This window comes from Terriglobia bacterium, from assembly GCA_020072785.1.
Classification (GTDB): domain Bacteria; phylum Acidobacteriota; class Terriglobia; order Acidiferrales; family UBA7541; genus Acidiferrum.
In genome coordinates this window covers 1,323,064-1,380,078 of the sequence record JAIQGG010000002.1, presented here as the reverse complement: position 1 = coordinate 1,380,078, position 57,015 = coordinate 1,323,064, and the positions used below count along the sequence as shown (strand labels likewise).

Genomic DNA, 57,015 nt, shown 5'->3' with positions numbered 1-57,015 from the left:
AGGGCCGCCTCGAACGGGCAATCTACCGAATCGATGTGGATCCGCTCCGTCCCCGCAATCTCTTCGATGGTGATCACGTAGCCGGCCAGCGGCCCCTGCAGGACCGCCTCGCCCGGCAGAAATTCCGTCACCGCAAAGCCCGCCTGCCGCAGAAGCCCTCGCGCCGCCTTCGCGCAATCGTTTTCGCCAATGATCTTTACGCGCATTTCCACCTCATCGCACAAATGTCGCCAGCGCCGGCCCGGTCCCGCTGCCCGCCTGCAGGTAGCAGATCGTCTCGCCCGCGCGGAACCTCTGCGGCCCCGCATCAAACTGCACGCTTCCCTGCGACCGCGCCACCATCACGCCTTCCTGATTGCCCGCGGGGATCGTGTCCTGTGTCGCCGGATCGGCCGCATCGGTCCGGATCTTCAGGTCCACGGCCACGCTGTTCTTGATTCCCACGCCCTGGCAATCGATCGGCGCCACCACCGGCGTCCAGCTCACCGTGTCCACGGCCACCTGCTTCTTCACGTAGTTGGGATGACTCGCCATCTCTTTTGTCCCTGTGCCGTGCCGCCCCTACGCCAGCACCTTCGCCGTCAGCCCCGCCCCGCCCGTGTTGGACACCACCTTCGTGCGGATGAACTTCCCCTGCACGCTGGCCACGGTGCGCGCCTCGCCTGCTGTCGCCGTAGACGTGTCGATGGTCTGGTACTCCGCGTCCACGTCGGCCATCGCCGTCTGCAGCACGATGTTCACCGCCGTCGGCGCCGTCCCGAAAATCGTCTGCCAGCGGATCGTCGTTCCGGTGTCCGGCTGTCCCGCGTAGCTGGGCAGCGCGAACTGCGTCCCGGCGGTGTTCGCCGAGGGAAACGCCTCGTTATTCCAGCTGAAGCCGGCGTCCCCCGGAAACAGGGAATACGGCGGCGTTACGTTCTGATAGTTCGGCATCGCAACTCCTCGTCCAGGCGCACCTGTGCGCCGGAATTCACTGCAAACACAAGATTTCGTTTAGATGGCCCTGCCGGAAGGATGTCCCCAAAATAAAAACGCCCCGGACCTGTCCGGGGCGTTTGACCGTATTTCTACAGGCATAAGTGTAGCACACTAGTACATCCTGTCAAGCCCCATTCTAAACTTTTTTTTGCACAGGCCGGTCATCGCTTTGCCGGCTCCTCGCTCTTGACTTCGCTTTTCGCCGGGCGCATATTCGCGCAATCCCCGGAATTTTCCGAGCGGGGCCGCGCAGTTGACCGCTCTGCGGTCACACAGGCCACGGTCCGCTCTCCCCGAAAGGAGCCCTCGCATGCCGTACTTTCTACACCAAGTCAGTTACACCCCGGAAACCTGGTCCATGCTCATCGCCAACCCACAGGATCGCATGGATGCCATTCGCGCACCGATCGAGAAGCTCGGCGGGCGCATCCAGACCGGCTACTTCGCTTTCGGCGAATTCGATGTGGCGGTCATCACCGAGATGCCCGACAACATCAGTGCCGCAGCCATCGCCATGGCCTTCGCTGGCGGCGGCGCCGTCAAGAGCCTCAAGACCACCCCGCTCATGACCACCGCCGAGGCCCTGGACGCGCTCAAGAAGGCCAGTATGTGCGGCTATCGGCCTATCACCGCTGCTGCCCGGGCGGCCTCTTCCTGAGGCCTTCGGGTAGGCACCAGGGTTGCGGCGCACCGGCGTTTCGCGAACGCTGCGCCGCAACCCTCCCTCAACTTTTCCCGCGGATTTGCTAAGATGTCCGGATGCGCACCGGCTCTTCCCACGTTCATCTCGCGAAGATCCGCCTGCACCCCATCAAGTCCCTGGATCCCGTCGAAGTCTCCGCCGCGCGCATCGGCCCCCACGGCGGCCTCGAGCTCGACCGCGCCTGGGCGCTCTACTCCGTGGATGGCCGCTGGGTGAATGGCAAGCGCACCGCGGCGATGCACCTCATTCGCGCGGACTTTGCTCCGGATCTCAGCTCGGTCACGCTGTCCGTTCCCGGTGACCGCCGTAATATCCCCGCGAGGACATTTGCCTTCCCACGCGACACCGAATCCGCCGCCGAGTGGTTCAGCGTCTACTTCGAGCAGCACATCCTCGTGCGCTACGCCCGGGAAGGCTTCCCGGACGACAGGATCGCCCATGGCCCCACGATTATTTCCACCGCGACGCTCGAGGCCGTCTGCGCGTGGTTCCCCGGTGTGACCCTCGACGACATGCGCCTGCGCTTCCGCACCACCCTCGAAATCGATGTTGACCGTTCCACAGTCACACAGGATGTTGACCGCTCTGCGGTCACGCGTGATGCTGACCGCTCCGCGGTCACACCGGACGTTCTCCCTGCTTTCTGGGAAGATCGCCTCTTCGGTGAAGAAGAACGCAGCGTCGTGCGCTTCCACATCGGTGAAGTCGCCTTCGAGGGCAGCAATCCCTGCGCCCGCTGCGTCGTCCCGCCCCGCGATCCCCGCACCGCCGCGCCCATCGAGGGCTTCCAAAAGCGTTTCGCCGACCTCCGCCAGGCCCAGCTCCCCGCCTGGTCCCCCGCCTCCCGCTTCGACCACTTCTACCGCCTCGCCGTCAACACCCACGTCGCTTCCACCGAATCCGGCAAACTCCTCCGCACAGGCGATCCCCTTCTCTTGTAGCGCCGGCCAGGACATATCCCGACTTGGTCGGGAGGTCGGCATCTTCTCTTGCCTTTTCCGGCAGTGGGTCAGCTTGAAATTTAAAGAATATTTTTTGTTGCCAGCAGATGTTTACATGTTCTCTGGGTATGAATAGTGCTAAACGTGTAACTTCATCTAAACTCGTAATTTGTCGTCTACTCTTAGCTTACTTACACTATCAGATGATGGCCTTAACCTTTGCAGAGAAACTTGCTGCGGCTTTGGGTATTCCACGAATCGTGCCACCCGGTCCCATACAGGTTCTCTTTAATCGGTATAAGAAACACCTGCACCAACAGGCTGTCGATAGCCCATTGCCAGAGGTAGTTCATCTACTGCCAGAAAATTTTCTTTACTGGATAAAACTCGAATACCCAAATCTAGCTAAGCCAGATGAATGGATTCAGGCGAAACCGAGTGTCGTATTACCCATGCTTGAAAAGGGCATTTTCGATGAAACAGGTTTCAGAATTAACGAGCAGAGAGCCAACGCGCTGTTTAATATCCCAAATCTCCTCAAAAGGCCAAACTGCATACACAAGAATCTCCGCAATCATGAATATCGCGGACAGGGTGGAATCAAAGGCGACCACATCTATGTCGTCTATCATGGGAAACATACTCGGAAAGTAGCCTTTACACGACTCGACCCGAAATTGCAGAAAGTGATACTAGTGAGTTCTTTTGGAGTATCGAAAGAATGGGTTACAAAGTGTGCTGAAATTCCTGCGCTCTACGTGAGAGATGGATGCTCCTGCACTTGCAAATAAAAAAGGCCACGTCTAAAGTGGCCTTTTTTATGCCCGTCGTCCTGGGTCCAGGTCATGGCCTAGATTACTCTAGGCGGGATTTCAGCTACTACCTTACAACATTCCCCGGTTGTGTCAAGGAAAATCTACCTCCAGCGTGCCTTAGCGCTTTTAAGGCTTTTGTTTTCTGCTGCTTAGCGGTTAGCTTCTTTGCCCTAGCCTTGCCGTCATTTGGCCCATACTGCCGACCGCGCTCTATGGCCTGAGCGTTCTTCCCCCTTGTTTTGGTCAGTCTATGGCTCAATCGCTTTGATACGCGCGCGCCCAGTTTCCGATACTGCGGCGGGCGAGTGCAAGACTTATTTTAAATTGACCCACTATCCCTGTTCCTGTTTGTAGCGGCGGGTAATCCCGTCATCTTCCCCTTGCTCTTCAGTTCTGTAGCGCCGCGCTCTTGCCGTCCGCTGATCTGCGCTACAATAAAACTGCGCCTATTCAGTCCGGCGATTAGCTTATGTCTCGTTACCTCAATTTCGCCTTCGCCCTGCGCGCCCTCTACGTCGTGCTCGGCCTCTTCCTGATCGGCTACGCCATCACCCAATCCACCGCCCGCATGATCCTCTACGCTCCGGCCATCTTCGGCATCCTGCTCCTGATCCAGGGCTTCGCCGGCACTTGAATCACCTGCCTCCTGCCCGGTCCGGGCAGGCGTAACTGAACCCGCAAGAAAACTTTTGAAACGTGTCATCCTGAGCCCCGATGTTCTGCATCGGGGCGAAGGATCTCAACGGAGACCTCTTGCAATCGCCATCGTTGCGCACAGTCTGAGCGTCCATTTCCGGTTTTACTTTCCCGCTCAGCTCGCTTCCTGAAAATACTTTCGCGGCGGAAACATCTCCCGCCGCAGCAGCTCCCGCCCGCAGCGCCGGCGGATCTCCTCCGTCCAGTTCGTCCAGCCCATCTCGCTCAGCCCCAAGAACGGCCGCGCCCGCTCGTACGGCGCCAGCCCCAGGTAGAACACCCGGAACAGCACCAGCCGCGACGCCCACTCCGCCCCGTGCAGCGCCGCCTGCCCCGCCAGCGCAAAGTCCGCCACATACTCATTCAGCCGCGGCCGGATGTCCGGCCGCCACAGAAATTTCGTCGGCTCTGTCAAGTTCAGCGCCGCGACCCCACGCTTGGTCTCCAGCACCTCGCGCGCCCCGCGGTAGACCTCCCAGCACACATCGAACGCCAGCTCCGGCTTTGCGCTCATCGTTCCTCCTCCGCCGCCTCCGCTTCCATCTCTTCAACTCTTCAATCGTTGCCACGGTTAAACAGTTGAACCGTCCCCACGCGAACTCCCCGTTGCTAGGCCACGCCGCCAGGTTCTCTCTGCAGCCGCAGCCGGTACTCCCACAGCGCCCCCGCCTGCTCCGGCCGCGCCCACGACTCAGCCTCCCGCCGTCGCTTCTCCACCACGTACCCGCCGTTCCACGGCTTGCGCAGATGCCGCAGTTGCGCCGAGATGCTGGCCTCGCCGAACTGCGTCAGCTGTGCCAGCTCCTCCAGCGTCAGCCACGCTTGCCCGGAGTCTCCCGCATGCGTTGCGCACTCCCCCGCCGAGAGCAGCACGTCGCAGAGTATCTCCCGCTGCGTCCGCAGTGCGGTGCGCCGCCCCGGACCGCGCCCCCCGTTGCGTTTGCCCGCCGTCCGCCTAGTCCGCACATCCCGCAGAACCATAGCCACCTCCGCTCTTACCGATCCCCACAGAAATCTTCCCCACCGCCCTCTCCCGCCCTTTCCGGCCACGCGTTACTCCCGTCGTCCTCGCCTTCGTCCTCGTCCGGCGGCGCCGTGCGATCCGGATCCTCGTAATCCCCCGCGCAGGCGCTGCAGGCGTGCAGCGCCGGGGCCCAATGCGCGTCGAAGTCCCGGCGGAGATTTCCACAGTTATCCACAGCCCTTACTCTTTTCGGCACTTGACTAGTATTACTAGTCCGGTAAGGTACTCGGGCGTTCCCTCTGGAGGCCCTTATGAGTACCCATAAAACGCAACCCCCGTGGGAGTTTCTTTTCTCTGCCTCATCTTTCTCCCTGCAGAGTTACGAACTCTCCCGGCTCAACCACGCTGCAAACCTGCGCAAGGACATTGGCCGCTTGCTGGATCAATGGATGGAAGAGAGCGCCAGTGCCCTGCTGGCCCGCTGGCTCATCGAACAGCGCGAGCGCTCCGTGCAGGCCCCGGCGTTCCCTCCAGAAGGGACTGCCGCCACGCAATCCCCCGGCCCCGCGTCGAATCCTGCGTCCGATAATTTCCTTACCGAATTTGGGATGCGCCGCGGCCCGTCGTAGCGCGGGCCGTCCACCCGGTGGCTTTCCGCCCGGTCGGCGGCCTTAAACGACTGGTTCCGTGCATTGTCCGAATTGTTCCGATGGTGTGCCCGGCGCGATGCACTCTGGCCCGCCCCGCCGCCACCGGGCAGGAAGGTGTGCCTTGTCACAGGCTCAAGCCCGTATCTCCCGCGCCCGTCCTGCGCATCCCACGCGGCCGCCATCGCTCGCCTCCCGGCACTTACGTCTCGTTGCCCTTATATTTTTTATAGGAAGGAAGAGAGCGCACACCCGTATCGCAGCTGCGCACACACGCCGTGCTATTTATGGAGGAAACGTGATTTCTGCAGGATTACGCGGTGGCTTTGGCACCGGCCGCGGAGCGCACCGGAGCGGCAGCGATCTTCTCGAGCAGCTTTTCTTTGCGGTAGATCAGCGAGTTGATGTCGTAGCTGGCCAGTTCAAAACCGTGTCCGTGGGTGATGGCATCGGTGGGGCAGGCTTCCACGCAGTAGCCGCAGAAGATGCACCGCGAATAATCGATGTTGTAAACCTCGGCGTAGCGCTCGCCTGCGGAAATGCGCTTCTCGCCGGTGTTTTCCGCGGCCTCGATGTAGATGCAGTTGGCCGGGCAGGCCGCGGCGCACAAAAAGCAGCCCACGCACTTCTCCAGTCCGCTCTCATCGCGGTGCAGCACGTGAATGCCGCGGTAACGCGCCTGGAAATGCACCGGCTCATACGGATAGTTTTCCGTCACCGGTTTGCGCAGCATATTGCGGAAAGTCACGCTGAAACCTGTTGCCAGCGCGCTGAACGTCTCGGCGATATCGCGAAAAATGGATTGTTTTGCGGTTCCACTTGAAAGGGAGGCCATGGCCCGTCCAGTTTAGCAAACGCCCGAAGTTGCGGCAAACCGCCGTTCGCGCCGCATCACCCGGTATTACTGCAGCGATTTCACGATCTGCTTGCCGTGCAACCGCCCGTTTTCGATGAAGATCTCGCTGGTGTGCCGCCCGCCGATGATCACTCCCGCCAGGTGCAGCCCGGGCACGTTGCTCTCCAGCGTCTCCGGGTTGCAGACAGGTTTGCGCGTCTCCCGGTCCAGCCGCACGCCCAGTCTCTCCAGAAATTCAAAGTCCGGGTGATAGCCCGTCAAGGCGAACACCTGCCGCGCCGGTACCCTCTGCTCCCGCCCCCAGCCGCCGCCCACCACGACGTGGTCCGCGGCGATGCGCGCCACCTGCGTCCGGAACAGCGCGCGAATTTCCCCGGCCTTGATGCGGTTCTCGATGTCCGGCCGCACCCAGTATTTCAGGGACGCTCCCAGACTCCTGCCGCGGTACACCAGCGTCACGCGCGCGCCGCCACGGTAGAGGTCCAGCGCCGCCTCCGCCGCCGAATTCTTTCCCCCGATGACTACCACGTCGCGGTTCCAGAACTCGTGCGGCTGCGTATAGTAGTGCGAGACGTGCGGAAGATTCTCCCCTTCCACCCCCAGCAGATTCGGCTGGTCGTAGTAGCCCGTGGCCACCACGATCTTGCGGCCCGCATAACGTTGGGCCGTCCCGTTTTCCGTTTGCGTGAACACCGCGAACTTCCCGTCGCTTCCCTCGACCCGCTCCACCCGCTCAAACAGCCGCAGCTCGAGCTGATAATGCTCCGCCGCCTTGCGGTAGTACTTCAGCGCCTCGCTTCGCGTCGGCTTCTCCGCCGCGCACACCAGCGGCAGGTCGCCGATCTCCAGCAGTTCCGGCGTGGTGAAAAACACCATGTTGACCGGGTAGTGGAACAGCGAATTGCACAGGCAGCCCTTGTCGATCACCAGCGCGCGCATCCCCGCGCGCCGGGCCTCGATTGCGGAGGCCAGGCCCGTCGGTCCGGCGCCAATGCAGATCAGGTCGTAAGTCGTCATGTGGGGTCGACCGCTTTGCGGTCGCGCAATATTTCGACCATTTTGCGGTCGCGCAACCTAATGAGTTTGCCGGGGCGGAAAACGGAATGCAAATCTGTGACCACTACTGCGGGAGTCCCTGTTCGAGCAGTTCGTTCAGTTCGGCCCGGAATCGTTCCAGCTCCTCTCGCCGCTCCGCCGTGGCTTCCAGTTCGCTCTTCTTCCACACGAAGAGCTCTTGGCCGCCGCGCTGGATGCGCACGCTGAGCTTGCCTTCCACCAGGTAGCTGGGCGGCGCCTGCAGCCGCAGACCGCCGTTTTCCACCAGCGCCAGCACTGCCGCGCACTCCCCGCGGCGCACGCACAGCGCGTTCTCATACGGGGGTATAGCCATAGGGCGGAAGCCCGCCGCAAACAGCCGCTCCACAATGCGCATCTGCTGGGGTGTGAGTTCGACCATGGGACAGGCGGGCCGGCGGAGTCCCTCCTCCGGCCCTTCCTTGCGAACAGCCGCCTAAGCGACTGCGGAGTTCGCCGTTTCCGACGACTCCTCGAGGGAAGCCAGAATCTCGCGCAGCGTGCTGATCAGCTCGTCTCGCGACACGTTGCTCTTCCGGAACTGGATGCGCAGCTTGAACTTCTCCGTCTCCGGCTCAAAATGGAAGACGAAAGGCTGCGGCCGCGGCCCGCCCTGCTGTTCGTCGCGCCTCTCGCGGCGCGCCTGGTCGCGCGTCAGCCCGCCCTGCAGGATGCGCTGCAGCATCTCGGCCATCTTCTTCTCGGTGGGTTGCCGGGCGATCTGCAGCAGCACCGACTTCGAGGCCACCCCGTGCTCCGCGCACTTGCGCCGGATGGCCTCGGGGATATTGCGCAGCGACAGTGTCTCCGTCACCGAAGAGCGCGCCCGCCCGATCTTCCGCGCCAGATCTTCGTGCGTGTATTCGAATTGCGTCGCCAGCCGGTGCAGCCCGTCGGCCTCTTCAAAGGGCGTCAGGTCCTTGCGCTGGATGTTCTCGATCAGGCCCAGTTCCAGGGTTTCCGCGTCGTCCGCAACCTTCTCGATGCACGGCACTTCGCGCAGCCCCGCGGCCCGCGACGCGTGATAGCGCCGCTCCCCCGAGATGATGTGGTAGCACTCCTCCTGCGTCACGTAGCGCACCAGCAGCGGTTCCAGCACGCCTTTCTCCCGGATGGAGTCCGTCAGGTCGCGCAGGTCGCCCAGGGCCTTGCGCGGCTGTTCCGGATTCGGCCGGATATTCTCCACCGGTATCATGCGCCCTATCGCCGCGCCGCTGTACGTCGTCAGCGACTCGATGTAGTGGGCGTCATGCCGCATCTTCAGCGTGACGGGCAATCCGATCCTCTTCGACACGTTCGACACGTTGGATAACCTCCGCGGCTAGCTTTTTATAATCGGCAGCGCCGGGTGACTTCGGAGCAAACGTTAAAATCGTTTCCTTGTATGCCGGGCTTTCCTCCAGACGCACGTTCTTCCCGATGCGCGTCTTGAACAGCACCCCGCCGAACACCGAGCGGATCTGCTCGTGCGTGTCGCGCGAGATGTTCGTGCGCCGGTCGAACAGCGTGATCACCACGCCCAGCACCTTCAGCGCCGGGTTGGGCCGCGCGCGGATGCGCTCGTAGGTTTCCAGCAGGTCGTCGGTGCCTTCGATCGCGAAATAGGCGGCTTGGATGGGCACCAGCAGGTGCGTGGAGGCCACCATGGCGTTCACCGTCAGGATGCCCAGCGACGGCGGCGTGTCCAGAATGACGTAGTCGAATTCCCGCAGCACCGGCGCCAGCGCGTCCTTCAGCTTGTACGGCGCGTCGAACTGCCCGGCCAGCACCTGCTCGAGTTTCGCCAGCGCCAGGCGCCCCGGCCCCACAAACAGGTTCGGATCTTTCGTGGGCTTGATCACCTTGGCCATCTCCGCCCGCGCATCACTGAGCACTTCGAACATGGACAGGGCCACATCGCTGGCATGAAAAAAAGCGATCGTGGAATTGGCTTGCGGGTCGAGATCGATGAGCAGGGTCCGCTTGCCGCGGTGCGCGAGCGACGCGGCAAGATTGATCGCCGTCGTGGTTTTGCCCACGCCGCCTTTCTGATTCGCGATCGTGATGATGGCCGTCATGCGCTTCTGCCTCCATCCGCCGGCGCATACCGGGGCCGCCGCGGTCCGGCAACAGCCTTCCTATATGTAGGTGTCTCCCGCAATTACCCCCCAAGGGCTAGGCTAAATGTACGGAAGCTGCCTGTGGAAGTGCAAGCAAAAAGTACACTTTTTTGGCCTCGCCGGGCCCCCTCGCCCCAGAGCCCCCTTCCCCGCCCACCCCCTCTCCTTCGCGCTGCCCGCTGGCCTGTCGGGCCCCTTGCTCCGTAGCCTGGCTCCCCAAAAAATCAACGGGGCTGGACCTCGCGGCCCAGCCCCGTTTCTCATTTACTCGACCTAAACTTGTCCGTTTCCCGCTTTCAACCGCAGGCGCCGCCCGTAGCCCCGCTCAGAAATCCAGGCTCCAGAAGTCCACCGGAGGATCCTGCAGCTCCAGGCCCAATTCCCAGCCGGTGCGGCCTTCGTGGCCGCGCCAGACGAGCACGGCATCGCAGCCCTGGTTGGTTACCAGATTGACCACCCGCATGCGCTGGCCCACGGTGAAGCCCTGGGGCACAACCGCCAGGCAGCCCTTCGAGCTGACATCCAGGGTAACCCCTTCTACGCGCATGCTGTTGCTGGCCTCGGTCCACTCCACGGCGATCGGCACCCGCGAATTCACGCGCGATACCGTGCGGAAATGCTTTTCTGTGCTCTCGTTCAATCCAGAACCTGGAAGGGCCACAGTGCTTCTCCTCCGTAGCGCGGGGCGCGGCAAAATCCTGCCACCATAAACGCTGTCGCAATCGGCCGCGCGCCAGCGCGCTCACCATATTCCTACTCTTTTACCCTAAACGTCGTATCCAATTCGGTCAATGGAACTTACGCACCAGGGAGTATCATCGGTTACCTCCCTGCCCCTGCTGCCTTCGGCTTTATTTCCGGGGCCTCTCCCGCTTACACTTGCCTCGCCATTCGCCATGTTCCGCATGCGCACATTGCGGGCGGAGTTCCGCCCCACGCTTAAGCTGGCACTGCCCCTGGTTCTCGCCGAGCTTGGCTGGATGAGCATGGCCATCGTGGACACCATGATGGTCGGCCGCCTCCCCGACAGTGCCGCAGCCATCGGCGCCGTGAGCATCAGCTCCATCCTCTTCCATGTCCTGGCCCTGTTCGGCGGAGGCCTGCTGATCGGCCTGGACACCCTGGTTTCCCAGGCCTTTGGCGCGGGCCAGCGCGAGGACTGCCACCGCTCGCTGCTCAACAGCATCTACCTGGCCCTGGCCATGACGCCCTGTCTGATGACCCCTATTTGGTTCTTCGCGCCGCTGCTCACCGCTCTCGGCGCGGAACCCCGCGTCTCCGCCCTCGCCGTCCCCTACATGAAGGCCCTGGCCATGGGCGTGCTCCCCCTGCTGCTCTATTTCGCCCTGCGCCGCACCATGCAGGCGATGAACCTCGTCAAGCCCGTGGCCTTCGCGCTCATCACCGCGAACTTCGTCAACCTCGCCGGCAACTGGCTCCTCGTCTACGGCAAGTGGGGCGCCCCGGCGATGGGCGTGGTCGGCTCCGGCTGGTCCACGGCCATCGCGCGCACCTATATGGCCGCCGTGCTCGTCGCTTACCTGCTCTGGTACGACCGCAAGCACCGCACCCGGCTTCTGCACACGCCGGTCGAAGTGGATCTCCGCCGCATCCGCCGGCTGATCGCCTTGGGCCTTCCCGCCGCTCTGCAGATCACGCTGGAGATGGCCGTCTTCGCCCTGGCCACCGCGCTCATCGCCCGCCTTGGCGCCGTGGCTCTGGCCAGCCATCAGATCGCCCTGAACACCGTTTCCTTGACCTACATGGTGCCCCTGGGCATCTCCTCCGCCGCAACCGTGCGCGTCGGCCAGGCCATCGGCCGCAAAGACCCCGCGGCTGCCGCCGACGCCGGCGGCACGGCCATCGCTCTCAGCGCCTCCTTCATGTGCTTCGCCTCGCTCGGCTTGCTGGTCTTTCCCCGCTGGATTGCCCGCATGTACACGCCCGACGAAGCGGTGATCCGCAACACGATACTCCTGCTCGCCGCCGGCGCGGCCTTTCAGCTCTTCGACGGCATCCAGTCGGTGGCCACCGGCGCGCTGCGCGGTACCGGCGACACCCGCACGCCCATGCTCTGTCACTTCTCGGCCTACTGGCTGATCGGCTTTCCGCTCGGCGCCTATCTCTGCTTCCGCCGCGGCTGGGGCGTCTTCGGTCTGTGGACCGGCCTGAGCTTTGCCCTGATCCTGATCGGATGTGTCTTGTTGCTCGTCTGGCAAAGGACCGTGCGCCGCCTGCGCGCATCCGCCGTCCGCTAACCCGGATTCCTCACGCAACGAGCCGGTAGGGGCGCGGCACCGCCGTGGCCGTTTTTCTTTTCATTTGTCCTGGACGGCCCTGGGAGATCGAGAAGAAACGCGGAGACACCGAAAGTCCGGAGAAGGAAAAAGAGCAGCGGCATGACTCACGGTCAACCGCATGTGGCTGTCAGAAGTCCTGCCGCTCTACATCTTGTAGCGGCCGAGGTCGTCGTCGGAGAGGCCTTCGAGCCAGTTGCGCAGTTGCTCGGTGGAGTTCCGTTCGGAAACCGCGCTCGACACCTTGGAGCTCTTCAGCACTTCTTCTTCCACGAAAATCGGGCAATCCACGCGCAGCGCCAGGGCCAGCGCATCGCTGGGCCGCGAATCGATGGCCATCAGCTCGCCCCGCGTCTCCACCCAGATCAGCGCGAAAAAGGTGTCGTCCTTGAGGTCGTTCACGACCACCTTCTGCACGTGCACGTCCAGCCCCAGCAGCACGTTGCGCAGCAGGTCATGGGTCATCGGCCGCGGCGTCTGCACCTTTTCGATCTCCAGGGCGATGGCGTTGGCTTCGTAGATGCCCACCCAGATGGGCAGCACGGCGCTGCCCTGCAGGTCCTTCAACACCACAATGGGCATGTTGGTCACGGGATCCATCATCAGGCTGCGAATCTTCATTTCGACTTCCATCGAGCCCTCCCGTAGCACAGGCCGAACTTGTCCCGACCGAGTCGGGAGCCTGTGCTCCTCATTTCTCACCGCGCACCATCCACCGGTACAAACTGAAGTCTGGGCTACAAAACCTGTTCGCCCGCCAGACTGTTGGGCCCTGCGCTGCTCACTTGGATCTGCACGTATTGTCCCAGAAGCTCGGCGACCGGCGAAGTAAAATTCACCATGCGGTTACTAGAAGTACGCCCGGCCCACTGGTTCTGCCTCCGCGACTTCCCTTCCACCAGCACCTCGAAGCGCTGCCCCGTCAGCGCCGCGTTGCGCGCCGTCTGGATCTCCCGCTGCTTCTCCAGCAGCACCGCCAGGCGCCGGCTCTTCTCTTCCTCGGGAATCGCGTCGGCCATCGCCTGCGCCGGCGTATTGGGCCGCGGTGAGTACTTGAAGGAGAACGCCCCGTCAAACTGCGCCGCATCGAGCAGGCTGAGCGTTTCCTGAAAATCCTTTCCCGTCTCGCCCGGAAAGCCTACGATAAAATCCGTCGTCACGCTGATGGCCCGCCGCGCGCTCCGCAGCAGCTCGATTTTTTCCAGATACTCCTCGCGCGTGTAGGTGCGCTGCATCGCGCGCAACACCCGCGTCGAGCCGGACTGCACCGGCAGGTGCACGTGCTCGCAGACCGCCGGGTGCGCCTCGATCGCGCGCACGATGTCCGGCGTGAAGTCCCGCGGGTGCGACGTCGTGAAGCGCACCCGGCGAATCCCCGGAATCTCCGCGGCCGCCAGCAGCAGCTCCGCAAAGCGCATCCCGCGCGGCGTGGGATCGCGGTAGGAATTCACGGTTTGTCCGAGCAGTTGGATTTCCGTGTAACCTAGATCCGCGAGCTGCCGCGCCTCTGCCAGCACCGCCGCACTTGCCCGGCTGCGCTCCGGCCCCCGCGTGAACGGCACCACGCAGTAGGAGCAGGCCTTGTCGCAGCCCTCGATGATCGTCAGGTAGGCGCGCCAGGGATTGTCGCGCCGCGTAATTTCCGTTTCGAAAGTTTCGTCCGTGTCCGTCTCCAGCCCCGTGACCCGCCGGTTCCCCGCTTCCCACTGCGCCAGCAGCTCCGGCAGCTTGCTGTAACTGGCCGAGCCGCATACCAGCCCCACCCACGGCGCGCGCTCGAAGATATCCGCGCCCTCCTGCTGCGCCAGGCAGCCCAGCACGCCGATCATCCGCCCCTCGTTCGGCTGCGCGCGAAACTCCCCGAGCCGCGAGAAGACCTTTTGCGCCGCCTTTTCGCGGATGCTGCAGGTGTTGTACAGGATCACCGAGGCGGACTCGGGCGAGTGCACCTGGCGGTACCCGCGCGCCACCAGCACCCCGGCCACTTTTTCCGAGTCGTGGTCGTTCATCTGGCAGCCGAAGGTCTCCAGAAAAAACGTGCCGCGCGCGCCGCAGCCCGCACTTGCAGGCGTCTCCCGCGAAGCAGCGCCTCCCGCCGCCAGCGCATCCAGCCCGATATCAAAGGCTTTTCCCATGCTTTCCCGGCCAGTTTAGCACACTCCCCGGCACGCCTCTTGGCAGGCTTGCCGGACGAATTCATTGCCGCGGCGCCAGCCCGGCGTTACACTCCAGTCCCTAACACAGGAGGTATATCTTGAAACATCTCCGCCGAATGATTTTTCTTCTTGTCCTGTGCATGTTTCTGGCCGCCTCCAGGCTCCCCGCGCAGGAGATTCCCGCTGACTACCAGGCCGTGCTCCGGTACCTGAGCCGCAGTGGCGACTACAAGGCGGCCGTTCTGAAGATCAACATTCCGCGCAACGATCTGCATGTACAGATCGCCGGCCGCGATACGCCAACGCCCTTCGGCTTCGGCGGCTGGATTGGATTGACGAAGGGCGATGGGGACATGGATGTGCTCATGGGCGATTTGGTCCTGACGCAGGAAGAAGTTAACCCCGTGCTTTCCGCGCTTCTCGATCACGGCTTGGAGGCTACCGCTCTCCACAACCACTTTTTCTGGGAGGAGCCGCGGCTGTTTTTTCTTCATGTGCACGGTCACGGAAAGGCGCTGGATCTCGCGCAAAGAATCAAGCCCGCACTCGACCTCGTCGGACACGCCACTCCCGCCTCTGCGCCATCCGCGCCCGGCGCTTCTCTTGCCGCGCCCGCTCTGGATGCCGCTGCGCTTACCAAAATCATCGGGCGTCCCGGCGAAACGTTTGGCGCGGTGCAGAAATTCACCGTCGGCCGCGACGATCTGCACCTCACCGAAATGGGAACGGTCATCAACGCCCGGATGGGATTGAACTCCTGGGCCGCCTTCGCCGGCTCGGATGGCGATGCGCAGATCGCCGGCGACATCGCCATGCGCGAATCGGAAGTCCAGGGTGTATTGAAGGCGCTTCGGGTGCACGGCCTGAACATTGTGGCCATCCATCAGCACATGCTGAAGACGCAGCCGGCGGTTTTCTTTCTCCATTACTGGGGCCGCGGGCCTGCCGCGAAGCTCGCCGAAGGGTTCCGCGCCGCACTGGACCTTCTGGGCTCCTCCGGCGCTCACTGAGCGCAGCATGCAAGCAGGCGGCAAAGACCCGTTGGGCAAATCCCGCGAAGCTGCGGCGGATCCCGCCACGCGCGGCAGCCTCCGCGATTTCCTGTCCTACTTCCTCCGCTTGGGAACCTTCGGATTCGGCGGCCCCATCGCTCTTGCCGGCCACATGCACCGCGATCTGGTGGAAGAACGGCAATGGATTTCGGAACGCGACTACCTCGAGGGCCTGGCCTTCTCGCAGCTCTCCCCGGGCCCTCTTGCGGCCCAGTTGGCCATGTATCTCGGCTGGGTCCGCTTCCGGCGCCTGGGCGCCACGCTGGTCGGCGCGGTCTTCATCCTGCCTTCCTTCCTGATGGTCCTGGCTTTGGCTTTCTTCTACGTGCATCACGGGACTCTCTCGTGGATTCGCGCCATCTTCTATGGCGTCGGCGCTGCGGTCATCGCCATTCTCCTGCGCAGCGCCTGCAAACTTATCCGCACAACGCTGAAAAGGGATCCACTGCTGTGGCTGCTGTTTGCGGCTACGGCGCTGGTCACCGCCCGGACTGAGTCGGAGATTGTTTGGCTCTTTCTAGTGAGCGGGCTGATCGCACTTTTTCTGAAGGCTCCGCCTGCTTTTCTCCGTCAAGATATTGCGCCCGCGCTGCTCGGCGGCCTCGGCTGGCTGACGGGGGGCATTCAAGGGCCAGCCTCCGCGGCGAAAACCACCACCCTCTTTCTCTTTTTCCTGAAGGCCGGCGCTTTCGTATTCGGCAGCGGGCTGGCGATTGTTCCATTTCTTTATGGAGGGGTTGTCGCTCAGACGCACTGGCTGACCGAACGCCAATTCCTCGATGCCGTCGCCGTCGCCATGATTACCCCAGGGCCTGTCGTGATCACCGCCGGCTTCATCGGCTACCTCGTCGCCGGCCTGCTCGGGGCCGTGCTCGCCTCGCTCGCTGTCTTCGTCCCGCCGTACCTGATTGTTCTGGTCGCCGCGCCTCTCTACAAGCGCTTCACGCAAAATCCGCAGGTCAAAGCCTTCGTGCAGGGGGTGACCGCCGCGGCGGTGGGCGCCATCACGGGGGCCGTCTATATTCTTGGCCGCCGCGCCCTGATTGATCTCCCTTCCGTCCTGATCGCGGCAGCGGCGCTCTTTCTTCTTCTGGCCGCGAAGAAAATTCCGGAGCCGGTTTTGATTGCCCTCGCAGGTCTCGCAGGACTACTCTTCTTTAAGGGGCCTGCCTGACGATGGACTTGCGCTCCACAGTCCGCATGGCTTTGCGCACCCTCGGGCGCAACAAGCTGCGCACCAGCCTGACCATGCTCGGCATCACCATCGGCATCGGCGCGGTCATTTGCACCGTGGCCGTGGGACAGGGCGGGGCCGGCCAGATCCGCCAGCAGATGCTCATGCTCGGGGACAATTTTGTCTGGGTGGAGGCCGGCGGCCGCAGCGTCAGCGGCGTGCGCACCGGCACCGGAGCCACCAAGACGCTCCGCCTCAGCGACCTGCAGGCCATCCTGCAGGAAGTTCCGCTGATCAAGACCTGCTCGCCCCAGGTGGACGGCCGCACCCAGGTCGTTTATCAGAACCAGAATTGGAACACCGTTTTTCGCGGCGTCTCCTCGGATTTCCTCACCGTCCGCCGCTGGTCGGTCGTCTCCGGCGGCATCTTTTCCCCCGATGAGGTGGAAGCCTCGGCCAACGTCGCCGTGCTCGGGCAGACCGTCGTCGGCTATCTCTTCCCCGAAGAGAACCCGCTGGGCAAGACCATCCGCATCGGCAACATGCCCTTCCGCGTGGTGGGCGTGCTGCAGGCCAAAGGTTTTTCCGCCACCGGCCAGGACCAGGACGATTTCCTCCTCATTCCCTACACCACCGCGCAGAAAAAAGTGAAAGGCATCGACTGGCTCGACGACATCCTGTGTTCGGCCATCTCCCCGGCGGCCATCCGCCCGGCGCAGGACAATATCACCCTGCTGCTGCGCGAACGTCACCACATCCTTCCCGGCACCATGGACGACTTCAACATCCGCAGCCCCCAGGAGATCCTGCAGGCCCAGGAACAGGCCAGCAACACGCTGACGCTGATGCTCACCAGCGTGGCGCTGGTCTCTCTGCTGGTCGGCGGCATCGGCGTGATGAACATCATGCTCGTCTCGGTCACCGAGCGCACCCGCGAGATCGGCCTGCACCTGGCCGTCGGCGCCACCGAGCACGACGTTCAGTTGCGCTTTCTCAGCGAAGCCGTGGTCCTGTGCCTCTTCGGCGGGCTCTTTGGCGTGGTCGGCGGCGTCTTCGCCGCGCAAACCCTCGCCCGGCTCTTCGCCTGGCCGGTCACCATTTCCGTCGAGACCATCGCCGTCGCCGTCCTCTTCGCCACTCTCACCGGCGTCTCCTTCGGTTACTACCCCGCCCGCAAAGCCGCGGCCCTCGATCCCATCGAAGCCATGCGCTACGAATAGTGCGCCTCCTGCGCACCCAGCAATTTTTCCGCCGTGGCAACTCTTTTCGACACTGCGCCGTCCAATTATCTTTGACCGCTTCCGGAGCGTGTGCTACGGTGGGCGTGCGCGAAAAAAAATCTGCGACGGAGGGTTATCGTCATTCCCCTGTACGCGTCGATCCTGCTCTTCGACAATATCCTGACCAACGTTCTCAGCCAGACGGGCTGGATAGCCCGCGTCGTCCTTCTCCTCCTCCTGGTTTTTTCCGTCGTTTCCTGGGCCATGATTTTCCAGAAGCTTGGCCTCTTCAAGCGCATCAACCGCGAAAGTGACCAGTTCCTGCGCATCTTCCGCGCCACGCGCGGCGTTGCCGATCCGAAAGCCCTGGCCAGCGCCGGTTCGCCTTTCGCAACTCTTTATGCCACGGGCTTCCGCGAGCTGCAGAGCCAGCTCGCCGCCAGTGGGCAGTCCCGCAAGCTGAAAAGCATTTCCGCGGTCACCGTCCGCATGCAACTCGCCGCCGCCGAAGAGATCCGCCGTGTGGAAAAGGGCATGTCCTGGATGGCCACCACCGGCTCGGTTACCCCGTTCATCGGCCTTTTTGGCACGGTGTGGGGCGTCATGGACGCCTTCTCCGGCTTGGGCACCGCCGGCGCCGCCAGCCTGCGCGTCGTGGCCCCCGGCATCGCCGAAGCTCTGGTGACCACCGCCGCGGGCCTCTTCACCGCCATCCCGGCCGTCATTTTCTACAACCAGTTTTTGCAGAACATCCGCGACCTGGCGCAGCGCATGGATAGCTTCGCCCTGGAAGTCGCCGCGGAGATCGAGAAGACGTACGACTGAATTTCGCCGCGCCCCCTGCCGGGCGCCTTCTGCCGACGATGCCGCAACTTTCCAAATCGACGCAGACCTCGCTCTCGGAAATCAACATGGTTCCGTTTGTCGACGTCGTTCTCGTCTTGCTCATCATTTTCATGATCACCGCGCCCATTTTGCAGTCCGGCATTGAAGTGGATTTACCCAAGACCCACACGGTCAAGGAGATTACCGAGCAACGCCTGGTCATCACCCTGGACAAGACCCAGCGCATCTATCTCGGCAACGAGCCGGTCAACATCCACGAGCTTGGCGCAAAAGTCCGCGGCCAGCTCCGCCGCCCCCAGGACGCCGTCTTTCTCCGCTGCGATGAGACCGTGCCCTTTGGCAGCTTCGCCATGGTCGTCGACACCCTGCGCCAGTCCGGCGTCACCAACATCAGCATCGTCACCGAGCCGCTCTCCGACCGGCCGCGGACACGCTAACAATGAGTGCCGCCGCCGCCAGCTACGACGACCTCAGCCTCCGGAAAACAGTCGTTTATTCCGTGCTGCTCCACGGCCTGCTCGCCCTCGCTGTCGTTGCCTCCGCCTTTTTCCAGCATCCGGGCAACGTCTGGGGCGGCATCGGGGGCACTTCCGGCGGTGTCAAAGTCACTCTCGTCGGCCCGCTCGCCGGCATTCCCATGCCTACGCCGCCCGTGGTTTCCCCCAGCCAGGTTGTGGATCCCACCAAGGGCCTCTACAAGGAAGAGCCCAAGAAAAAACTCCCCGAGCCGCCCACCAACGCCCAGAAAATTCCTCAGTTCGAAAAAAACAAGCCGCCCAAGCCGCTCTCTCATCCTTCCCGCGTGTTCGAAGACAAGCTGCCGCCTCCCGACAATGCCGTCCCCTACGGCCGCGGCGGCACCCCCAATCTCCCCACCGGCTATTCCTCCGTGCCCGGCGGTCCCGGCGGCCCGGTCGGCGTACAGGGCCAGGGCGGCGGCGATTTTGCCGCCCGCTACAGCTGGTATGTCGAGTCCGTGAAGCGCCGCATCGCCGGCAACTGGCTGCAGAACACCATCGACCAGCGCATCCTCGTGGCCCGCACCGCGCACTGCGTCGTCATCTTCTCCATCTACCGCGACGGCACCGTCAAAGACGTCCACATCGCGCAAACCAGCGGCAACTCCTCCATGGACAATTCCGGCGTGCGCGCCGTGCTCAGCTCGAACCCCATGCCCGCCCTGCCCGGCGACTATTCCGGCTCGTATGTAACCGTCACGTTTGATTTCGATCTGGGAATGAACCGATGAATCGCATTCCTCCGCTGTGCAGGCTTCGCGGATGGAAGCGGGAGGAAAACGTGCTTCGCCTTTCCAAGCTGGCTGGTTCGCTGCTGTTACTGACCGCCGGGTTCCTCTGCGCGTGGCCCGCGGCCGCGCAGGACTGGTTTCGCACCGGCACCGGCCTCGGCGTGGAAAAGCCGCGCGTGGCCGTCGCCGATTTCGCTCCGCGCAGCAGCGCCGCGCAGCCGCACAGCAAGCTCTTTACCGACGTCGTCCGCGAAGACCTCCAGTTCAGCGGCATCCTCGATCTGGTCAGCCCCAGCTTCTATCCCCAGCAGGTTCCCAGCGTCCCCGCGGAATTGAAGCCGCTGGACTGGAGCGAGCCCCCCGCTTCCGCGCATCTCGCGGCCTTCGGTAATCTCTCTGAGTCCTCCACCGAAGTGGCCATCGAGGCCTGGCTCTACGACGTGCGCAACACCTCCGCTCCTGCGGTCGTCGGCAAGGTCTATCGCGGCGTCCCCACCGACGCCCAGGTCCGCAAATTCGCCCACCAGTTCGCCGACGAGATCGTCAGCAAGCTCTCTGGCGGGCTGCCCGGCGTGGCCTCCACGCAGATCGCCTTCGTCAGCACGCGCACCGGCGCCAAGGAACTCTGGGTCATGGACTACGATGGCGCCAATCAGCGCCCCCTCACTTCCCTGCGCTCCATTTCCCTCACCCCGCGCTGGTCCCCCGACGCTTCGCGCATCGCCTTCACCTGTTACGCCGCGGCCTATGGCGTCGTCAGCCCGCAGATCTGCATGTTCTCCATGGACACCAATCGCCCCGTCGCCATGCCCCGCTTTCGCGGCACCAACAGCGCTCCCGCCTGGTCCCCAAACGGCTCGCAGATCATGTTCTCCTCCTCCATGCAGGGCACGCCGGAACTTTTCGTCATGGACGCCAACGGCAACCGCCCCAAGCGCCTCACCTTCGCCTCCGGCGCCAGCACCTCCCCGGCCTGGAATCCCAAGACCGGGCAGAGTGTGGCCTTCGTCAGCGACCGCGGTGGCATCCCGCAGCTCTACATGATGAACGCCGACGGCACCAACGCCCAGAAGATGGACCTCCCGGACATGGGCTATGTCATCGACCCGGCCTGGGCGCCCAACGGCCAGTTGCTGGCCTTCAGTTGGCGCCGCCCCAACGGCAACTACGACCTCTACGTCATGGAAGCCGCCACCCGCCAGATCATCGAGCTCACCCGCGACGTCGGGCGCAACGAGCGCCCCTCCTGGGCCCCCGACGGCCGGCACATTGTCTTTGAATCCACCCGCGGCGGCTCCCGGCAGATCTGGGAGATGCTCGCCGATGGCACCCAGGCGCGGCAGTTGACCCAAACCGGCACCAACGAATCGCCCAACTGGTCGCAACAATGAGGCAACTCTTGCGCCGCCGGAGGTGTCTAAAATGTATCGTAGTACGACCCTATTTTCTTCTCGCGTTACCGGCTCGGTGGTAGGATATTGTTTCTTGCGGGCTGCAAGATCGTGGAGATACACACAAGGGTGACCGCTTCGCGGTCACAGAAAACGAGGATAGGTATGATTCGAGCGTCAAAGCTATACCGCACGTCCCTGCTGATTGCCTTCGCGGCCGCCGCACTCACGGTGGGCTGCGCCAAAAAGCCCGTTGCGGCTCCGGCCCCGCCGCCCCCGCCTCCTCCGCCCCCGGCGAAACCCACGGTCACCCTGCAGGCCGCTCCTGCGTCCATCCAGAAGGGCGACTCCACCACGCTGAGCTGGTCCTCGACGAATGCCACGCAGCTCGTCATTGAGCCGGCCGTCGGCGCCGTCTCCCCCGAGGGCTCGACCAAGGTCGCCCCCGAAGCTTCCACGACCTACACCATCACCGCGACCGGTCCGGGCGGATCCGTGGACGCCTCCGCGGCTGTCGCCGTCACCGTGCCCCCGCCGCCTCCCCCACCGCCCCCGCAGCCCACCATCGAGGAACTCTTCCTGCGCGACGTTCGCGACTCCTACTTTGATTACAACAAGGCGGACATCCGTCCCGACGCTCGCGAAGCCCTGGCCAAGACCGCGGACTTCCTCAAGAACTATCCGCAGGTCAAGGTCACCATCGAGGGCCACTGCGACGAGCGCGGCTCCACCGAATACAACCTGGCCCTGGGCGATCGCCGCGCCAGCGCCACCAAGAACTACCTGGTCTCGCTGGGCATTGCCGCCGACCGCATGAACACCGTCAGCTACGGCAAGGAAAAGCCCGTTTGCACGGAGCACAACGAGGACTGCTGGCAGAAGAATCGCCGCGGTCACTTCGTGTTGGCCAAGTAGCTCGCCTGCACTTCGCGTTTTCGCCCAGAGCCGCGCTGCGGGTAAGCCCTCTTGCCCGCACGCGGCTCTTGCCGTTAAAGTCTTTTCTTCCGGCCCAGCCCGGGAAAACATGCTGGCCCGGAAATGTCTCAGGGGGAGGAGTTTCGATGCGCACCCGTACTCTTACGCTGTTTGGCGCCGCCATGCTGGCGGGCGCACTTGCCGGCAGCCTGCTGGGGCCCAGCCCGGCGCAGGCCGTGGCCCGCGAAATCATCGAGCTGCAGCGCGACGTCACCACGCTCCTGCAAGGGCAAAAGGACCTGGCCACTTCCGTGACACAGGACCACACCGTCCTGCGAACACTCCTGGAGCAGTCCAACGACAACGTCGGCAGGCTCAACACCACCATGGGCTCGCTCCAGAAATCCGTCCAGGACGTCCAGGCCAATTCCGGCGCGCGCCTCGACACCATGTCCACTCAGGTGCAGGGACTCTCCGACAACCTCGAAGAGATCAAGTCCCGCCTCGGCAAGCTCAACCAGCAGCTCACCGACGTCCAGAACTCCGTGCAGAGCCTGGACGCCAAAGTCTCCGGCTCGGCGCCCGCCGTTTCCGGCGCCGCCGCTCCCGGCGCAGCCCCCGCCGCCAGCCCCGCTCCTTCCGCCGATACTCTCTATTCCAACGGCCTGCGCGACATCACCAGCGGCAAATACGATCTCGCCCGCCAGGAGTTTCTGGACTACCTGAAGTTTTATTCCGACACCGATCTCGCCTCCAACGCCCAGTTCTACCTCGGCGAGATCGCCTTCGCCCAGAAGAGCTACGACCAGTCCGTCGCCGAGTACGATAAGGTCCTCATCAACTACCCCAAGAGCTTCAAGCTCGCTCCCGCGCACCTCAAAAAAGGCCTGGCCCTCATCGAACTCGGCCGCAAATCCGCCGGAACCCGCGAGCTTCGCGAAGTCGTCCGCCGCTTTCCCGGCACCGAAGAAGAGCGCCGTGCCCGCGCCAGACTTAAAGAGCTCGGCGTCCCCCTCTCCTGACCCGGCGCTACCCGGATTGTGTTTCCCCGGCCAGTATTGGTGCCGGCCCCGTCGGGAGCCCGCCCTCTTGCCAAAGCAAACCGGACCAGCGGAAGCCGCTCCCGCCGAGTTCCATTTTCCATACCGCCGTGTTATCTTCCTCGCCGCAGGGGGAATTCATTCATGTCCGTGAACAAAGTGATCCTCGTCGGCAATCTGGGCCGCGATCCCGAAACCCGCTACACCGGCGGCGGCCAGGCCGTCGCCAATTTTTCGCTGGCCACCAGCGAATCCTACAAGGACAAAAACGGCGAGCGCCAGAAGCGCACCGAGTGGCACAAGATCGTCGTGTGGGGCAAGCAGGCCGAGATCGCTCAGCAGTACCTCAAAAAGGGCTCGTTGATCTTCCTCGAAGGCCGCATCCAGTCCCGCGACTGGCAGGACAAGGAAGGCCAGAAACGCACCAGCTTCGAAATTGTCTGCCAGAACTTCCGCATGCTCGGCGGACGCGGAGATGGCGGCGGTGCGGGAGCCCGCGGGGGCGCGGAAGCCGAGAGCCAGGTCTCCCCCGGCGAAGAGAATTTCGCCGCCGGCTCTGGCGGCGCCGAAATCTCCGACGAAGACATCCCGTTCTAGCCCCTTCGTGCGCCCCTTGGGTGGCGCTTTCACAGCGGCGGCCTTATGCCGCCATTTCTTGCGCGGTCGTCCTGAGGCGATCCGATGAGGATCGCCGATCGATCTCGGATTTCGACCTTGTCGGAAAGATTCCGACCCGGGCGGAAAGGATCTCCACCGCCTGCGTTTGCACGATGCAACACGATGTCGCGAAAAATTATGCCCGACACCAATCGCCAGCTCCTCTTGAAATCCCGCCCCACCGGCCTCGTGTCTCGCGACAACTTCGACGCCGTCACCTCACCCCTCCCCGATCCCCGCGACGGCCAGGCCCTCGCCCGCATCCGCTTCCTCTCCGTTGACCCCACCATGCGCATCTGGATGTCCGACCGCGAAGGCTACCTTCCTCCCGTGGCCCTCGGCGAAGTCATGCGCGCCCTCGGCATCGCCGAGGTCGTCTCCTCCAGGCATCCCGAATTCAAAACGGGCGACCTGGTCTTCGGCATGACCGGCTTCCAGGAATACGTCCTCCTCGGCGCCGGTGAAAAAGTTCCTTTCCGCAAGCTGCCTGCCATTCCCGGAGTTCCCGTCACCGCTTTCCTCGGTGTCCTCGGCATCACCGGCATCACCGCCTACTTCGGCATGACGGACATCGCCAGGCCCCAGGCCGGCGAGACTCTGGTCGTCTCCGCCGCCGCCGGCGCCACCGGCAGCATCGCCGGACAGATCGGCAAGATTCACGGCTGCTGCGTCGTGGGCATTGCCGGCGGCGCGGAAAAGTGCGCCTGGCTCACCGGCGAGCTGGGCTTCGACCACGCCATCAATTACAAGGAATCCGGCTGGAAGGAAAAACTCGCCGCCGCCTGCCCCCAGGGCATTGACATCAACTACGAAAACGTCGGCGGCGACATCATGAACACCGTGCTCAGCCGCATGAACCTCCACGGCCGCGTCGTCCTCTGCGGCCTCATCTCCGGCTACAACCAGGAGGACCCCGCCCTGGCCAGCTTTGCCACCGTCCTCATCAAGCGCCTGCGCGTTCAGGGCTTCATCGTCCTCGACTACGCTCCGCGCTACGGCGAAGCTGTCGCCCAGCTCGCCCAATGGCTCGCCGCCGGCAAACTCAAAGATCGTCACACCGTCGTCGAAGGCCTGGACCGCGCCCCCGACGCCCTGGCCATGCTCTTCACCGGTGAAAACATGGGCAAACTCATCGTCCGCCTCTAAAAATCACCGCTGCGCGGAAGTGCGGATGTGGCGGCACCGCTTGCGCTTCTACCGGATGACGGACGGAAAGGTAAGGAATCTGCCGTGAGTTCAGAAACAACTGTCAGCCGCAAGATCGAATGGGGGCCGCTGCTCGTGACCGGCATCGGTGTGGGGATCCTGCTTCTGGGCGCGCGCGCCTTTTATCTGCGGGGGCACTTTGGATTTGCTGATGCCCTGCACTGCGGCTTGCTGCTCCTCCCCGCGGCAGTGCTCCTGCTGCTGACGAGTTACGTTTTCCAGCATGCCAAACTCGTGGTGGTGATGCCTGTTTTCATCGCCGCAGTGCTGATCCGCGCCTACCCCGCGTTTGCCGTGGCCCTGGGATTGGCCCTGATGGGAGCCATCGTTGGACCCGCGCTGAGCGAATGGAGAGACGCAAAGCGCCGGCGAAAGGCAGCGCCGGAGACGAATCTCCAGCCCGGAGACACCGGCAAGTAGCGCCAGCGTCCGGAGATTTCTCGCCGCAAGTTGCCCTTGTTTCCCGGCGCGCCTCCTTGCTTGCGTTTCCGCAATGCCCGCCCTGACGCCGGGTTCCTATTCATAGCGCAGCGCCTCGATGGGATCGAGTTGTGCGGCCTTCCGCGCCGGGTAATACCCGAAAAATATCCCCACGGCCCCCGAAAAAATCGCCGCGATAATAATGGCTTTCACCGAGATCATTGTCGGCCAGTTCAGCAGGCTGCTGATCAGCGCCGACCCCGCCAGCCCGGCAATGATCCCCACGATCCCGCCCATCATGCTCAGCGTCACCGCCTCGATCAGGAACTGGCTCTGCACGTCGCTTTCCGTCGCCCCCACTGCCATGCGTACTCCGATCTCCCGCGTCCGCTCGGTTACCGACACCAGCATGATGTTCATGATCCCGATCCCGCCCACCAGCAGCGACACCGACGCGATCGACCCCAGCAGCAGCGTCATCACGCTCTGCGTCTGGTTCGCCAGGTCCGCCACCTCCGACTGCGTGCGCACGAAGAAATCGTCGTCCTCCCCCGCGCGGATGTGGTGCCGCTCGCGCAGCAGCGCGGTGATCGGCCGCACCGCCGCCACGGAAGCCTCCGGCGTCACCGCCGACGCGTTAATAAACTGAATCCACGTAATCCCGGAAATCTTTTTCTGTACCGTGGTGTACGGCGCGAAGATGCGGTCGTCCTGGTCGTCGCCCATCACCGACTGTCCCTTGGATTCCAGCACACCCACCACGCGGAACGGCAGATTGCCGATACGCACCGTCTTGCCGATGGGACTTTCATTCGGAAAAAGCATGTTCGCCACCGTCGTCCCCAGCACGCAGACGTTCGCCGCGTAGTCCACCTCTTCCTGGGTGAATACCGTCCCCGACTGCACCGGCCAGGAGCGAATGTCGAAATAGTTGGGCGCCGTCCCCAGAATGCTCGTGTTCCAGTTCTGGTTCTGGTACACCACCTGCCCGCGGCTGATCACCGCCGGCGCGGCCTGCCGGATCAGCGGCACTTCCCGCAGGATCGCGTCCATGTCCTCCAGCGTCAGCGATTTCACCGCCCAGAACCCCATGCGCGCCCCGCCCGGCCGCCCGCTCCCCGCCGCGATGAACACCGCGTTCGTGCCCATGCTCTGAATGCCCTGCTGCACCAGATACTGCGCGCCCTGCCCGATGCTCACCACGGCGATCACCGCGCCTACGCCGATAATGATCCCCAGCATGGTCAGCGACGAGCGCATCTTGTTGCGCGCCAGCGCGCGCAGCGCGATCCGGAATGTATTCAGGAAATCCATGGCCGCTAGCGCTTACGCCGGCGGAGAAACAGGCGCCGCTTCCTTCGCGGCCGCCGCTCCCGCGCCGGGCTTCTCCCCCTCCGGCCCCTCGGGCGCCGGCAGCGTGGGCAAAACATCCCGGGCGATGAGCCGCTTTTCGATGGGCCGGTCGCGGAGGATGCGCCCGTCTCGAAACTCGATGGCCCGCTTGGCGTAGTGCGCGATGTCCATCTCGTGCGTCACGATCACCACCGTCAGCCCCTGCTCCTCGTTCAGCCCCTGCAGAATGTCCATGATCTCGACCGACGTGCGGCTGTCCAGGTTCCCCGTGGGCTCGTCCGCCAGCACGATCTGCGGATTGTTCACCAGCGCCCGCGCGATGGCCACGCGCTGCTGCTGCCCGCCGGAAAGCTGGCTCGGGTAATGCCCTTCGCGCTCGGCCAGCCCCACGCGCGCCAGCGCTTCCCGCGCCCGCCGCGTGCGCTCTTCCGGTGCGAGGCCCGCGTACACCGTGGGCAGTTCCACATTTTCCAGCGCCGAGGTTCGCGAAAGCAGGTTGAATTGTTGGAAGACGAAGCCCAGCTTGCGGTTGCGGATGCGCGCCAGCTCGCCCTTGCTCATCCGCGAGACGTCCACCCCGTCCAGAAAATACCGTCCGCGCGTCGGCTTATCCAGGCACCCCAGAATATTCATCAGCGTCGATTTGCCCGATCCCGAAGCCCCCATGATGGCCACAAACTCCCCGCGCCCGATCTCCAGCGATACCCCGCGCAGCGCATGCACCTGCACTTCTCCCAGGTCATACGTCTTCGCCACGTCCTCCAGCCGGATCACCGGACCGGCCCCGCCCTGCGCGCTCTGTGCTTGTTTGTCTTCCACGCTTCGTCTCTTCCACGTTTTGACTCTTGGACTTCCCCCTACATTCTCCGCTGCACCCCCGGCCCGCCCATGGGACTCTGCTGCGCCGGCTTGCCGCTCTTGGAGACCTCGCCGATGACCAGCGCGTCGCCCGGCTGCAGTTTTCCTTCCTTCATCGCCGTAAACGTGAAATCGGTTACCCCCAGCTTCACGCGCACCGGCTCCAGCGCCTTGTCCGCGTGCAGTTTCCACACAATCGCCGAGTCCTCGCGGTAGCTCACGCCATTCTGCGGCGCGGCGCCTCCCGGCCGGCCACCGCCGCCGTTCGCGGGCCGCGCGCCCTTTCCCCCGCCTGCGGCTTCCGCCACGCCATACTTCGTGAACAACGCCTTGCGTTGCGCGTCCGAAAGCTCCGGCTTGAAGCGCAGCGCCCCGTTGGGGATCTTCACCGCGTCGTTTTCCCACGCGACGGGGATGCTCACGTACGCGGTCATCCCCGGGAACAGTCGTTGCCCGGGATTGTCGAAGGCCACGATCGTGTCGTAGGTCACCACGTTCTGAATGGTCGTGGCGTTCATGCGGATCTGCGTGACCTTTCCCGTGAAAGTCTCCCGCGGAAACGAATCCACTTTGAACGTCGCCGTGGCCCCCGCCCGGATGCGCCCCACGTCCGCCTCGTCCGTCTTCGCGTAGACCAGCATCTTCGTCAGGTCCAGCGCGATCACGAACAGCGTCGGCGCCTGCAGGCTGGCCGCCACGGTCTGCCCCACGTCCACGTTGCGGGCGATCACCGTGCCGTCGATCGGCGCATAGATATGCGCGTGCAGCAGATTCAGCCGCGCCAGATCCACCGCCGCCTTGCGCTGTTTAATCTGCGCGCGGGCCTGCTCCAGGTTGGCGATGGAGACGTTCAATTTGGCTTTGGATTGTTCCAGCATGGCTTCCGCGGAATGTAGGGAAGCCGTCGCGGAATCCGCCGTGGCCTGCGCCGTGTCGCGCTGGGAAACCGCTACGATCCCCTGGTCGGCCAGATCTTTGGCCCGTCGGTACTGCAGTTGTGCGTCGTTCGCCTGGGCCTGCGCCTTGTCTACATCCGCCTTGGCGGAAAGCAGGTCGGCGCGCTGCGTTTCGATCTGCGCCGTAAGGCTCAGGGCGTTGGCCTCGGCGTTGGCCAGGTCGGCTTCCGCCTGCTGCAGTTGCGCCTGGAAAATCGCCGGGTCGATCTCCGCGATCAGTTGGCCTTGCTTCACACGCGAATTAAAATCCACATACAGGCGCTTGATGTTTCCCGAGACCTGCGAGCCCACCTGCACCGTCGTGACCGCGTTGATCGTGCCCGTTGCCGACACGACCTGCACCACGTCTCCGTGCTCCACTTTCGCCGTGTAGTATTCGGCCGCTCCCGGCGCGCGCACCCACCACACCGCCAGCACGAGCACCAGCGTCCCCGCCCCGGCCATCGCGCTCCAGCGCCACAGGGGGCGCTCCCGGATTGTTTTCAGGATTTCAGACAGGCTGCGCATGGATACCTCGGCGGAACGCCTCCGCAGGTGCAAGAAATTTCAGTCCGTTAATAGCCCCTGCTCTTGCGTTCTTCGTCGAGGCGCTTCAGCAATTCTTCGAACTTCGGTTTCTGTTCCGGGGTGAGGATATCCCGAATGCGGCTGCGCGCCTTCTCTCGCGCCTCATTCATTTGCGGCTTCATCTGTTCGCGAATGGTCTTGAACTGCGCCTGCAAATCCTTGCTGATCATCTCTAGCGAGCCTCGCTGCGCAGCGCTGAGCTGCAGTTCCTGATTGAACCGCTCCAGAATCTGCGCGTGCCGCGCTGCCGGCGTATCCGCGGAGGACGCCGAGGCGGTCCCATGGTGCCCCACGGAAATACCCACGACCACCCCGAGGCCGCCGCCCAGCAGAAAGACCAGCGCTACCCAGACGACCGCTTTGCGCCGGGTCGGAATGCTGTTCATGGCTCCCTCTCTGCGAGGCTGGTAAGCACTTCACCTTCATCTGCGGGCGGCGGCGCGGGGTCCAGCGATGCCCCCATCGATTCCACGGCGCTGCGCCGTTCTACGTCTGCGGCGCGCGTCTCATACAGCCAGGTTGTGGCCAGCACCAGCACCAGCGCGGAAACCATGGCCACACGCTCCGCCAGGGCCAGCACTGCATGCCACGGATTTGCGGAAGTCGCCCGGCTCGTGGCCTCCTGCTGCGCAACGGCGCGCATCACCCGCCCCGCGAAAAATGCCCCAGGATCTTTCGCCGGCGCCATGTGCTGCCGCACCAACTGCCGCACCGCCAGCGTCTCTTCGAATTCTGCTCGGCACTCCCGGCAGATTTCCAGGTGCCCGCGCAGACCGGGATCGCCCGCGCTGAGGCCCGCTTCTACCGTATTCGCGGTGCTGGAATTCAGTAGATTCTGAATCCAATCTTCCGCCGCGCGGCATTCGCCTGTTTTCCGCCTCAGCCAGTTGCCCATCACCGCACTCCTGTCCATCATGCACTTAGACGTGCTCACACCCCGCGATGGTTTCACCTATCGCATCCACTCTTCCTGTCCGGCCCGTTTGCGGTGCTGCGCCACCATGCGCCGCCGTGCCCGGAACAGCCGCACCTTCACGGTATTGGCATTCAGCTCCAGAATCTCTCCGATCTCCTCCACCGAGAATCCTTCGATCTCCTTCAGCACCAGCATCAGCCGGTCGCGCGGCTCCAGCGTCTCCAGCAGCCGGTCCAGCTTTTCCTGGCCCTCCAGCCGCTCGCGGATATCCGGCAGGCTGCGCGACGATGCTTCCACCGAGGAGCCGAATTGTCGTTTCTGCTCTTCGCTGAGGTCCGATTCGTACACCAGCGGCCGGACTTTCTTCTTGCGCAGCATATCCCAGCACTCGTTCACCGTGATCTTGTACAGCCAGGTGCTGAACGCCGCGCGCTGGTCGAACTTGCGCAGCGAGAGGTAGGCCTTTACGAACACCTGCTGCGCGATGTCCTCCACATCCTCCCGCCGGCGCAGGATTCCCCCGGCCACCGCAAACACCCGGTGCTGGTGCCGGCGCACCAGCTCTTCAAAGGCCTCCGTGGCTCCGGCTTGCGCCCGCGCCACCAGCGCGCGGTCTTCCACGGCCTCTGCCGGGCTGCGTTTCAGGCGCTCTGGCGGTTCCTGCAAGGCGAGTTTCGGCGCTCCCGTCATATCGCTTGCTGCCAGCCGCTCACTATAGCTGGCGGCTCCCGCGATTCCTATGTCTACAAATGTTTCTGATTCCCGGGCCTAAATTTCCCCTTGCCTCGCTCTTATCTACATGGAATAATATCTTCATGATTATTGGTGACCGTCTTCGCGCCCTGCGCGAAGAAAAGAAACTCTCCCAAGGCGACATCGAGAAGCGGACCGGGCTCTTGCGCTGTTACATTTCCCGCGTCGAAAACGGACATACTGTCCCGGCTATTGAAACGCTGGAAAAGCTGGCTCGCGCTCTCGAAGTGCCTCTCTATCAACTCTTTTACGACGGCGAAGAGCCGCCCCAGCTTCCCAATCTGCCCAAGCGCAAGACTTCGGACGACATCGCCTGGGGCAGCACCGGGAAGGAAGCCCGCTTCCTCAACAAGCTGCGCCGCCTGTTGGGCAAGGTCGACGAAGGGGACCGCAAGCTGATCCTCTACATGGCCCAGAAAATGGCCAACCGCTGATGCGCGTATTTTTTCCGTCATAAATTCGGGGGCGCACAGCAGCCTCTGCTGCGCGCCCCTTTTTCCCTGACGGTTCTTCCCGCGCTCCCGCTGCTCCTGCCTATTCCCACTCGATCGTGCTGGGTGGCTTGGAGCTGATGTCGTAGACTACCCGCGTCACCCCGCGCACTTCGTTGACGATCCGCGTCGAGATCTTTTCCAGCACTGCTGCGGGCAGCCGCGCCCAGTCCGCCGTCATGGCGTCTTCCGATTCCACCACCCGCACTGCCACGGTCAAGCCGTAGGTCCGGAAATCGCCCATGACCCCCACGCTGCGCACCGGCAGCAGCACCGCGAACGCCTGCCATACCTTGTTGTACAGTCCGGCGCGGCGGATCTCTTCCTCCACGATGGCATCGGCCTCCCGCAGCGTGGCCAGGTGCTCGGGGGTCACTTCCCCGAGCAGGCGCACGGCCAGCCCGGGTCCGGGAAACGGATGTTTCTGTAGGAGCTCGTCCGGCAGCCCGAGGTCGCGCCCGATCCGCCGCACTTCGTCCTTGAACAGATCGCGCAGCGGCTCGATCAGCTCGAAAGGCATTTTTTCCGGCAGGCCCCCGACGTTGTGATGCGTCTTGATCGTGGCCGAGGGCCCCTTCACGGAGACGGACTCGATCACGTCGGGATACAGCGTTCCCTGCACCAGAAATTTAATCTCCCCGTGAGCCTCGCCCCGCTGCAGCTCCCGGGCCTTCTTCGCGAACACGGCGATGAACTCCCGCCCGATGCGTTTGCGCTTTTCTTCCGGGTCCACAACCCCCTGGAGCTGCGCCAGAAAGCGCTCGGAAGCATCCACGCCGACGACGTGCAGCCCCAGCCGTTCGCGCAGCATCTCCAGGGTATCCTCGAATTCGTTCTTGCGCAGTAAGCCGCTGTTCACGAACACGTTGGTCAGCCGGTCGCCGATCGCCCGGTGCACCAGCACGGCCGCCACCGTGGAATCCACCCCGCCGCTCAGCCCGCAGATCGCCCGCTCATGCGGCCCCACCTTGCGCCGGACGGCCTCCACCGTCTCCTGGATAAACGCCGTGCCGCCCCAGGTAGGCTTGGCGCCGCACACCTGAAACAGGAAGTTGCGCAGGATATCCGTTCCGCGGTCGGTGTGTTTCACTTCCGGGTGAAACTGCACGGCGTAGATCTTGCGTTGCGGGTCTTCCAAAGCGGCCAGCGCGCTCTCCGTGCGCCCCGTCTCCCGGAATCCCGGGGGCAATCCGAGAACGCTGTCGCCATGGCTGCACCAGATGCGCAGCGACTTTGGCAAATCCGCGAAAAGCGCCGAACCGCACCCGGCCTGAATGTCCATCTGTCCCCGCCCGTATTCCCGGCGGTCGGACTTCTCCACCTTGCCCCCCAGCGTTTTCGCGATCCACTGCATCCCGTAGCAGATCCCCAGCACCGGAATGCCCAGCCGCAGGATCTCCGGGTCGCACACCGGCGCGTCCTTGTCGTACACCGAGCTTGGCCCGCCGGAAAGCACGATGCCGATGGGCTCCAGCTTGCGGATCTCTTCCGGGGCCACGGTGCACGGCAGGATCGTGGAAAAGACCTGCTGCTCGCGGATGCGCCGCGCGATCAACTGCGTGTACTGTCCGCCGAAATCCAGCACCACTACGCCGCCGCGTTCCGTCATCCGTCCTCCCTGCTCCGTTGCGCGCTGCGCTGCGCTTCCCATCACCCCACCACCAGGTTCACCAGTTTGTCCGGCACCACGATGCGCTTCACCAGGCGCTTCCCCGCGACGTGCGCCCGGATCGCCGCATCCTCCAGCGCCCGCGCCACCACTTCCTCTTCCCCCAGCCCTGCCGCCACGCGCACCCGCCCGCGCACCCGCCCGTTGACCTGCACGGCCACCTCGACCTCCTCGGCCCGCGCCAGCTCCGCATTGTAGTCCGGCCAGCGCTCCGTCCACAGCCCGTTCCTGTGCCCCAGCATCTCCCAGAGCTCTTCCGCCAGGTGCGGCACCATCGGCGCCAGCATCAGCGTCATCAGCTCCAGCGCTTCCCGCAGCACGCCCGGCCGCACGCCTTCTTCCAGCGGCTCCTGCGCCTGAATCTCGTTCAGCAGCTCCATGATCAGGGCGATGGCCGAATTGAAATGCCAGCGCGTCTCGAAATCGTTGGTCACTCGCCGCAGCGCCTCGTGCGTCTTGCGCAGCAGGATCTTTTCCTTCCCCGGCGCCGTGGCCAGGTCCACCACCACGCGCGGCGCACCCGCCAGTTTCCCGGCGTGCCGGTCCACCAGCCGGAACACCCGGTTCAGAAAGCGCGCGCAGCCCTCGATGCTCTGCTCGCTCCATTCCAGGTCCTTCTCCGGCGGCGCCGCGAACAGCGTGTATAGCCGCCCCGTGTCGCACCCGAATTTCTGTGCCATCTCCTCCGCGCCCACCACGTTGCCCTTGGACTTGGACATCGCCGTGCCGCCCTTGAGCACCATGCCCTGCGTGAACAGCCGCGCCGCCGGCTCGCTGTGCTGGATCAGCCCCAGGTCGCGCATCACCTTGCACCAGAACCGCGAATACAGCAGGTGCAGAATCGCGTGCGTGATCCCCCCGATGTACTGGTCGATCGGCATCCAGTAGCCGACCTTCTTGGAATCGTATGGCGCCTGGTCGTTTTGCGGATCGCAGTAGCGGTAGAAATACCACGACGAATCCACGAAGGTGTCCATGGTGTCCGTCTCGCGCCGCGCCGCGCCCCCGCACTTCGGGCAGGCGGTGTTCACGAATTCCGGCGTGGCCGCCAGCGGCGATTCGCCCATCCCGGTCAGCTTGGGGTTCGCCGGCAACAGCACCGGCAACTGCGCGTCCGGCACCGGCACCAGGCCGTCCTTCGCGCAGTACACCACGGGAATCGGCGTGCCCCAATAGCGTTGCCGAGAAATGCCCCAATCCTTCAGCCGGAAGATCGTCTCGCGCCTTCCAAAACCTTTGGCCTCGGCCTCCGCGGCCATCTTGTCGATCGCCGCCTGGGTCTCCAGTCCGCTGTACGGCCCGGAATTCACGCTCTTTCCGAATTCGCTGTAGGCTTCTTGCTGCGTCGCGGCGCTCAGCGGTTCGCCCGCCAGCGGCTGCACCACGATGGGCTTGGGCAAGTTGTACTTGCTCGCAAACTCGAAGTCCCGCTGGTCGTGCGCCGGCACGGCCATGATCGCGCCCGTGCCGTATTCCAGCAGCACGAAATTCCCCACCCAGATCGGCACCTGCGCCCCGTTGAACGGATTCGTCGCATACCGCCCGGTAAAGAACCCTTCTTTCTCCGCCGCCGCCAGGTCCGCCGTCTTCACCGACATCTGCCGGATCTGCGCCAGCTTGGCCTGCGCTTCGGCCTCCACCGGCGAGCCGGCCAGCAGCTTGCCCACCAGCGGATAGTTCGGCGCGAGAATCAGCGCGCTCGCGCCATAAACCGTGTCGATGCGCGTGGTGAATACCTCAATCGGCTCGGCTCCAGCCACATCGGCCACCGCGAACTTCACCTTCGCTCCGTGCGACTTCCCGATCCAGTTGCGCTGCATGGTGATGACCCGCTCGGGCCACCCGCCTTCCAGCAGCTGCAGGTCGTCCAGCAACTGGTCCGCGTACGCCGTGGTCTTCAAGAACCACTGCTCGATCTCCTTGGCCTCCACCGGCGTATCCTCATGCCGCCAGCAGCCGCCGTTCACCACCTGCTCGTTGGCCAGCACCGTGGCGCACTTCGGGCACCAGTTCACCCGGCTCTTCTTGCGGTACGCCAGCCCGCGCTCCAGCATGCGCAGGAAGAACCACTGGTTCCAGCGGTAATACTCCGGCTCGCACGTGGAGATCTCCCGCCGCCAGTCGTAGCTGAACCCGAATAGGTGCAGCACCCGCTTGAACTCCACGATGTTGTTGTTGGTCCACACCCGCGGGTGCGTGTTGTTCTTGATCGCCGCGTTTTCCGCCGGCAGCCCGAAGGCGTCCCAGCCCATCGGGTGCATCACGTTGAAGCCCCGCATGCGCTTCACCCGCGCCACCACGTCCCCGATGGTGTAGTTGCGCATGTGCCCCATGTGCAGCGTGCCCGAGGGGTACGGCAGCATCTCCAGCACGTAGTACTTCGGCTTCGCGGGATCCGCCTCGCTCTCGAAGACGCGCGCCTCCTCCCAGCGCTTCTGCCACTTCGCCTCTATCGCCTGTGGATTGTATTCCGCCACGTCCCGCTCAGCCCCTCTTCTTCTCTGCGTTTCTCTGCGGCCCCTGCGTCTCTGCGTTAACCCTTCTTCTTCTCCGCGCTTCTCCGCGGCCTTCGCGTCTCTGCGCTAGCCTTTTTCTTCTTCTCTGTCTTCTTCTGCGCTGCAATCTTCTTCTTCGCCGCCGCGCTCAGCATCGAAAAATTCTTCTCCGCCGCGGGCGCCTGCTCTTCGAGCCCGGCCAGCTCCCACAGCCGCTTCACGTTGCGCCGGTCGTCGCCCGGATCGTCAATCGGCGTCTCCAGCAGAAACGCCCGCCCCGCCAGGCCCTCCGGCGGCGCTGCGCCCAGCCGCGGATGCTTCAGCAGCCGCGCAAACGCCTCCGCGCCGATCTTCCCCTCCCCGATGTGCGCATGCCGGTCCACCCGCCCGCCCAGCGGAATCTTCGAATCGTTCACATGAAACACCGGTACGCGCTCCAGCCCGATGGTGCTGTCGATCATCGCGATGGTCTGCTTCAGCCCGGTCTCGCTGCGGATGTCGTAGCCGGCAGCAAACAGATGCGCGGTATCCAGACACGCGCCCGTCGGCAGCCCGCGCAGCAGCTCCACGATCTGCGCCACCTCCTCCAGCCGCCAGCCCACCGCCGTACCCATCCCCGCCGTATTTTCGATCAGGATGCGCAGCCCGCCCAGCGGCACGCGCTTGGCCGCCTGCCGGATGCTGTCCGCAATCGTGGCCACCGCGCGTTCCGGCGTGGAGTCCCCGCGCGAGCCCGGATGCACCACCAGATAATCCGCGCCCAGCGAGACCCCGCGCACCAGTTCGTCCTGAAACGCCTGGATCGACCGCGTGCGCAGCATGGGCTGCACCGCCGCCAGATTGATCAGGTAGTTGGCGTGGATCACCAGCGGGCCCAGTCCCAGCTCCTCGCGCCGCGCGCGAAAGACCTTGGCATCCGCCTCCGGAATGCGCGACGCGCCTCCGGCCCACATGCGCGGGCTCGCCGAAAAGATCTGCAGCGCGTTGCAGCCCAGCTTGCGCGCCGCTTCCAGCGCGTTCAGGTAGCTGCCCGCGATCGAGGTGTGGATCCCGATGCGCAGGCTCCCGTCCATCCACGCGGGCGGGGCCGGTTCGGGCTCGGGTTCCGGACGGTATTCGTCTTCCGGGTCAAACGGTGCGTTTAACGCGTGCAGCGGGTCGGGCATTCGGTCAGTTGGCATTCTGTTCAGTCTGTAAACTATCTATTTTAGCCGACCTGCGCCAAATCACCAAGCCGCGCGTTTTCCGCGCCTCCCCCGCATTTGCCGCCTCCCCGCGCCTTGCAGTACACTGAATGTTTAAGTTGCATTTCCGGGAGCCCCCGATGCTGGTCGTCATGCAGTCCCATGCCACCCCCGAGCAGATTCAAGCCGTCTGCGCGCGCATCGAAAGCCTCGGCCTGAAGGCCCACCCCATCCCCGGCGCTCTGCGCACCGCCATCGGCGTCACCGGCAACAGAGGCGCCGTGGACCTCGGCATCCTCGAAGCCCTTCCCGGCGTCGTCGAATGCATCTCGGTCAGCAAGCCCTACAAACTGGTCAGCCGCGACGCCAAGCCCGAAGACACCATCCTGCGCATCCCCACGCCTTCCGGCGACGTCTTCGTCGGCGGCGACAAGATCGCCCTCATCGCCGGCCCCTGCGCCGTCGAAACCGAAGAGCAGCTCATGACCGTGGCCGAGAGCATCGCCAAAACCGGCGTGCGCCTCCTCCGCGGCGGCGCCTTCAAGCCCCGCACTTCCCCCTACAGCTTCCAGGGCCACGGCGAAGAGGGCCTGAAAATCCTCGCCAAAGCCCGCGAGCGCTTCGGCCTGGGCATCGTCACCGAAGCCGTGGACAACGAGAGCCTTGACCTCGTCGAGCGCTACGCCGACGTCATCCAGATCGGCGCCCGCAACATGCAGAACTTCTCCCTCCTCAAGCGCGCCGGCCGCGCCAAAAAGCCCGTCCTGCTCAAGCGCGGCATCTCCGCCACCCTCGACGAATTCCTCATGGCCGCCGAGTATCTCCTCTCCGAAGGCAACTACAACGTCATGCTCTGCGAGCGCGGCGTGCGCACCTTCGCCGACCACTCCCGCAACACCCTGGACCTGAGCATCATCCCCGCCGTCAAAAAGCGCAGCCACCTGCCCATCCTCGTGGACCCCAGCCACGGCACCGGCCTGCGCAGCAAGGTTCTGCCGCTCTCCCGCGCCGCCATCGCCGTCGGCGCCGACGGCCTCCTCGTCGAAGTCCATCACGCCCCCGACCAGGCCCTCTCCGACGGCATGCAGTCCATCCTCCCCAGCGAACTCCAGCAACTCGTCGCCGAAGCCCGCCAAATCGCCGCCGTCCTCCACCGCTCCGTCAACTAGCCCCGTGGCACAGCCATTCCTGGCTGTGTGCCTTTTCTGCCGCCCTGCCTTTGCCTCGCAACTTTGTAGGGGCGACGGCATTCATCCCGACCGGGTCGGGATGCCGCCATCTTGTTTCTACTTTCCACGGTCCCTCCCCTCCCCACCCGTCATTTCGAACGAAGCAAGCCGACGCTCTTTCTTCCCGCTTCGTTCCTGCGAAGCGGTCGGCTTGCGTAGTGAGAAATCTCTCTTCCTCCACGCCTGCTGCCCGATCTGGAGTCACCAAAACACAACCGCCTCCGCTCTGCGCCGTAGGTGCGCATGGCGTTTACCCCGACCCGGTCGGGGCATCCCGGTCCGCTTTTCGGACTCCGGTGGAGGCCCTCCTGGGACTCTCGAAACCGGAGATGCTGTCACGGGGCGCGCCAGACGTCAGGCCAGCCCGTCAGGACTGGGAAAACTGGCATTTGAGATAACGGTCGGCTAGAATCTCGCCGGGCGGAACATCGGTCTTTTCGCGGGAGCGCTTCGTGATCGCCGGCCTTCTTCGCTTTCGGCGAACACAAGCGCCTTGCCGTAAAAGTGACCGGCGGCCGCGGCATCGCAAGCCTCAAGGTCCTGCAGCTATGACCTACACTTCCCATTCTTGTCATACCGAACCCGCCGGCTCTTTATCACTCGTCATTCAGGCGTTTCGTTGTCATTCCGAACCCGCGGCCTCATCGCAGGTGAGGAATCCGCTTTTTCCGGTCTCCACATGAACCACCACTACGCCATCTACATCCTCGCTAGCCGCTCCCGCTCCCTCTACACCGGCGTAACAGACAACCTCGAACGCCGAATGATCGAACATCGCCAAGGTCTCGTCCCGGGCTTTACCACTCGTTACCGAGTCTTCCGCCTCGTCCACTTCGAATCTTTCGGCCACATTCAAGACGCCATCGCACGCGAAAAGGAAATCAAAGGTTGGCGCCGTGAAAAGAAAATCCGCCTGATCGAATGTAAAAACGCAACGTGGGAAGACCTTGCAGTCCAATTACCGCACGCTTACCGGAGTCGGCAATTCCAAAGCGGATCCCTCACCCGTTCGCTAAAGACCAGCGAACGGATTCGGGATGACAACCAAAAAGATCACGATCGGCTACCGGGAAGCTCATGACCATTAACACCAGCATCACGGCTGGTTGTCATTCCGAACCCGCCGTTTTTTGGTGGGTGAGGAATCCGCTTCTCGCTTCGGTCTTTTCCTTTTGTCATCCCGAACCCACCGTTTTTTGGCGGGTGAGGGATCTGCTCTTTTTCCTTCCGGTTCTGCTTTTTCTTCCGGTTTTTCTTTTTCCTCCTGTTTTCGTTTTTCTCTCTGGCGTCATTCCGAACCCGCGCTCTTTGCGGGTGAGGAATCTGCTTCTCTCTTGAATCCTATGGCCACCAAAACCATCGACCAGCTCATCATCAACTCGCCCTACAGCGAGCCCGCCGAACACCGGAAATACGACCGCGAATCCCGCCTCTTCTCCCCCGTCCCCGCCCGCCGTCCCGCCGGACACCAAGGCACCCATGTCATTCCGAACGAAGTGAGGAATCTGCTTTTCTCTTAGACTCTCATCCGCGTCCCGGCGCTTTTAGCCGGGAAGCCCGGCTCTGCTCTCGGGTTGTGTAGCACCGGGCGGAATTTATCCCGACACAGCCGGGAAGCCCGGCTCCCGGTTTCGTCTTTTGTTTTGCCCGTCATTTGCGTATGGCGTTTACCCCGACCCGGTCGGGGCATCCCGAACGGTTTTGCGGGATCGAACGAAGCAAGCCGACGCTCTTTCTTCCCGCTTCGTTCCTGCGAAGCGGTCGGCTTGCGTAGAGAGAAATCTCTCTTCCTCGGCGCCTGCTGCCCGATCTGGGAATCACCAAAACACGCAGCCGCCCGCACTCCCCGCTGTCCATGCCTTTGTAGACGCCGGGCTTGAGCCCGGCTCCTGGTTTCGCCTTTTGTTTTTGCTCGTCATTTCGAACGAACGTGAGAAATCTCTCTTCCTCGACGCCTGCTGGCCGATCTGGGAGTCACCAAAACATACAGCCGCCTCCGCCCTGCGCCGTAGGCGCGCCAAACGTTAGCCCAGCCCGCGCGGGCTGGGAAAGCTTGCAATAAGAATCGCGAGCGCCGTAGGTGCGCCAGACGGTAGCCCAGCCCGTGAGGACTGGGAAAACTTGCGGAACCGACCGCAACGGAGAAATCTCTCTTCCTCGACGCCTGCTGGCCGATCTGGGAGTCACCAAAACACACAGCCGCCCGCACTCCCCGCGGACACTCCTCCGCCCTGGATGGCCTCTGCGCGCTCAATTCGCTGTCTCTCCTGCTTCGCTACTCGTTCGGCAGCGGCAGCGCCGCGATCCTTCCCCTTGGCCGCCATTCAATCGCCGCTGAAAAGGCGATTTATTGGCCAGGGAAAGACCTGCAACTCTTTTCCAGTCTTGGGGTTTGATAACTTGAGGAGGCGCCTCAGACGAACCTGAGACGCCAGTAGGCCTTCAGATCCAGGTAGGTTTAGGACCGCTCTTCCGGATCTGACGAAAGGTCCAAAAATGCGCTATCTAAGGTATCTCGCTTTCCTTGGCATTTTCATGCTTACCGCAGGTTACTCCCAGGCTCAAGTTTCCGTTGGCATTGCCATCGGCCCGCGCTACGGCTACGTCCGCGTAGCTCCCGTTTGCGCGTACGGTTACTATGGCTACTACCCCTACGAATGCGCACCTTATGGCTACTACGGTCCGGAGTCATTTGTCGGCGGTGTCTTTATCGGTGCTGGCCCGTGGTTCCACGGCTACTACGGTCGTGGTGGATACGGCTACTACAGCCGCGGGCGTGGCTACGCTCGGGACTATGACCACGACCGCTACTCCGGTCGTGGCTACGGCTACTACGGCCGCGGCAACAGTTACTCCGGGCGCGGCAACGGCTACTACAACCGCGGCAACGCGTACTCCTCTGGGCGCGGCAATTATGGCCGCGGCAACGCCCACTCTGGGCGTGGTGGATACGGTCATGGCGGCGGTGATGGACGCGCCTCAAGTGGCCGTGGCTACCAGGGTGGTCATGGGGGTGGAGGCTCCCACGGCAACAGAGGCGGTGGATCCCGCGGTGGCGGACATCGGTGATTTGACACCCATAGTAGGCGGTTGGCGCAAATTTAATGACCGGGCAAGATCGGGGTGCCCCTCGATAAGAGCGAAGCACGTTTTTTGCGCCCTGGTTGAGTTTACGGGCATGAGTGGGGTTTTTCTCTTTGCTGTTCTCCTCATCCTTGAATGCGCCTCGCCGCACCATTCGAAATACCACTAATCTATATAGACTCTGAGTACATTCTGCGCTATAGTAATTTTGTTTTTCGGCGCGGAGGAGATAGGAACTCGCCCCTTGTCCTCTCCACCGCTCGCGCCGCAACTCTCCCTCCCCGGCCGCCAATTCATCGCATACACCAACGCATCCAAGCCCGTCCCGCAACCCCTCCAGAATCAGCACTTCCGCACTCTCCCGTATCAACGAAAATCTACACGACTTAAAATTCTTTCCTTTGATACTCTTGCGCACTCTTTCGCGCACAGCGCAATGCAACTCCCAAGAAATCAATTCTTTGCGCACTCTTTGCGAAAAACACGGGGGTGGGTAGGGGGTGCCGTGCCACATCTTAAAACTTTACTTGAACTCCTGTCCCCTTCCGGCTCTGCGCGACTCTGTGCACGGAGCTCGCTCCGATCTTATCGGTGCGTCTCTGCGTTATCCTTTTCTTTCTCTTCTCCCTCCGCCCCATGCGACAATTCGGGAACTCTATGAAGCGCCTTAACAACTTCCGTGTCTATTTTCTCCTTGCCGTCCTGCTCGTCGCGGGCATCGTCGTGATCCTCCGCGAGCACGGGCCCTCGTTCCTGCGCCCCGGTCTGCGCCTCTGCGCCTACGTGCTCACCGACGACGGCGATGTCACGGTCGTGGATCTCATCCGCCTGGCCGTCTCCGCGCGCGTCCCCGTGGGCCCGGCGCTCTCCGGCCTGGTGGAGCACCCCACGCGCGCGGAGATCTGGGGCGTGAGCACTGCGGGCGGCTACGCCTGGGTTCTGGACGCCAAAAGCAACCAGGTCGCCGCGCGCATCCCCGTCGGCGCTTCCCCCTATGCCGTCTCTTTCTCCCCGGACGGCCGCCGCGCCTACGTCACCGCCGCTGCTGGCGAATCTCTGGTGGTCGTGGATTGCGCCTCGCGCCAGGTGCTGGCGCGCACGCACATCCCCGGCGAACCCGTCCTCGTGCGCGCCACCCCCGACGGCAAATCCCTGCTGGTGCTCAACGGCCGCGAAGGAAAGTTGGACGTCTACGACGCCGCTTCGCTCGCCCCGCGCGAGGCCATCCCGGTCGTGCCCCGCCCCGGCCAGATCGCCGTCCTCCCCGACAGTTCCTTGGCCTTCATCGCCAGCCGCGAGAGCCGCCTGCTCTCCGTCGTGGACCTGCGCCGCGGCGTCCTTCTCGCCAACCTGGAGCTCGCCGGCATTCCCACCGACCTGCTGCTCAAACCCGATGGCGGCGAACTCTACGTCCTCTCGCCCGGCGCCCACGGCCTGCAGGCCATCAACACCTGGACCCACGAGGTCGGCGACTACGTCCTGCTCGGCTCCGCGCCCACCCGCGGCATTCTCAGCGGCGATGCCAGCCTGCTCTACGTTTCGGACACCGCCGCGGGGCGCGTCGCCCCCGTGGACATCGCCAACCGCCGCGTCAGCCGCCCCGTGCAGGCCGGCCAGAATCCCACTGTCTGCCGCTTCGATCCCGGCGAAAACCTTCTCCTCGTGGTCAACGAAGGCTCCGACGACCTCGCCGTCATCCGCGTGCGCACCAATAGCCTGCTCACTCTGATCCCCGTGGGCAGTCATCCCCGCGAGCTTGCCGTGAAATTATTTTGATGGCTCCCGGAAAAAAACGGCAACGGCCGCGCGCTACGAGGCGGGTTCCAGCGGCCACGAGGAATCTTCCTCGCCCAGGCTGGCTTCCAGCGTGCCTTCCGCCGGCAGCACGTCCACCGGCAAGCCCCCGTGCCATAACGCCGCGCCCAGCCGCAGATGCGTCTGCCCCGCCAGGTTCAGCAGTTCCTTCTGCACCGATACTTCGAGGATGCGGTCGTAGGCCACCGCCGCCACGCTGCGCGGGTTCAGCAGGCAGATGCGGTTTTTCTCCACCGCAAATTCCTTCACCCGCCCCCGCTTCAGCATCACCACGATCGCGATCTCTTCCGCCGCGCCGATGCTGATGCGGAACTCCGGATCGTCCATCTGCTCGATGGCGTCCGGGAAGGGATCGATGCGCACGAATAGGCAGTCCTCGCTGAAGCCGTAGCGCAGCTCGTGCAGATAATAGGTGCGCCCGTGCATCGCCCCCCCGCGCCGCTCCGGGGCGTAGAGCCCTGCGCCCATCCACTCGAAGTATGAAGTGTCCCGGCCGTCCACGGTCACCCGCAGCAGCCCCGCGGGCGCCAGCTTCACCGCGTGTTCCGGCTGGCGCTTGATCGGTTTCCCCAGCTCTTCCGGCGCCGTGCGCCCCAGCGCCAGGTACACCCCCGTCAGGTGCTTGCGGAAGAGCGCGTCGAATTCCGCGTCGTTCGCCGTGCTGTGCTCCGGCCCGAACCACCAGCACCAGTCGCTGCCTTCCGCCGTCAGCAGCGATTCGTAGGCCGCGGCCAGCGCCGTTTCCGTCGGCGCACTCTGCATTCCCTTGGCCCGCGCCTCCGCCCCGCGCGTGTACGCTTCCCGCGCATCCCACAACAGTTCCCAGGCCGACACGTCCTCGTTGTGCCCGATCCACACGTCGAAATTGGCGTTGATCCACGAAGCCGGGAAAATCACCCGCGACGTCGGCAGCTCCCCGCCCGCCTCAATCGCTTCCGAGCCCGTGAGCGGGCGGATATCCGCATCGTCCTGCACCCGGCGGTAGAACTCCCGCAGGAATTCCCGCCCGTTGCCCGGATAGTATTCCCAGGCATTTTCTCCGTCGAGAAACAGGCAGACCGTCAGCGGATGCTCCGCAGCCACGCTCTCGCCGATATGCCGCAGCCGCCCATGCAGGTCGGCCGCCGCGTCCTTGCCGTCCAGCCGGCTGTAGACGAACCCGATCAGGTCCGAGAGGTGATGGTCGCGGAAGAGTCCGGCTATCTCCTTCCCGCCGGGCTGAAAGCGCCACGGCTGGTACAGGCGTTCCGCGTTTGCGGGCAGCCCCGCGGCATCGCGGAAGAAGCCCACGTTCAGCGTGCGTCCCAGCACGCCCTCGTCCGTGCCGAACCAGCGGAAGCCCTCTTCCGCCGCGATCCGCAGCGTCTGGTCGGAGACCGAGCCTTCCGAAGGCCACAGCCCGGCCGGTTGCGTGCCGAACACGCGCTGGTGATACGCCCGCGCGCGCTGCAACTGTTCCCGCACATCCTCCGGGTGCCGAAACGCCCGCCGCGGAAGTGGCGTGCCCGGATTGGCCACCCGGGCAATGTCTGAATCGCACAGCAGCGGCAGGATCGGGTGGTAGAACGGCGTCGTCGTCAGCTCCACCTGCCCGCGCGCCGCCGCCTCGCGGTACGCCGGCAGCACCCGGCTCAGCAATTCCAGCTGCTTGGCGCGCAACTCCGCCTTGTCCTTCTCCGTGTAGTCCTTGCCTTTCGACGCCAGCCGGCTCACCACCGCATCTTTTTCCAACCAGTACTCGTCCATCCAGGCCATCTGCGAGAGCACCTGCAGGTCCCGCCAGTCGCGCAGCGAAAACGAGACCAGCGCCTGCGCGCCCCCCGCCGCCTGCGCCCATTCAAACAGTTCCACGAGCCGCGGCCACCGCGCCATCAACCGCTCGTGATTCACCTGAAACGCCCGCGCCAGAATTTCCCGCTTGTCTTCCCCGCTCAGTTCCTCCGCGGGGCGGAAGGCCAGCGTGAACCAGGTCTCGTCGAATGTCCCGCTGGCGTACTCCTCCAGTTGCATGCCCAGCGACGGCACCACGTTAAACGTCGCATGCACCCCCGGGAACTCCCGCAGCAGTTCCACCATGCCCCAGTAGTCCTTCAGGGCGTGCAGCCGCGTCCACGGCAGCACGTAGGTTCCGCTGTCCGGATCGCGATACTGGGGCTGGTGCATGTGCCACAGCAATACCAGGTGGACCCGATTCATTTCTCGCTCCGTTCCTCGGACTTCTCCTGCATCGTGCTACACTTGGCTCCCGCTCTATGCGCATCCTGGACCGCTACATCGTCCGCGAAATTTTCCGCCATGCGCTTCTCGGGCTAATCGTCTTTTCGTTCGTTTTCTTCATCCCCCAGCTCGTCCGGCTGATGGAACTCTTTGTGCGTCACGCCGGCTCCAGCGGGCAGATCCTCACCTTGCTGCTCTGCGCCTTCCCCGGCATCCTGGTCTTCACCCTGCCCATGGCCGTCCTGGTCGGCGTTCTGCTCGGCCTCGGGCGCATGTCCGCCGACAGCGAATTGATCGCCCTCACGGCCCTGGGCATCGGCCGCCGCCGCGTGCTCCTGCCCGTCGCCGTCCTGGCCGCCGGGGGCGCGCTGCTCACCCTGCTCATGACCCTGTGGGCCAGCCCCCTGGCGCTGCGCACCTTCCGCTCCATCGAGACGAGTCTCATCGCTTCCCAGGTTTCCTTCCAGGTGCAGCCCCGCGTCTTCGACGAGCGCTTCCCCCGCCTCGTCTTTTACGTCAACGACGTGTCCCCCAGCGGGATGCAGTGGCGCGGCGTCTTCCTGGCGGAGGCCGGCGGGGAGAGCGGTTCGCGGCTCACCTTGGCGGAAGAAGCGATTGTAATTGCCGAATTGCAGCGCGGCAAGCTCGAGCTCCACCTGCGCGGCGGCACCACACACGAATTCTCCCGCAAAGAGCCCGAGCGCTACTCCGTCACCGCCTTCGGCGACAGCGACTGGCCTCTCGAGCTCACCGACCTGGCCCCCATCTCCCAGCGCCCGCTCAGCAACGCCGAGCGCTCGGCCGGTGAACTTCTCGCCGTCGACGGCCCCGCCTGGCGCGACGCCCGTGTCGAACTGCATCGCCGCCTGGCTTTCCCCGCCGCCTGCCTGGTCTTCGCGCTCATCGCCGTGCCCTTCGGCGCGCGTCCTCGCCGGGGCGGCCGCGCCGCCGGCTTCCTGCTTGCTGTTCTGCTGATTGCCTCCTATTACCTGCTGCTGGTTCTCGGCGCGGGATTCGCCCGCCAGGGGCTGGTCCCGCCCGCCGTGGGCATCTGGGCCGCCAATGCCATCCTCGCCGCGTTGGGCCTCATCCTGCTCCCGCAGATGGAGCAGTACCGCGGCGATAGCCCCCTCCTGCAGCGCCTGGAAAAAATTGCCGTATGGTTTCGCCTACTGCGCCGCCGCCTGCGCGCCCGCGCCGCCGAGCGTGCCGCTAATGGCGCGCGCAGCAGCCGCGATGCCGCTGTGCTTTCCGGCTCCAGCTTTCCCCGCCTGATGGACTTCTACCTCCTGCGCCGCTTCTTTTCCTTTTTCCTGCTGCTGATGGGCGCCTTTATCTTCCTCTTCGAGACCTTCACCTTCTTCGAACTGCTCGACGACATCGCTCGCCACCGCGTCCCCTTCCTCGTGGTGCTCAACTATTTCCGCTTCCTGACCCCCTACCTGCTCTACCAACTGGCCCCGCTCGGCGCGCTCATCGGCGTCCTCGTCACCCTGGGCGTCATGTCCAAGAACAACGAGATCGTGGCTTGCAAAGCCAGCGGCATCAGCCTCTACCGTCTGGCCCTGCCACTGCTCCTCGCCGGTCTGGCCCTGGCAGGCACCATGGTCCTCCTCGACGATATTTATCTCCCCTATGCCAACCAGCGCCAGGACGCCCTGCGCAATCTTATCAAGGGCAAGCCCGCGCAGACCTTCTTCCGCCCCCACCGCCAGTGGATCTTCGGCGAGAACTCGCGCATTTACAATTATGACCTCTTCGACCCCGCGCGCAGCCTCTTCGGCGATTTAACCGTCCTGGAACTCGATCCCGCCACCTTCCAAATCCGCCGCCGCGTCTTCGCCGCGCGCGCCCACTGGGCGGAGGCCCAGAAGATCTGGATTCTGGAGTCCGGCTGGATCCGCGACTTCTCCGGCGGCACGATTACGCGCTTCGACCGCTTCAACGTCACTTCGCTCCCCGAGCTTACCGAGCCGCCCAGCTATTTCCACCGCGAGGTGCGCCCGGCCATCCAGATGAGCTGGAGCGATCTGCGCGCCTATATTGACGACCTGCACCAGGCCGGTTTTGACGTCTCCGCGCTCACCGTGCAGTGGCACAAGAAAATCGCCTATCCCCTGATTGCCCCCATCAGCATTCTCCTGGCGATTCCCTTCGCCTTTTTCGTGGGCACGCGCGGCGCCGTCGGCGGCGTGGCTCTGGGTGTGCTTATCGGCATCCTTTACTGGGCTGTGGCCGCCCTGCTCGAAGCTATGGGCGGCGTCGGCCAGCTTCCCCCGCTCCTCGCCGGCTGGTCGCCCGATCTCATTTTCCTCTTCCTCGGCCTCTACTTCTTTCTGAAGATGCCCACCTGATTGCCGCCGCCTTTTCCTCCGGCTTCCGGTCACCGCGACGCGTGACCTCCATCACTGACCCGCCCACAGGACCCGATGCAGACTTATCTGGCCGCAGACAACGGGATGTTTCCAGTCCCCCCTCCCGCATTTCCTGCCCCGCTGGAAAGGATGACGACCTATGCGCAAACTTTTCTTCCTCTTGGGCCTGACGCTCTTCGCCGCTTGGCCCCTGCCCGCACAGCGCAACGAGACTCCCCTGGCTGAAGTCTACGTTGGCCCTTCGCTGCTCCGCAATGACGCCTTGACCTCCGGCGGACGCGAATTGTTTGGCGGTTGGCAAGCCAGCTTGAACTGGAATTACTCCAGCGTGCTGGGTTTCAAAGGCGACTTCGGCGGGCACTACCGCAGCATCGGCGGGATCAACTTCCACCAGCACGAGTACCTGTTCGGTCCGCAGCTTTCGGCGCGCTCCCACAGAGCCACGGGATTCCTCCATGCTCTGGCGGGCGCCGCGACCTTCGGCGGGGGCGGCAGCAGCATGACGGGCACGGCCATGGCCTTCGGCGGCGGCGTGGACATGCATGCGGGCCAGCATTTCGCCATTCGCGCCGTGCAGGTCGATTACCTTCCCAAGCGTCTCGCTGGCGACTGGTTCCACGACGTCCGCGTCAGCGCGGGCATTGTCTGGCGCATTGGCGAGAAATAAAGCCGCGCGCGGACTATCTTATCCCGTGGCCGGCGCCGGTGTGTCCTTCGGCAGGAGCAGGACCAGCCCCGCTCCGGCGAACAAGGACACCCCCACCGCCGCAAAGCCTCCGGTCACGCCCCACTGCGTCTGGCTGATCGCCCCGATCGCCCACGGCCCCGCAATCCCGCCCAGATTGCCCACCGAATTAATGAACGCAATGCCCGACGCCGCGGAAAATCCCGTCAGAAACTCACTGGGCAGGGACCAGAACGGCCCCAGAAAGCTGTAAATCCCCACAATCACCAGGGCCAGCAGCGCCATCGAGAAGAAGGGCGAGCGGGTCGTCCCCAGCAGCATCAGGGCCAGCCCGCCTGCCAGCACCGGAATCGCCGTGTGATACCGCCGTTCCCCGCGGCGGTCCGAACTCCACGACACCAGCAGCATCCCCAGCAGGCCCACGAGGTACGGCACCATCACCAGCACACCTACCACGCTGTTGGAGTACCTCCCGGAGAGCGCCTTCACCGTCTGCGGCATCCAGAAGCCCATCGAGTACAGCCCGATCATCAGCGCGAAGTATGTCCCCGCCAGGTGCCACACCCGCCCGTGCGTCAGCGCCTGCAGCGCCGATACCGGGTGCGCGCCCCTCTTCTGCTCTTCCTCCCGCTGCAGCTCCCCCAGCAGCCACTCTTTTTCCTCCGCCGTCAGGAATTTCGCTTCCGCCGGACGGCTGGGCAGCAAGAAATACGTCAGCACTCCGCAGACCACCGCCGGGATCCCCTCCAGCACCAGCAGCCAGCGCCAGCTGCTGATCCCCAGCCAGTGCACATGATCCAGAATCAGCCCCGAAAGCGGCGCCCCCACAATCGACGTCACCGGCAACCCCGTCAGGAACAGCGCCAGCGTCTGCGCCTGCTCCCGCTGCCGGAACCAGTAGGTCAGATACAGAATCATCCCCGGGAAAAAACCGGCCTCCGCCACTCCCAGCAGAAAGCGCAGCACGTACAACTGCGCCACGCTGTGCGCCAGCCCCGTCAGCACCGCCACCATCCCCCACGTCAGCAGGATCCGCGCAATCCACACCCGCGCCCCGATCTTATGCAGCAGCAGATTGCTGGGAATTTCAAACAGGAAGTACCCGACGAAGAAAATCCCCGCCAGCAGCCCGAACTGCCGGCTCGTGATCCCCAACTCCTGGTTCATCGTCAGCGCCGCAAAGCCGATGTTGATGCGGTCCAGAAACGCCACGATGTACAGCACGAACAGAAACGGCAGCAGCCGCCCGCGCAGCTTGCGCCGAATCCGCGCTTCCCTTCCGCCCGCCGCACTCGTCAAGTAACCCGCTCCTCAGCTAGCGGCGAATTTATCCCGCTCCGCTTCTCCGGAAAGACCCGGCACAACAGCAGATGCGCCGGCACATAGACCACCGCCACCAGCCCCAGAAAAATCACCCCCAGGTGCACGGGCCCGGGCCCCCACGCGCGGTGCAGTAGCGGATCCCGGTAGGCAAAGTTGAGGTTCAGTTCCGGCGGCAGGAAGCGCGATACCACCAGCAGCACCGCGGCAATCCCGGACTGCGCCGCCAGCCCCCGCCGATCGTAGCCCGTCTTCCGCAGCGTCCACAGCAGCACTCCGGGCAGCGCCACGTGGTAGAGCGAGAGCAGCCGCACCCACTCCGGGTAGCGCGCGTCCCACAGGTACTCGGTTCCGCCGAACAGATGGCGCCCGGCAACCAGCCGCCAGCCCACATCCAGAGCCCAGAGCAGCCCGGCGAAGAGCGCGCTCACCGCCTGGCTGGAAAGCAGCAGGCGGCTTCCCCGCCACACCCCGATGCACGCGAGGATCACCGCAGCGTCGCACAGCAGCAGTTGGTTCGCCCAGCCCCACACCCGCACATACACCGGCAGCCACACCAGCACCCAACCCAACGCCACCCAGCGCAGCACCGGAAATGGCTCGCGCGCGGCAGTCATCGGCACTCCCTGCTTCCCGCTGCCGCTCCGCGTCACTTGCGTCCCACAAAGCGCAGCCGCGCCGTAAACGACCGACTCTGCCCGCCCGCGAACAGCAAATAATTCGGCGCGCTGATGTTGTTCACCACCGTATCAGGATTCTCCCGCCCCAGCACATTCACCGCGGAAATCCGCGCCGCCCAGTAGTAGCCGCGGAACTGGAAGCGCTTCTCGATGCCCAGATTCAAACTGGCGTAATCCGGGTAACGCTGCGCATTGGCCGCCCCCGCGAGTTGCTGGTAAGCATCCACGCTGCTGAAGGGATAGCCCGTCCGATACTCGAAGAAGTAGCTCAGGAACAGCCCCCAGAAGCGCGTCTGCGCCCAGCCCCAGCTGAGCAGCCGGTTCGGCGCGTCCCATGCCACGGGCCCGGATTGCTGCGCGGCAAATTGCAGCGCGCCCAGCGCCGGATCCAGCACGGCGCTCGAGTGCGCGCGCGACCTCGTGTAGCTGGCGAAAAGCTCCGCCTTCTGGGCAAAGGCATGGCGCGCGGAAAACGCCGCGGCACGATAACGGTCGCGCCGCGTGTTCTGCAGCACAAAGAGCGTGCCGGGCTGCCCGGGCTGCTGCGTTTCATACATCAGGCCATCGCGGCCATTGCGCGCGAGCAATTCCACGCCCAGCAAGGTACCCGTCCCGATCTTCTGTTGCCAGCCGGCGCTGGCGCTCGCAAAGCGCGGCTGTGTCAGCCCGCCCACCGGCAGTACAAACCGGCTCGCCGCCGGCCCAGCTACTGCCACCTGTCCGCTCGCGTCGTAAAAAGTATCCACCTGCGCCTGATCGCTGGCCTGCCCGAGCAGCGCGAGATCCAGCGGCGCATTCGTCACGCTCCAGCCCAGCGAAAGCTTTGCCGTGTCTTCCCGCAGCGGCAGAATGTTGACGGCCACGTGCGACCCGGCCATGGCGTGCTGCACGAGGCGGTCCCAATCTGCGCGCACGCCGCCCTGCAGGATCAGCCGCCGCGTAACCGCCCAGGTGTCCTGCACGTAGCCGCCAACCTGCGTATTGGAAAGCCGCCACGCAGAGTATCCGCTGAACGTGCTGCGCCGTGCCAGCGTTCCGTCGCCGCGCCACACCTCCACTTCGCCGCGCGTCGCCGCTTGCGACACCGCCAGCGCGTTCCCGTTGAAGCCCGCCGCTACTTCGTGCGTCCCGTGCCAGCGCCGCGCAGGCGCCGTCACGCTGCCTATCACTTGCAGCCGCCTCCCGCGCCGCCGCAGCCGCTCGAAATAGTTGCCGGAGGCGCCTCCCGGCGTCAGGACGTACGCTGCGCTGCCCTGCGGCACGCGCTCCAGAACTCCGCTGTCCGCGGCCATCCCCAGCGTCACCAGCGCGGCGTGCAGCCAGATTTGATCCTTCACCGCGACGAACAAGCGCCGGCGCTCGCCATCCAGCGTCGTGGACAGTGGATCGAACGCGTCCAGTCCCAGGTGCGTGTCGCTTTCGCGGTCGTAGAGATAGCTCGCGGAAAGAATCTGCCGCGCCGTGAGGTTCCACTGCAGCCGCAGCAGGCTCTGCCCGGCCCACTGCGATGTCGTGTCCGCCCCGGGCGGCTGCTGCTTCACCAGCGTAAAGGTGTGCTGCAGACTCAGCGCCTCCGAAAACCATGCCCGGCCCCGCGCCAGCGGCCCAGAAAATTGAAACCGCGGATACCAGTTGCCGAGGTGCCACCCGCGCTCCACGTGAATCCCGGGGACGAAGTTCGTCGTCCCGAACCGCCAGCGGTCGTCTCCGGAGATCGTATCCAGGCTCAGGATGCCAGCTCCAGGATGCGAGTAGCCACTGCCGAACCGCCCGGCCTGCACCTCCGCCGAGCGCACGGCATCCACATTGAACCGCGCGCTCAACCCGCCCGTCGCCGGATCGCCGATCTCGAACCCGTCGAGCAGATACTGCGTCTCCCCGGCGCGCGCCCCGGCAACATGGATCGCCCCGCTGTTGTCGCGGAGGATGTCCGGCAAAACCACCAGGCTGTTGAGCAGCGTATGTGTGTTCGGTACCGGAACGTCGCGAATCTCCCGCGCCAGCAGTGCGGCGCGTTGCGCCGTCTCCTGCGGTTCCATGCGGCCCGCAGCGGCGGTGACCTCGACCTTTTCGTGGAGTTCCTGTTCGTGGTTCAGCGTGTAGGAGGCTTCGTTCAGCCCTTCGTGCAACCTGAGCGGCTGCTCCGCCAGGACGAAAAAACCCGGCTTGCGCACGGTGATGTGGCCGTCTCCAGGCGGGAGATGGCTGAGGGAATACCGCCCCAAGTCATCGGTCAGGGTGGTCAGGACTGCCGGTGGCTTCGCGGCCGCTGCCTGCTCGCTGGGCAGTCGCAGCACGACTTCGGCGGCCGAGACCGGCACGCCGTTTTCGTCGCTCACTTCTCCGCGAAGCTCCGCTGTGGTTTGCGCACAGCTTCCGGTGGCGGCACTTAAGAGTGCCAGCAGGGCGACCGGAATCAGCACTCGCCGCACAATTCACACCCCGGGAGACCTTTCGTGCTGCTTCTGCACCTTCCACTATTACTTTCAATTTCAGAATCAGCGCTTGCTGCGGGCCTTTTTGGCCGGCTTTTTAGCTTCAAGTTCTTCTTGAATAGACGCCTGCGCCGCCGCCAGCCGCGCAATCGGCACCCGGAACGGTGACGCGCTTACGTAATCCAGCCCCAGCACGTGGCAGAACTTCACGCTCTCGGCGTCTCCGCCGTGCTCGCCGCAGATCCCCACCTTCAGCTTGGGCCGCGCTGTGCGTCCCTCCTTCACCGCCCAGCGCATCAGCAGCCCCACACCGGCGGTATCCAGTGTCTGGAAGGGGTCGGCGGCGAAGATCCCGGCCTTCTTCTCGTCCACGTAGTCGGGCAGGAAGCGCCCCGCATCATCGCGGGAGAGTCCCATGGTGGTCTGCGTCAGGTCGTTGGTGCCAAAGGAGAAAAATTCCGCGACCTGGGCGATGCCGTTCGCCAGCAGCGCCGCGCGCGGCAGTTCGATCATCGTGCCCACGGCGTAGGGCAGCTTCACCTTGGCCTTGGCGATGAGCGCCTCGGCCACGCGCCGCGTGCCCTGCTCGAGAATGCGCATCTCCTTCTCGTCCAGCGTGAGCGGATGCATGATCTCCGGTATCACTTTAATTCCTTCGCGCTGGCATTCGATGGCCGCCTCGATGATCGCCCGCACCTGCATCTCCAGTATTTCCGGATAGGTGATGGCCAGCCGGCAGCCGCGGTGTCCCAGCATGGGATTGGCTTCGTGCAATTGCTCGACGCGCCGGGCCACGTGCTCCACGGTGATCCCCAGCTTCTTAGCCAGCTCCTCCTGCTTGTCCCGCTCGTGCGGCAGGAACTCATGCAGCGGAGGATCCAGCAGGCGGATGGTCACCGGGTAGCCGTCCATGGCTTTGAAGATGCCGATGAAGTCCCGCCGCTGGAACGGCAGCAGCTTCCCCAGCGCTTTCTCGCGCGCTTCCCGGGTCTCCGCCAGGATCATCTCCTGGATCGCCAGTTGCCGCTCGTGGCTCTTCTCCGGCTGCTCGAAGTCGGTGAAGAACATGTGCTCGGTGCGGCACAGCCCGATGCCCTCGGCGCCCATCTCCCGGGCCTTGCGCGCGTCCTGCGGCGTGTCGGCGTTGGTGCGCACGCGCATCCGGCGCAGTTCATCCGCCCACTTCATGAGCGTGGCGTAAGCCGCTGGAAGCGTCGGCGTGCCCAGCGGCAGTTGCCCCTGGTAAACAATGCCCTCGCTGCCATCCAGCGTGATCCAGTCGCCCTCGCGGATGACCCGCCCGTTCACCTGCATCTGGTGGGCGTTGTAATCGATGTCCAGCGCCTCGCAGCCCACCACGCAGCACTTGCCCCAGCCCCGCGCCACCACCGCGGCATGGCTGGTCTTTCCGCCCGTGGCCGTCAGAATCCCCTGAGCCACGGCCATGCCCCCGACGTCCTCGGGACTCGTCTCGCGCCGCACCAGGATGACCTTCTCTCCGCGCTCGGCCCACTCTTCCGCGGTATGCGCCGAAAGGACCACTTTGCCGACCGCGGCGCCGGGCACGGCATTGATCCCATGCGCCAGGGTTTTCGCCGCCAAACCGTCGGTCTCCGAGTTGGCTTTGATCACCGGATAGAACAGCCGCTCGATATCCGCCGGCTGGATGCGTTGCACGGCGTCTTCCTTGCGGATCAGCTTTTCCTGGACCATGTCCACGGCCATGCAGAACGCCGCCGCCGGGGTGCGCTTGCCGGTGCGCGTCTGCAGCATGTACAGTTTGCCGGCCTCGACGGTGAACTCCATGTCCTGCATGTCACGGTAATGGCGTTCCAGTTTCGCGCGAACTTTTTCGAGCTGCGCGTACACCGCGGGCATGCGCTTGGCCATTTCCGTCAGCGGCATGGGCGTGCGAATGCCCGCCACCACGTCCTCCCCCTGCGCATTCACCAGGTAATCCCCGTAGAAAATTTTCTCGCCCGAGGAGGGGTCGCGTGTGAAGCAAACGCCGGTGCCGGAATTTTCGCCGATATTGCCGAAGACCATCTGGACTACGCTCACGGCCGTACCCAACAGGCCGGTGATGTGCTCCACACGGCGATAGGTCACCGCCTTCTCCGCCATCCACGATCCGAAGACCGCGCCGATGGCGCCCCACAGCTGTTCCTGCGGATCCTCCGGAAACGGCGAGCTGGTCTTCTCCTGGAAGTACTCCTTATAGTCGCGGATCAGATCTTTCCAGCCCGCGGCGCTGACCTGCGTATCTTCCTTCACGCCCAGACGCTGTTTCATCGCGCGCAGGCGTTCTTCCAGGTGTTCTTTGGGCAGGCCGGTCACCACCGTGGAATACATCTGCACAAGCCGGCGGTAGGCATCATAGGCGAAGCGCTCGTTGCCGGTGGCTCCGGCCAGGCCCTGGACCGAGCGGTCATTGAGCCCCAGGTTGAGGATGGTTTCCATCATGCCCGGCATGGAGCGCGCCGAGCCGGAGCGCACGCTGACCAGCAGCGGATTCTTCGAATCGCCGAGCTTTTTGCCGGTGATGCGTTCCAGCCGCGCCAGCGCTTTGGTGACTTCCAGGCGCAGTCCGGGAGGATGTTTGCGGCCGTTCTTGTAAAAGTGGTCGCAGGCTTCGGTGGAGATGGTGAAGCCCGCGGGAACCGGCAAGCCGATGCGCGTCATCGCGGCGAGCCCCGCGCCCTTTCCGCCGAGCAAGTCCTTCCACTCGCCTCTACCTTCTGCTTTACCTGCTCCAAAAAAATAGACCCATTTCTTCACGATGCACCTCGTTCTTCATTCCCGGCGAATCGCTGCCGAAGAAACCTGTTTTGAAGATCGCTTCCTGTTTGCGCTATCAGTCGGCATGCCGACATTCGGAGCTACGACTTTTTAAGTAACTTCAAGTATTACTTTCAATTAGTCTCAGCGCGTTTCTTCTCCGCCCAACTCCGAGAAATCGGCGATGGTGGTGAATTCCTTGAGCAGCTCTGCCAGCAGCGCCAGCCGATTGCGGCGCACCGCTTCCTGTTCCGCCATCACCATCACATCCACGAAGAAACGGTCCACCGCTTTGCGCAGACCCGCGATTACCTCCAGGGCCTCGCGGTACTGCCCGGCCCGCTTGTGCACCTTCACGCGCGCCGCCGCCTCGCGCACCGCGGTATACAGTTCGCGCTCCGCCTCCAGTTCGAAAAGATCCGGCTGCAGGGCATGCCCCTTTTCCTTCGCGTCCGCCTTTTCCAGAATCTTGCGGATGCGCTTGAAGGAGACCGCCAGGGGTTCGAAGTTGCGCGTCTTGCGGATGGCGCACAGCGCATCCAGGCGGTGGTGCGCATCCACCAGGTCGTCGGCGCCCGCGCGGAAAACCGCGTTCACTTCGTCGTAGGCCAAGCCCAGCTTTTCGCGGAAGACGAAGCGCGCGCGGTCGAGAATGAACTCCAGAATCTGCGCTTCCTGCTCGGGAGCGACCGCCAGCTTCGGCGGGTTGGCGTGCAAGGCCCGCGTCGCCGCGCCCAGCGCCTGGGCGAGCGAGAGCGTCAGCTTGCGCTCCAGGATGATCTTGACGATGCCCTGCGCGGCGCGGCGCAGCGCGTAGGGATCGCTCGAGCCCGTGGGAATAATGCCCACGGCGAAGCAGCCGGTCACGCTGTCCAGCTTATCGGCGAGCGCCACGGCGCAGCCCGTCAGATTGCCGGGGATGGGATCGTCGAGTCCCACGGGGCGGTAGTGGTCATAGACCGCGTCGGCCACTTCGGGAGCTTCGCCCTGCGCGCGTGCGTACAGGCCGCCCACGATGCCCTGCAGCTCCGTGAACTCCTTGGTCATTTCCGTAGCCAGGTCGCACTTGGAGAGTTCCGCCGCGCGGTCCGCGTCCGGCACATGCGCCTGCTTCAGGCCCAGGTTGTACCATTGCTCGGCCAGCCAGCGGGCGATGGCCCGCATGCGTTCGACTTTGTCGCGGTAACTGCCCAGCCGCGATTCATAGGTGACGCGCTCGAGCTTCGGCAGATAGTCGGCGAGCCGACATTTCTGATCCGACTCCCAGAAAAAGCGGGCATCCGCAAAGCGCGCGCGCAGTACGCGCTCATGCCCCGCGCGCACCAGTCCCTTGGGATCCTTGGGCAGATTGATCACTGCCAGGAAATGCGGCGCCAGCTCCCCGTTGCGCTTCTCCACGGCGAAATATTTCTGATGCCCGCGCATCACCGTAACCAGAATCTCGTCCGGCAGGTCCAGAAATGCCGGATCGAAATCGCCCTGCAGGACCGACGGGCACTCGTTCAGATACGTCACCAGATGGAGCAGTTCCGGATCCTCGTGCAGCCGCCCGCCGGATTTCCGGATGAGCGCGGCGATCTCTTTTTCGATCTTGGCCCGGCGCGCTTCAGGCCGCAGCAGAACGCCATTCGCGCGCAGCTTAGCTTCGTAGTCGCGGAAATTCTTTACCTGCAAATTGGGGCGCCCGAGGAAGCGGTGGCCCTGTGTGCGGTCGCCGCTGCTTACGTCGCCATAGCTGAAGCGCAACGGCTTGCCGTCG

General features: G+C 64.1%; 53 protein-coding genes (2 of these 53 cut by a window edge). 25 read left to right on the top strand and 28 right to left on the bottom strand.

The window, feature by feature from the left end; translation table 11 throughout:
* The 3 genes in view from LAN61_09260 to LAN61_09250 are tightly spaced (at most 27 nt apart) and all read right to left on the bottom strand, a layout consistent with a single transcriptional unit that may run on beyond the window.
* Positions 1-206, bottom strand: the start of a protein-coding gene (locus LAN61_09260; protein MBZ5540692.1) for a hypothetical protein. Its footprint begins 229 nt before the window's first position; the window shows 206 of its 435 coding nt (coding positions 1-206); it begins with the start codon at positions 204-206; the stop codon falls past the left edge of the window.
* 7 nt (positions 207-213) lie between these two features.
* Positions 214-534 carry a hypothetical protein gene (locus LAN61_09255; GenBank protein ID MBZ5540691.1) on the bottom strand — a complete coding sequence of 107 codons (321 nt, stop codon included), beginning with the start codon at positions 532-534 and terminating at the stop codon, positions 214-216.
* A 27-nt stretch (positions 535-561) separates the two neighbouring features.
* The gene (locus tag LAN61_09250) at positions 562-933 is read right to left on the bottom strand and encodes a hypothetical protein (GenBank protein ID MBZ5540690.1); all 372 of its coding nucleotides are present in this window, start codon (positions 931-933) and stop codon (positions 562-564) included.
* Positions 934-1,288: 355 nt separating this feature from the next.
* On the opposite strand from LAN61_09250, the gene LAN61_09245 reads away from it, so the two are divergent.
* The 3 genes from LAN61_09245 to LAN61_09235 all read left to right on the top strand — a co-directional run bounded on the left by LAN61_09245 (position 1,289) and on the right by LAN61_09235 (position 4,071).
* A complete protein-coding gene (locus LAN61_09245) occupies positions 1,289-1,636 on the top strand; it encodes a GYD domain-containing protein (protein ID MBZ5540689.1) in 348 nt (115 codons plus the stop codon).
* A 101-nt stretch (positions 1,637-1,737) separates the two neighbouring features.
* The gene (locus LAN61_09240) at positions 1,738-2,622 is read left to right on the top strand and encodes an MOSC N-terminal beta barrel domain-containing protein (GenBank protein ID MBZ5540688.1); all 885 of its coding nucleotides are present in this window, start codon (positions 1,738-1,740) and stop codon (positions 2,620-2,622) included.
* Between the two features lie 1,284 nt (positions 2,623-3,906).
* Positions 3,907-4,071, top strand: coding sequence for a hypothetical protein (locus LAN61_09235; GenBank protein ID MBZ5540687.1), 165 nt, complete (start codon positions 3,907-3,909; stop codon positions 4,069-4,071).
* Positions 4,072-4,248: 177 nt separating this feature from the next.
* Here LAN61_09235 and LAN61_09230 read toward each other — a convergent pair whose 3' ends face one another.
* Together LAN61_09230 and LAN61_09225 are read right to left on the bottom strand one after the other, a co-directional pair.
* Positions 4,249-4,647 carry a hypothetical protein gene (locus tag LAN61_09230; GenBank protein ID MBZ5540686.1) on the bottom strand — a complete coding sequence of 133 codons (399 nt, stop codon included), beginning with the start codon at positions 4,645-4,647 and terminating at the stop codon, positions 4,249-4,251.
* A gap of 95 nt (positions 4,648-4,742) precedes the next feature.
* Positions 4,743-5,114, bottom strand: coding sequence for a hypothetical protein (locus tag LAN61_09225; protein ID MBZ5540685.1), 372 nt, complete (start codon positions 5,112-5,114; stop codon positions 4,743-4,745).
* Between the two features lie 294 nt (positions 5,115-5,408).
* On the opposite strand from LAN61_09225, the gene LAN61_09220 reads away from it, so the two are divergent.
* The gene (locus LAN61_09220) at positions 5,409-5,726 is read left to right on the top strand and encodes a hypothetical protein (protein MBZ5540684.1); all 318 of its coding nucleotides are present in this window, start codon (positions 5,409-5,411) and stop codon (positions 5,724-5,726) included.
* Positions 5,727-6,057: 331 nt separating this feature from the next.
* Here LAN61_09220 and nuoI read toward each other — a convergent pair whose 3' ends face one another.
* The 6 genes from nuoI to LAN61_09190 form a co-directional block, all read right to left on the bottom strand.
* The gene (gene nuoI / locus LAN61_09215; protein ID MBZ5540683.1) at positions 6,058-6,579 is read right to left on the bottom strand and encodes an NADH-quinone oxidoreductase subunit NuoI; all 522 of its coding nucleotides are present in this window, start codon (positions 6,577-6,579) and stop codon (positions 6,058-6,060) included.
* Between the two features lie 66 nt (positions 6,580-6,645).
* Positions 6,646-7,617 carry a YpdA family putative bacillithiol disulfide reductase gene (locus LAN61_09210; GenBank protein ID MBZ5540682.1) on the bottom strand — a complete coding sequence of 324 codons (972 nt, stop codon included), beginning with the start codon at positions 7,615-7,617 and terminating at the stop codon, positions 6,646-6,648.
* A 103-nt stretch (positions 7,618-7,720) separates the two neighbouring features.
* Entirely contained in the window at positions 7,721-8,056 is a 336-nt protein-coding gene (locus LAN61_09205) for a hypothetical protein (protein ID MBZ5540681.1), read from the bottom strand.
* A gap of 54 nt (positions 8,057-8,110) precedes the next feature.
* A complete protein-coding gene (locus tag LAN61_09200; GenBank protein ID MBZ5540680.1) occupies positions 8,111-8,977 on the bottom strand; it encodes a ParB/RepB/Spo0J family partition protein in 867 nt (288 codons plus the stop codon).
* A complete protein-coding gene (locus tag LAN61_09195; GenBank protein MBZ5540679.1) occupies positions 8,922-9,731 on the bottom strand; it encodes a ParA family protein in 810 nt (269 codons plus the stop codon). The genes LAN61_09200 and LAN61_09195 overlap by 56 nt, the downstream gene beginning before the upstream one ends.
* A gap of 367 nt (positions 9,732-10,098) precedes the next feature.
* Entirely contained in the window at positions 10,099-10,434 is a 336-nt protein-coding gene (locus tag LAN61_09190) for a PilZ domain-containing protein (protein MBZ5540678.1), read from the bottom strand.
* Positions 10,435-10,678: 244 nt separating this feature from the next.
* Here LAN61_09190 and LAN61_09185 point away from each other — a divergent pair, with 244 nt between their 5' ends.
* Positions 10,679-12,031 carry an MATE family efflux transporter gene (locus LAN61_09185; GenBank protein MBZ5540677.1) on the top strand — a complete coding sequence of 451 codons (1,353 nt, stop codon included), beginning with the start codon at positions 10,679-10,681 and terminating at the stop codon, positions 12,029-12,031.
* A 186-nt stretch (positions 12,032-12,217) separates the two neighbouring features.
* Here the strand turns inward: LAN61_09185 and LAN61_09180 are convergent, their stop codons facing one another.
* Together LAN61_09180 and miaB are read right to left on the bottom strand one after the other, a co-directional pair.
* Complete coding sequence (locus LAN61_09180) at positions 12,218-12,703, bottom strand: bifunctional nuclease family protein (GenBank protein ID MBZ5540676.1); 486 nt, start codon at positions 12,701-12,703, stop codon at positions 12,218-12,220.
* Positions 12,704-12,807: 104 nt separating this feature from the next.
* Positions 12,808-14,205, bottom strand: coding sequence for a tRNA (N6-isopentenyl adenosine(37)-C2)-methylthiotransferase MiaB (miaB, locus tag LAN61_09175; GenBank protein ID MBZ5540675.1), 1,398 nt, complete (start codon positions 14,203-14,205; stop codon positions 12,808-12,810).
* Positions 14,206-14,342: 137 nt separating this feature from the next.
* Here miaB and LAN61_09170 point away from each other — a divergent pair, with 137 nt between their 5' ends.
* The 12 genes from LAN61_09170 (at position 14,343) to LAN61_09115 (ending at position 25,396) form a co-directional block, all read left to right on the top strand.
* Positions 14,343-15,236: a DUF1259 domain-containing protein gene (locus LAN61_09170; GenBank protein ID MBZ5540674.1), complete on the top strand. Its 894-nt coding sequence runs from the start codon at positions 14,343-14,345 to the stop codon at positions 15,234-15,236.
* 7 nt (positions 15,237-15,243) lie between these two features.
* Positions 15,244-16,452, top strand: coding sequence for a chromate transporter (locus LAN61_09165; GenBank protein MBZ5540673.1), 1,209 nt, complete (start codon positions 15,244-15,246; stop codon positions 16,450-16,452).
* 8 nt (positions 16,453-16,460) lie between these two features.
* A complete protein-coding gene (locus LAN61_09160) occupies positions 16,461-17,672 on the top strand; it encodes an ABC transporter permease (protein MBZ5540672.1) in 1,212 nt (403 codons plus the stop codon).
* 264 nt (positions 17,673-17,936) lie between these two features.
* Complete coding sequence (locus LAN61_09155; protein ID MBZ5540671.1) at positions 17,937-18,497, top strand: MotA/TolQ/ExbB proton channel family protein; 561 nt, start codon at positions 17,937-17,939, stop codon at positions 18,495-18,497.
* 38 nt (positions 18,498-18,535) lie between these two features.
* Entirely contained in the window at positions 18,536-18,955 is a 420-nt protein-coding gene (locus LAN61_09150) for a biopolymer transporter ExbD (GenBank protein MBZ5540670.1), read from the top strand.
* 2 nt (positions 18,956-18,957) lie between these two features.
* The gene (locus LAN61_09145) at positions 18,958-19,767 is read left to right on the top strand and encodes a TonB family protein (protein MBZ5540669.1); all 810 of its coding nucleotides are present in this window, start codon (positions 18,958-18,960) and stop codon (positions 19,765-19,767) included.
* Between the two features lie 50 nt (positions 19,768-19,817).
* Complete coding sequence (tolB, locus tag LAN61_09140) at positions 19,818-21,158, top strand: Tol-Pal system beta propeller repeat protein TolB (protein MBZ5540668.1); 1,341 nt, start codon at positions 19,818-19,820, stop codon at positions 21,156-21,158.
* 165 nt (positions 21,159-21,323) lie between these two features.
* A complete protein-coding gene (gene pal, locus LAN61_09135; protein ID MBZ5540667.1) occupies positions 21,324-22,073 on the top strand; it encodes a peptidoglycan-associated lipoprotein Pal in 750 nt (249 codons plus the stop codon).
* 146 nt (positions 22,074-22,219) lie between these two features.
* The gene (locus tag LAN61_09130) at positions 22,220-23,095 is read left to right on the top strand and encodes a tetratricopeptide repeat protein (protein MBZ5540666.1); all 876 of its coding nucleotides are present in this window, start codon (positions 22,220-22,222) and stop codon (positions 23,093-23,095) included.
* 162 nt (positions 23,096-23,257) lie between these two features.
* Positions 23,258-23,710: a single-stranded DNA-binding protein gene (locus tag LAN61_09125; GenBank protein MBZ5540665.1), complete on the top strand. Its 453-nt coding sequence runs from the start codon at positions 23,258-23,260 to the stop codon at positions 23,708-23,710.
* Between the two features lie 198 nt (positions 23,711-23,908).
* Positions 23,909-24,916: an NADP-dependent oxidoreductase gene (locus LAN61_09120; GenBank protein ID MBZ5540664.1), complete on the top strand. Its 1,008-nt coding sequence runs from the start codon at positions 23,909-23,911 to the stop codon at positions 24,914-24,916.
* 84 nt (positions 24,917-25,000) lie between these two features.
* A complete protein-coding gene (locus LAN61_09115) occupies positions 25,001-25,396 on the top strand; it encodes a hypothetical protein (protein ID MBZ5540663.1) in 396 nt (131 codons plus the stop codon).
* A gap of 96 nt (positions 25,397-25,492) precedes the next feature.
* Here the strand turns inward: LAN61_09115 and LAN61_09110 are convergent, their stop codons facing one another.
* From LAN61_09110 to LAN61_09085, 6 genes are all read right to left on the bottom strand, one after another.
* Positions 25,493-26,710, bottom strand: a complete 1,218-nt coding sequence (locus tag LAN61_09110; GenBank protein ID MBZ5540662.1) for an ABC transporter permease — start codon at positions 26,708-26,710, stop codon at positions 25,493-25,495.
* A 12-nt stretch (positions 26,711-26,722) separates the two neighbouring features.
* Entirely contained in the window at positions 26,723-27,487 is a 765-nt protein-coding gene (locus LAN61_09105) for an ABC transporter ATP-binding protein (GenBank protein MBZ5540661.1), read from the bottom strand.
* Positions 27,488-27,606: 119 nt separating this feature from the next.
* Positions 27,607-29,070, bottom strand: a complete 1,464-nt coding sequence (locus LAN61_09100; protein MBZ5540660.1) for an efflux RND transporter periplasmic adaptor subunit — start codon at positions 29,068-29,070, stop codon at positions 27,607-27,609.
* 47 nt (positions 29,071-29,117) lie between these two features.
* Entirely contained in the window at positions 29,118-29,516 is a 399-nt protein-coding gene (locus LAN61_09095; GenBank protein MBZ5540659.1) for a hypothetical protein, read from the bottom strand.
* Positions 29,513-30,025 carry a hypothetical protein gene (locus LAN61_09090; GenBank protein MBZ5540658.1) on the bottom strand — a complete coding sequence of 171 codons (513 nt, stop codon included), beginning with the start codon at positions 30,023-30,025 and terminating at the stop codon, positions 29,513-29,515. The genes LAN61_09095 and LAN61_09090 overlap by 4 nt, the downstream gene beginning before the upstream one ends.
* Before the next feature lie 57 nt (positions 30,026-30,082).
* Positions 30,083-30,736, bottom strand: a complete 654-nt coding sequence (locus LAN61_09085) for a sigma-70 family RNA polymerase sigma factor (GenBank protein ID MBZ5540657.1) — start codon at positions 30,734-30,736, stop codon at positions 30,083-30,085.
* A gap of 125 nt (positions 30,737-30,861) precedes the next feature.
* Between LAN61_09085 and LAN61_09080 the strand changes: the two genes are divergently transcribed.
* Positions 30,862-31,233 carry a helix-turn-helix transcriptional regulator gene (locus LAN61_09080; protein MBZ5540656.1) on the top strand — a complete coding sequence of 124 codons (372 nt, stop codon included), beginning with the start codon at positions 30,862-30,864 and terminating at the stop codon, positions 31,231-31,233.
* Positions 31,234-31,333: 100 nt separating this feature from the next.
* On the opposite strand, the gene guaA is transcribed toward LAN61_09080, so the two are convergent.
* From guaA to LAN61_09065, 3 genes are read right to left on the bottom strand one after another with little or no spacing between them, the layout of a single operon-like run.
* Positions 31,334-32,899 (bottom strand): glutamine-hydrolyzing GMP synthase, encoded by a 1,566-nt coding sequence (guaA, locus tag LAN61_09075; GenBank protein ID MBZ5540655.1) that lies wholly within the window; start codon positions 32,897-32,899, stop codon positions 31,334-31,336.
* 41 nt (positions 32,900-32,940) lie between these two features.
* Positions 32,941-35,436, bottom strand: coding sequence for a leucine--tRNA ligase (leuS, locus tag LAN61_09070; protein ID MBZ5540654.1), 2,496 nt, complete (start codon positions 35,434-35,436; stop codon positions 32,941-32,943).
* 56 nt (positions 35,437-35,492) lie between these two features.
* A complete protein-coding gene (locus LAN61_09065) occupies positions 35,493-36,515 on the bottom strand; it encodes a deoxyribonuclease IV (GenBank protein ID MBZ5540653.1) in 1,023 nt (340 codons plus the stop codon).
* A 263-nt stretch (positions 36,516-36,778) separates the two neighbouring features.
* Between LAN61_09065 and aroF the strand changes: the two genes are divergently transcribed.
* The 5 genes from aroF to LAN61_09040 all read left to right on the top strand — a co-directional run bounded on the left by aroF (position 36,779) and on the right by LAN61_09040 (position 42,727).
* Positions 36,779-37,807 carry a 3-deoxy-7-phosphoheptulonate synthase gene (aroF, locus tag LAN61_09060; GenBank protein MBZ5540652.1) on the top strand — a complete coding sequence of 343 codons (1,029 nt, stop codon included), beginning with the start codon at positions 36,779-36,781 and terminating at the stop codon, positions 37,805-37,807.
* Positions 37,808-38,546: 739 nt separating this feature from the next.
* Positions 38,547-38,948: a GIY-YIG nuclease family protein gene (locus LAN61_09055; protein MBZ5540651.1), complete on the top strand. Its 402-nt coding sequence runs from the start codon at positions 38,547-38,549 to the stop codon at positions 38,946-38,948.
* Positions 38,945-39,205 carry a hypothetical protein gene (locus tag LAN61_09050; GenBank protein ID MBZ5540650.1) on the top strand — a complete coding sequence of 87 codons (261 nt, stop codon included), beginning with the start codon at positions 38,945-38,947 and terminating at the stop codon, positions 39,203-39,205. The genes LAN61_09055 and LAN61_09050 overlap by 4 nt, the downstream gene beginning before the upstream one ends.
* Positions 39,206-39,210: 5 nt before the next feature.
* Positions 39,211-39,387: a hypothetical protein gene (locus LAN61_09045; protein MBZ5540649.1), complete on the top strand. Its 177-nt coding sequence runs from the start codon at positions 39,211-39,213 to the stop codon at positions 39,385-39,387.
* 2,221 nt (positions 39,388-41,608) lie between these two features.
* The gene (locus LAN61_09040; GenBank protein ID MBZ5540648.1) at positions 41,609-42,727 is read left to right on the top strand and encodes a hypothetical protein; all 1,119 of its coding nucleotides are present in this window, start codon (positions 41,609-41,611) and stop codon (positions 42,725-42,727) included.
* Between the two features lie 33 nt (positions 42,728-42,760).
* Here LAN61_09040 and LAN61_09035 read toward each other — a convergent pair whose 3' ends face one another.
* Complete coding sequence (locus tag LAN61_09035; GenBank protein ID MBZ5540647.1) at positions 42,761-44,962, bottom strand: glycoside hydrolase; 2,202 nt, start codon at positions 44,960-44,962, stop codon at positions 42,761-42,763.
* Between the two features lie 56 nt (positions 44,963-45,018).
* Between LAN61_09035 and lptF the strand changes: the two genes are divergently transcribed.
* Complete coding sequence (lptF, locus tag LAN61_09030; GenBank protein ID MBZ5540646.1) at positions 45,019-47,337, top strand: LPS export ABC transporter permease LptF; 2,319 nt, start codon at positions 45,019-45,021, stop codon at positions 47,335-47,337.
* A 160-nt stretch (positions 47,338-47,497) separates the two neighbouring features.
* Entirely contained in the window at positions 47,498-48,025 is a 528-nt protein-coding gene (locus LAN61_09025; protein MBZ5540645.1) for a hypothetical protein, read from the top strand.
* Positions 48,026-48,043: 18 nt separating this feature from the next.
* On the opposite strand, the gene LAN61_09020 is transcribed toward LAN61_09025, so the two are convergent.
* From LAN61_09020 to glyS, 5 genes are all read right to left on the bottom strand, one after another.
* Positions 48,044-49,342 (bottom strand): MFS transporter, encoded by a 1,299-nt coding sequence (locus LAN61_09020; protein MBZ5540644.1) that lies wholly within the window; start codon positions 49,340-49,342, stop codon positions 48,044-48,046.
* Complete coding sequence (locus tag LAN61_09015; GenBank protein ID MBZ5540643.1) at positions 49,339-49,986, bottom strand: hypothetical protein; 648 nt, start codon at positions 49,984-49,986, stop codon at positions 49,339-49,341. The genes LAN61_09020 and LAN61_09015 overlap by 4 nt, the downstream gene beginning before the upstream one ends.
* A gap of 26 nt (positions 49,987-50,012) precedes the next feature.
* A complete protein-coding gene (locus LAN61_09010; protein MBZ5540642.1) occupies positions 50,013-52,382 on the bottom strand; it encodes a hypothetical protein in 2,370 nt (789 codons plus the stop codon).
* Between the two features lie 159 nt (positions 52,383-52,541).
* Positions 52,542-55,259: a pyruvate, phosphate dikinase gene (gene ppdK, locus LAN61_09005; GenBank protein MBZ5540641.1), complete on the bottom strand. Its 2,718-nt coding sequence runs from the start codon at positions 55,257-55,259 to the stop codon at positions 52,542-52,544.
* Between the two features lie 141 nt (positions 55,260-55,400).
* Positions 55,401-57,015 carry the 3' portion of a glycine--tRNA ligase subunit beta gene (gene glyS / locus LAN61_09000; protein ID MBZ5540640.1) on the bottom strand. The gene runs 524 nt beyond the window's last position, so 1,615 of the gene's 2,139 nt are visible here — the last part of the coding sequence; the start codon falls outside the window, past its right edge — the gene reads right to left on this strand; its stop codon occupies positions 55,401-55,403.

Bases quoted from the DNA above. Each gene is read 5' to 3' on its own strand.
- LAN61_09110 (MBZ5540662.1), bottom strand. From the start codon at position 26,710: ATGGATTTCCTGAATACATTCCGGATCGCGCTGCGCGCGCTGGCGCGC.
- LAN61_09025 (MBZ5540645.1), top strand. From the start codon at position 47,498: ATGCGCAAACTTTTCTTCCTCTTGGGCCTGACGCTCTTCGCCGCTTGG.
- LAN61_09080 (MBZ5540656.1), top strand. From the start codon at position 30,862: ATGATTATTGGTGACCGTCTTCGCGCCCTGCGCGAAGAAAAGAAACTC.
- LAN61_09195 (MBZ5540679.1), bottom strand. From the start codon at position 9,731: ATGACGGCCATCATCACGATCGCGAATCAGAAAGGCGGCGTGGGCAAA.
- LAN61_09230 (MBZ5540686.1), bottom strand. From the start codon at position 4,647: ATGAGCGCAAAGCCGGAGCTGGCGTTCGATGTGTGCTGGGAGGTCTAC.
- LAN61_09125 (MBZ5540665.1), top strand. From the start codon at position 23,258: ATGTCCGTGAACAAAGTGATCCTCGTCGGCAATCTGGGCCGCGATCCC.
- LAN61_09165 (MBZ5540673.1), top strand. From the start codon at position 15,244: ATGCAAGCAGGCGGCAAAGACCCGTTGGGCAAATCCCGCGAAGCTGCG.
- LAN61_09155 (MBZ5540671.1), top strand. From the start codon at position 17,937: ATGATTTTCCAGAAGCTTGGCCTCTTCAAGCGCATCAACCGCGAAAGT.
- LAN61_09100 (MBZ5540660.1), bottom strand. From the start codon at position 29,070: ATGCGCAGCCTGTCTGAAATCCTGAAAACAATCCGGGAGCGCCCCCTG.
- LAN61_09245 (MBZ5540689.1), top strand. From the start codon at position 1,289: ATGCCGTACTTTCTACACCAAGTCAGTTACACCCCGGAAACCTGGTCC.
- LAN61_09240 (MBZ5540688.1), top strand. From the start codon at position 1,738: ATGCGCACCGGCTCTTCCCACGTTCATCTCGCGAAGATCCGCCTGCAC.
- LAN61_09180 (MBZ5540676.1), bottom strand. From the start codon at position 12,703: ATGGAAGTCGAAATGAAGATTCGCAGCCTGATGATGGATCCCGTGACC.
- LAN61_09050 (MBZ5540650.1), top strand. From the start codon at position 38,945: ATGACCATTAACACCAGCATCACGGCTGGTTGTCATTCCGAACCCGCC.
- LAN61_09225 (MBZ5540685.1), bottom strand. From the start codon at position 5,114: ATGGTTCTGCGGGATGTGCGGACTAGGCGGACGGCGGGCAAACGCAAC.
- LAN61_09145 (MBZ5540669.1), top strand. From the start codon at position 18,958: ATGAGTGCCGCCGCCGCCAGCTACGACGACCTCAGCCTCCGGAAAACA.
- LAN61_09185 (MBZ5540677.1), top strand. From the start codon at position 10,679: ATGCGCACATTGCGGGCGGAGTTCCGCCCCACGCTTAAGCTGGCACTG.
- LAN61_09040 (MBZ5540648.1), top strand. From the start codon at position 41,609: ATGAAGCGCCTTAACAACTTCCGTGTCTATTTTCTCCTTGCCGTCCTG.
- LAN61_09045 (MBZ5540649.1), top strand. From the start codon at position 39,211: ATGGCCACCAAAACCATCGACCAGCTCATCATCAACTCGCCCTACAGC.
- LAN61_09120 (MBZ5540664.1), top strand. From the start codon at position 23,909: ATGCCCGACACCAATCGCCAGCTCCTCTTGAAATCCCGCCCCACCGGC.
- LAN61_09255 (MBZ5540691.1), bottom strand. From the start codon at position 534: ATGGCGAGTCATCCCAACTACGTGAAGAAGCAGGTGGCCGTGGACACG.
- miaB (MBZ5540675.1), bottom strand. From the start codon at position 14,205: ATGGGAAAAGCCTTTGATATCGGGCTGGATGCGCTGGCGGCGGGAGGC.
- lptF (MBZ5540646.1), top strand. From the start codon at position 45,019: ATGCGCATCCTGGACCGCTACATCGTCCGCGAAATTTTCCGCCATGCG.
- LAN61_09210 (MBZ5540682.1), bottom strand. From the start codon at position 7,617: ATGACGACTTACGACCTGATCTGCATTGGCGCCGGACCGACGGGCCTG.
- LAN61_09035 (MBZ5540647.1), bottom strand. From the start codon at position 44,962: ATGAATCGGGTCCACCTGGTATTGCTGTGGCACATGCACCAGCCCCAG.
- LAN61_09095 (MBZ5540659.1), bottom strand. From the start codon at position 29,516: ATGAACAGCATTCCGACCCGGCGCAAAGCGGTCGTCTGGGTAGCGCTG.
- LAN61_09205 (MBZ5540681.1), bottom strand. From the start codon at position 8,056: ATGGTCGAACTCACACCCCAGCAGATGCGCATTGTGGAGCGGCTGTTT.
- guaA (MBZ5540655.1), bottom strand. From the start codon at position 32,899: ATGACGGAACGCGGCGGCGTAGTGGTGCTGGATTTCGGCGGACAGTAC.
- LAN61_09220 (MBZ5540684.1), top strand. From the start codon at position 5,409: ATGAGTACCCATAAAACGCAACCCCCGTGGGAGTTTCTTTTCTCTGCC.
- LAN61_09085 (MBZ5540657.1), bottom strand. From the start codon at position 30,736: ATGACGGGAGCGCCGAAACTCGCCTTGCAGGAACCGCCAGAGCGCCTG.
- pal (MBZ5540667.1), top strand. From the start codon at position 21,324: ATGATTCGAGCGTCAAAGCTATACCGCACGTCCCTGCTGATTGCCTTC.
- LAN61_09150 (MBZ5540670.1), top strand. From the start codon at position 18,536: ATGCCGCAACTTTCCAAATCGACGCAGACCTCGCTCTCGGAAATCAAC.
- LAN61_09055 (MBZ5540651.1), top strand. From the start codon at position 38,547: ATGAACCACCACTACGCCATCTACATCCTCGCTAGCCGCTCCCGCTCC.
- LAN61_09130 (MBZ5540666.1), top strand. From the start codon at position 22,220: ATGCGCACCCGTACTCTTACGCTGTTTGGCGCCGCCATGCTGGCGGGC.
- aroF (MBZ5540652.1), top strand. From the start codon at position 36,779: ATGCTGGTCGTCATGCAGTCCCATGCCACCCCCGAGCAGATTCAAGCC.
- LAN61_09250 (MBZ5540690.1), bottom strand. From the start codon at position 933: ATGCCGAACTATCAGAACGTAACGCCGCCGTATTCCCTGTTTCCGGGG.
- LAN61_09090 (MBZ5540658.1), bottom strand. From the start codon at position 30,025: ATGGGCAACTGGCTGAGGCGGAAAACAGGCGAATGCCGCGCGGCGGAA.
- LAN61_09170 (MBZ5540674.1), top strand. From the start codon at position 14,343: ATGATTTTTCTTCTTGTCCTGTGCATGTTTCTGGCCGCCTCCAGGCTC.
- LAN61_09235 (MBZ5540687.1), top strand. From the start codon at position 3,907: ATGTCTCGTTACCTCAATTTCGCCTTCGCCCTGCGCGCCCTCTACGTC.
- nuoI (MBZ5540683.1), bottom strand. From the start codon at position 6,579: ATGGCCTCCCTTTCAAGTGGAACCGCAAAACAATCCATTTTTCGCGAT.